We start from the raw sequence: 57,671 nt of genomic DNA, 5'->3' as shown, positions 1-57,671 counted from the left end.
GGCGGCCGTTGTAGAGCTGCCAGAGTTCCGGGCGCTGGCGGCGCGGGTCCCAGCCGCCGAATTCGTCGCGCAGCGAGAAGACGCGTTCCTTGGCCCGCGCCTTCTCCTCGTCCCGCCTGCCACCGCCGAACACCGCGTCGAAACGGTGGCGTTCGATGGCGTCGAGAAGGGGGAGGGTCTGAAGGGGGTTCCGGGTGCCGTCGGGCCGCTCGCGCAGCCTTCCGTCGTCGATGAATTCCTGCACCGAGGCCACTTCGAGGCGCAGTCCGTGTTCGGCCACCACGCGGTCCCGGTAGGCGAGGACCTCGGGGAAATTGTGCCCGGTGTCCACGTGCAGCAGGGAGAACGGCACGGTCGCGGGTGCGAAGGCCTTCAGTGCCAGGTGCAGCATGACGATGGAGTCCTTGCCGCCGGAGAAGAGGATCACCGGCCGCTCGAACTCCCCGGCCACCTCGCGGAAGACGTGCACCGCCTCCGACTCCAGCGCGTCCAGGTGCGACAGCGTCCACCCGTTCCCGCTCATGCCAGTCCCCTCTCCACCAGCAGCCGGTGCACCCCGGCGGCCGACTCCGGCACGCTCGTCCCGTGCGCCTCGATCCGTAGATCCGGCGCCACCGGCTCCTCGTACGGGTCGTCCACCCCGGTGAGCCCGGAGATCTCGCCCGCGGCCTGCTTGGCGTACAGGCCCTTCACGTCCCGGACCGAGCAGACCTCCACGGGCGTCGCCACGTGCACCTCCAGATACGCGGTGCCGTGCTCCTGGTGGTGCTTGCGCACCGCCTCCCGGGCGTCGGCGTAGGGCGCGATCACCGGGACGAGGACGGCCACCCCGTGGCGGGCGAGCAGCTCGGCGACGAAGCCGATCCGCCGCACGTTGGTGTCGCGGTCCTCACGGGAGAAGCCCAGACCGGCCGAGAGGAACTCGCGGATCTCGTCACCGTCCAGCACCTCCACCTGCCGCCCCTCGCCGCGCAGCCGCTCGGCCAGCGCCCGCGCGATCGTGGTCTTCCCCGCGCTCGGCAGCCCGGTCAGCCAGATGGTGGCCCCGCTCATCGCTCGCTCCCTGCTCCCCTGTGCGGTCATCCGTGCAGCCCGCACTCGGTCTTGGCGCGCCCGGCCCAGCGGCCGGCGCGGCTGTCCTCGCCCTCCGCGACCCTGTGGGTGCAGGGCGCGCAGCCGACGGAGGCGTAGCCGTCCATCAGCAACGGGTTGGTGAGGACCCCGTGTTCGGCGACGTAGGCGTCCACGTCGTCCCGCGTCCAGCGGGCGATCGGCGAGACCTTGACCTTGCCCCGCCGGGCGTCCCAGCCGACGACCGGGGTGCCGGCCCGGGTCGGCGACTCGTCGCGGCGCAGGCCGGTCGCCCACGCGTCGTACGCCGCCAGGCCGGCCGTGAGCGGCTCGACCTTCCGCAGCGCGCAGCACAGGTCCGGGTCCCGGTCGTGCAGGCGCGGCCCGTGCTCGGCGTCCTGCTCGGCGACGCTGTGGCGCGGGGTGAGGGTGAGGACGTTGACGTCCATCACGGCCGCGACGGCGTCCCGGGTGCCGATGGTCTCCGGGAAGTGGTAGCCGGTGTCGAGGAACAGCACGTCCACGCCGGGGACGGCGCGGGACGCGAGATGGGCGACGACGGCGTCCTCCATGGAGGAGGTGACGCAGAACCGCGGCCCGAAGGTCCGCGCGGCCCAGTCGAGGATCTCGAGCGCCGGGGCGTCCTCCAGTTCACGGCCCGCGCGCTCGGCGAGTATCTCAAGGTCGGTCATGCGGGGCTCCCTTGGTCAGCCCTCGGGACAGCAGTCCGAGGAACGAGAGCCGGAACGCGCGGTTGCACCCGCCGCATTCCCAGGCCCCGTGACCCTGTTCGGAGGGGCGCAGGTCCTCGTCACCGCAGTACGGGCAGAAGAAGGGGGCGGCTCGCTCGCTCATGAGAGATCGGCCTCCGTGGCGCGCGCGGCCCAGACCGCGAACCGCTCGCCGTCCCTCCGCTGCGCGTCGAAGCGGGTGAGCACGCGCTCGACGTAGTCGGGCAGCTCCGCGGCGGTGACCTTGAGGCCGCGGACCTTGCGGCCGAAGCCGGCCTGGAGGCCCAGCGCGCCGCCGAGGTGCACCTGGTAGCCCTCGACCTGCCGGCCCTCGCCGTCCAGCACCAGCTGGCCCTTGAGGCCGATGTCGGCGGTCTGGATCCGGGCGCAGGCGTTGGGGCAGCCGTTGATGTTGATGGTGACGGGCTCCTCGAAGTCCGGCATCCGGCGTTCCAGTTCGTCGATCAGCGAGGCGCCCCGGGCCTTGGTCTCCACGATGGCCAGCTTGCAGAACTCGATGCCGGTGCAGGCCATCGTGCCGCGCCGGAACGGCGACGGCCGGACCTGGAAGCCGAGCGCCTCCAGCCCCGCGACCAGCGAGTCGACCTGGTCGCCCGGCACGTCGAGGATGATCATCTTCTGTTCGACGGTGGTGCGGAGCCGGTCGCTGCCGTGCGCGGCGGCCAGTTCCGCGATCTTGGTGAGGGTGGCGCCGTCGACCCGGCCCACGCGCGGGGCGAAGCCCACGTAGAAGCGGCCGTCGCGCTGCTCGTGGACGCCGACGTGGTCGCGCCAGCGCGAGCTGGGCTCCTCGGGCGCGGGGCCGTCGAGGAGCTTGCGCCCCAGGTACTCGTCCTCCAGGATCCGCCGGAACTTCTCCGGACCCCAGTCCGCCATCAGGAACTTCAGCCGGGCGCGGGTGCGCAGCCGCCGGTAGCCGTAGTCGCGGAAGATCCCGACGACGCCGGCCCAGACGTCCGCGACCTCGTCCAGCGGCACCCAGGTGCCCAGGCGCTCGGCGAGGCGGGGGTTGGTGGACAGGCCGCCGCCGACCCAGACGTCGAAGCCGGGCCCGTGCTCGGGGTGGCGCACGCCCACGAAAGCGATGTCGTTGATCTCGTGCACCACGTCCTGGACGGGCGAGCCGGAGATCGCGGTCTTGAACTTGCGCGGCAGGTTGGAGAATTCCTTGCTGCCGATGTAGCGGTCGTGGATCTCGTCCACGGCCGGCGTGCCGTCGATGATCTCGTCCGCGGCTATCCCGGCGACGGGCGAGCCGATGATCACGCGGGGGCAGTCGCCGCACGCCTCGGTGGTCGACAGCCCGACCGCCTCGAGCTTCTCCCAGATCGCGGGCACGTCCTCGATCCGCACCCAGTGCAGCTGGATGTTCTGCCGGTCGGTGATGTCGGCGGTGCCCCGCGCGTAGCTCTGCGACACCTCACCGATGGCCCGCAGCTGGGCGACGCTCAGCCGGCCGCCGTCCACGCGCACCCGCAGCATGAAGTACTTGTCGTCCAGCTCCTCCGGCGCCAGGATCGCGGTCTTGCCGCCGTCGATCCCGGGCTTGCGCTGGGTGTAGAGGCCCCACCAGCGCATCCGTCCGCGCAGGTCGTTGGGGTCGATGGAGTCGAAGCCGGACTTGGCGTAGATCGTCTCAATACGTGTCCGCACATTGAGACCGTCGTCGTCCTTCTTGAACTGCTCGTTACCGTTGAGCGGGGTGAAGTGGCCGACGGCCCACTGGCCTTCGCCGCGGTGGCGGCCCGTCTTCCGGCGGGAGGCGGCGGTGGTGGTGGGGGCACTCCCTGCCGGAGGCTGGGGGAGTTCCGAGGTGGCAGCCATGGCGGTATGTCCTTCGGGGTGGCTCTCAAGGCGCGGGAAAGCGCGGGCGCTGTCCTGGCGGCACCCGCATCGACCTGCGGATATGCGTCAGGGGCCCGCGGCGGCGACGCTGCGGCGGTGCGGTGGGCACGGCGGGGTGAGGGGCGCGTCCGCGGCGATGGGGACGGCGTGCGGCGGTGGTGCTGAGGCTGTCAGCGCGCCGGACAGATGGCGCTGGACATGCGGCCGAGATCGACGTGACGTCGGCTCACCAAGACAACTCCTGCGCGGGACATGACGGAAGCGTGGCACGGCGGTCTCGGGGCAGTCCACCATTGTCCGCGATGCGGACGGTTGTGTCTTGGGGAGTGGGACGGGGCGTGGTGGCGGGGCGCTGCTCGGGGCCTGTTCCCCAGCCCCGCCCCTTCCCGAACCGGGGCTCCGCCCCGGACCCCGGTCCTCAATCTCCCCCAGCTACCGCTGGGAGGTGCCCCCAGACGGGCTGATTCGTTGCCCGGAACCGGGTAGGAGAGCCTGGCCACGGAGCGAGGGAAGCGGCTTCCGGCGCACGGAAAGCCGGCCACGGACAGGGGCGAATCCAGCCCGGTCGGCGTTTGAGGCCGCCGCGCGTCAGCGCGGAACGGGGGCCCGGGGCCCTCCCCGGTTCCGGGAAGGGGCGGGTAGGGGAAACCCCCCGTCAGAACAGCCCCGCCCCCGGCCACGGCCCCGGAGTCGGAACGTCCGGCTCCTCCTCCGTTCTCGTCCCGAAGACCCGGAAGCCGCGCCGCTCGTAGTTCCCCAGCGCGTGCGGCCCGTCCTTGCTGCACGTGTGCACCCACACCCGCTTCGTCGGCTGCCGCTCCGGCCACCGCTCCGCCAGGTCCCACGCCCGCGCGGTGCCGATCGACAGCAGCGGCCCGCCGATGCCCCGGCCGCGGAAGGCCGGGAGGAGACCGAAGTAGCTGATCTCCACCGTCCCCTCGTCCTGGGCGTCCAGCTCGATGTACCCGGCCGGCGTCCCGTGCTCGTACGCCACCCACGTCTCGACACCGGGCCGAGCCAGGAACTCCCGCCAGCGGGCGTACGGCCAGTCGAGGCGGTCGGTCCAGGTCAGGTCCCCGCCGACGGCGGTGTAGAGGAACCGGCTGAACTCCGGCGAGGGGACCTCGGACCGGACGATACGGACACCTTCGGGCAGGCGGGACGTCCCGTCCGGCCCGGCCTCCCCGAACGGCGCGAGATCGGCCGGCGACGTCTGCTCCAGGGACCACGTGGTCACACTGGTCGTGCTGATGCTCATGCCGCCCAGCCAACCACGCGCCGCGCGCTACCCGGCGGGCAGTCCCCGGCGGCCGGCCAGCACCCCCGGAGCCGTCGACGCCGGCAGCGGGTCCGTGCCCCCGGCCGGGGTCAGCAGCAGGACCTCGACGCTGTCCGCGAAGCGGTACGGGCGGTGGCCGATCACCCCCGCGAGCGTGCGCCGCATCCGGGAGATCTCGGCCCGCACCGTCACGGCCCGCGACGCGTCGCCGAAGAGGTCCGCCGCCAGCTCCGCCGCCGTCCGCCCCGCCGGGTGCCGGGCCAGGACGTACAGCAGCTCGGCGTGGCGCGGGCTCAGCTCCTGCGACCACTCGCCCGCCGGCCCCGAGACCGTCACCGTCCAGCTGCGCGGCAGCCGCAGGTCGAGCACCACCCGGTGCGCGGCGGCCTCCGCCCCGCCGCCCGGACCGGTCTCCTCCACCCGCACCAGCCAGCCGTCCGGCAGCGGTTCGAGCGAGCAGGGCCCGAGCGGCGGCAGCCACACCCGCCCCGCCTGGACCTCCTTGGGCAGCGCCACCCGGCCCACCGGACCCATGCCCGTGACCGCCGCCGTCCAGCCCTCGCGGTCGACCGCCAGCGCCCGGCCGCCCACCCGGGACAGCATCGGCGCCGCGACCGCCCGCAGCCGGTCCACGGACTCCCAGTGCCGCAGCCGCAGCTCCGCCTCGGCGACCTTCGCGACGGCCGTCACCAGCGGCAGCGTCGCCGGGTTGAAGGCGGGCGCCGGACCGCTGACGTTCAGCACGCCCAGCAGCCGCCCGTCGCGCGGGTCGTGCAGCGGCGCCGCCGCGCACGTCCAGCTGTGGTGGGTCCGGACGAAGTGCTCCGCGGCGTGCACCTGCACCGGGCGGCGCAGCGCCAGCGCCGTCCCGATGCCGTTCGTCCCCACCTGCTCCTCCGTCCAGGCGGCGCCCACCGAGAAGTGCAGCCGGTCCGCGCTGCGCAGCACCCCGCGCGCCCCGTCCCGCCACAGCACCCGGCCCTCGGCGTCCGTCACGGCCATCAGGTGCCGCTCCACGTCCACGATCGCGCCGAGCCCCTCGCGGAGCTGCGGCAGCAGGCTCCCCAGCCGGGAGACGTGGCGCCGGTGCTCGACCTCCTCGGCGGGCAGCGGCGGCGGGGACGCGCGCCCCGCGTCGGGGTCCACTCCGTGCAGCCGCGCCCGGTGCCACGACTGCCCGATCACCGGGCGCGGGGCGGCCGGCGGCGCGCTGTCCCCGAGGCACGCCTCCCGCACGGCCGGCAGCAGGCTCTCGTCGATCGTTCCGAGGTTCACCCTGCCCATGGTGCCGTCGTGCGGGCCCGGCCGTGAGGGCATCCACCGGATTGCAACGGCATGCAACCGTTGCGCCGGGGCGCTGCCCGGACGGATCCTGACGGTGAGCGGCCGGAGGGTGGTGCCGAGTCGGCGCAGCATCACCCTCCACCGGGCCCCGCCGGACTTCTCCGAGCTCCTTCCGGCCGCGGCGGAGGCCGCCCCTCCCGTACACCCCGCCACGGTGCGAACGAACCTGGCCAGGGCCGATACGGTTAGAGCGTGCAGGCAGCAAACGAACCATCGGGGCGGCGCACGGGCCGTCTCCACAGGGCAAGGGTCCTGTACCGAAATGTCTCGAAGCGCAGGATGGCCTGGCTGCTCCTCAAGGACACCGTCAACTCCTGCATCGAGTACCGCGTCACGGGACTCGCCGCCGAGGCGGCCTTCTTCACCCTGCTGTCGCTGCCGCCCCTGCTCCTCGGCCTCCTCGGCCTCCTCGGCTACTGGGACGCCTGGACCGGCACGAACACCATCGGCTCGATCCAGGCGAACATCCTCAAGGCCTCGGCCACGGTGCTCAGCGACAAGGGCGTCAACGAGATCGCCAAGCCGCTCCTGCGGGACGTCACCAAGGGCCGCCCGGACGTCATCTCGGTCGGCTTCGCCATCGCCCTGTGGTCCGGCTCGCGGGCCGTGAACGTCTTCGTGGACACCATCACGATCATGTACGGGCTGGAGGGCAAGCGGGGCATCGTCAGGACCCGGCTCCTCGCCTTCCTGCTCTACATCGTCGCCCTCCTCGTCGGGGCGGTGGCGCTCCCGCTGATGGTGGCCGGGCCCGAGGCGGTGGTCGACATCGTGCCCTGGAGCGCGGACGTCGTCCGCTTCCTCTACTGGCCCGTCGTCATCCTGCTGTCCATCGCGTTCCTGACCACGCTCTACCACGTGTCCGTGCCCGTCCGGTCGCCCTGGCAGGAGGACATCCCCGGAGCGCTCGTCGCCCTGACGATGTGGGTGGTCGGCAGCCTCCTGCTGCGCATCTACCTCACGCACACCGTGGAGGGCCTCACCATCTACGGCTCGCTGGCCGCGCCCGTCGCGGTGCTGCTGTGGATCGGCGTCTCGGCCTTCGCGGTGCTCGTCGGCGCCGCCGTGAACGCGGCCCTCGACCGCGTCTGGCCCTCCGTCGCCACCGCCGCCGCCCGCGCCGAGGTGGACAGGCTGCGCGTCGCCGCCGCGGCCCAGGAGGCGGCCGAGCGGGCCGCCCGCGCCATGGAGGCGGGGCTCGACGACGACCTCGACTACGGCCTGGGGGACGACGGCGTGATGGGCCGGGACTGCGAGCCGCCCTCGGAGTTCCCCGAGCGCTGGGCGCAGTTCCTGCCCCCCGAGGACGTCCGCGCCCGCCTCCACAAGCCGGAGCACCGCCCCAAGCACGCGAAGCCGCGCGACTGACGCGCGCGGCCGAGGAATCCCCGAGCGCCGGGTGGGCTGGAGAACCAGCCCGCCCGGCGTTTTTCATGCCGTTTTCATGCCGTCCATGGGACCGGGGCCGGGAGTCCGGGTTCCGTCAGTGGAGAACCGTGAAGAACCGTCCGCCGAAAACCGTTTGACCGCCTCGCACGGCCCCGGGCTAGGGTGAGGGAGATCCACGCGGTGGCCGCTCCGGCCGCCGCGCCCGGCCGTTCGACGAACCAGGAGGTGTGACCGATGGCTGTTCCGATGCGCGCTGTCCGCGTCCAGAAGCTCATTCATCCCACTTCCGTGGTCTCCGGCTGACTCCTCCCGACCGCTGTCGGTCCCTGTCGACCCCGTCGACGCGTCCGTTGACGTCCGTCGATACCCGCCGCGCGTGCGCGCGGTGCCGGAGCCACCCTTGTGAAGGGTCTCCCTTGTCTTTCCCGTCCCCCTCCTCTCCGTCTTCCTCCTCCGCCTCCGCGCCGTCGCACCCCCTCACCGCCTACGGCTGGGACGACGACTGGGTCGCCGCGTTCGCCCCGCACGCCGCGCGGGGCCTCACGCCCGGCCGGATCGTCCGCGTCGACCGGGGCCGCTGCGACCTCGTCGTCCCGGACGGCGACACCGTGCGGACCGTCCACGCCGACACCGGGCTCGTCACCACCGGCGACCCGCAGCGCATCATGTGCACCGGCGACTGGGCGGCCGTCGACCTCGCCCAGGGCTTCGTCCGGGCGCTGCTCCCGCGCCGCACGGCCTTCGTGCGGTCCACCTCCTCCAAGCGGTCCGAGGCCCAGATCCTCGCGGCCAACGTGACCCACGCCGTCGTCGCCGTCTCGCTCGCCGTCGAGCTGGACCTCGGCCGGGTCGAGCGCTTCCTCACCCTCGCCTGGGAGAGCGGCGCCACGCCCCTGGTCGTCCTCACCAAGGCCGACCTGGTGCCCGATCCCGTGGTGCTCGGGCACCTCCTCGACGACACCGCCGTGGTGGCGCCGGGCGCCCAGGTCCTCGCCGTCAGCTCGGCCACCGGCGAGGGGATCGACGTCCTCGCCGCCGCGCTCGCCGGCGGCACGGCCGTGCTCCTGGGCCAGTCCGGCGCCGGGAAGTCCACCCTCGCCAACGCGGTCGTCGGCGCGGACGTCCAGGACGTCCACGCCACCCGGGACAGCGACGGCAAGGGCCGCCACACCACCACCACGCGCAACCTGCTGACGATGCCCGGCGGCGGTGTGCTGATCGACACGCCGGGCCTGCGCGGAGTGGGCCTGTGGGACGCCGACGGCGGCGTCGCCCGCACCTTCGCGGAGATCGACGCGCTGGCGCGGGACTGCCGCTTCCACGACTGCGCCCACACCGGCGAGCCCGGCTGCGCGGTCCTCGCCGCGCTCGACGCGGGCGAACTCCCGGAGCGCCGCCTCGACAGCTACCGCAAGCTGATCCGCGAGAACGAGTGGATCGCCGCCCGCACCGACGCCCGCCTGCGCGCCGAGATCCGGCGCGACTGGAAGCGGAAGCAGGCCGCGGGCCGCCACATGGCGGAGCGCAAGCGGGGAGGCGCCCGCTAGCCGACGCGCGCCCGGACCGGGCGCACCGCGCCGCACGGCACGGCCTTCACCTCAGGTGAGGGTCGTGTCCGATTTCCGCCAGTCCCCGGTCCGCGCGTACCGCAGACTGGGACACATGACGGACACCACGGCACAGCTCCGGGAGGACTCCCGCTACGAGGCGGTGAGCAGCAGGGACGCGCGATTCGACGGAGAATTCTTCTTCGCCGTGTCGACCACCGGCATCTACTGCCGGCCCAGCTGCCCGGCGGTCACCCCGAAGCGGGCCAACGTCCGCTTCTACCCCTCGGCCGCCGCCGCCCAGGGCGCGGGCTTCCGCGCCTGCCGCCGGTGCCGCCCGGACGCCGCGCCCGGCTCCGCCGACTGGAACGTCCGCGCCGACCTCGTCGGCCGCGCCATGCGGCTCATCGGCGACGGCGTCGTCGACCGCGAGGGCGTCGCCGGGCTCGCCGGCCGGCTCGGCTACAGCGCCCGCCAGGTCCACCGCCAGCTCACCCAGGAGCTCGGCGCCGGGCCCGTCGCCCTCGCGCGGGCCCAGCGCGCCCACACCGCCCGGGTCCTCCTCCAGACCACCGCGCTGCCGGTCACCGAGCTGGCCTTCGCGTCCGGCTTCGCCAGCGTCCGGCAGTTCAACGACACCATCCGGACCGTCTACGCCCGCACCCCCAGCGCCCTCCGCGCCGAGGCCACCGGGCCCCGGCCCACCGCCGGCGCGCCCACCGGCGTCCCCCTGCGGCTCGCCCACCGCGGCCCCTACGCCGCCCGGGAGATCTTCGACTTCCTGGAGCGCCGGGCCGTCCCCGGCGTCGAGGAGATGACGGGCGCCCCCGGCGCCCGCCGCTACCGCCGCACCCTCCGCCTCCCCCACGGCACCGGGATCACCGAGGTCCGCGAACCGGCCGCGGGCACCCGGAACCGCTGGCTCGACTGCCGGCTGCACCTCGCCGACCTGCGCGACCTCTCCACGGCCGTCCAGCGGACCCGCCGCCTCTTCGACCTCGACGCCGACCCCTACGCCGTCTCCGACCGGCTCGGCACCGACCCCCGCCTCGGCCCCCTCGTCACCGCCCGGCCGGGCCTGCGCTCCCCGGGCGCGGCGGACGGCGACGAGCTCGCCGTCCGCGCCGTGCTGGGCCAGCAGGTGACCGTCGCGGCCGCCGTCCGGCTCACGGGCGCGCTCGTCGCCGCGTACGGCAAGCCCCTCACCGCGCCCGACGGCACCCTCACCCACCTCTTCCCCGAACCCGCCACCCTGGCCGCCGCCCCGCTCGACGAGCTCGGCATGCCCGACTCCCGCCGCCGGGCCCTGCGCGCGCTCGCCACGGCCCTCGCCGACGGCACCGTCCGGCTCGACCCCGGCGTCGACCGCGAGGCCACCGAGCGCGCACTCCTCGCCCTGCCCGGCATCGGGCCCTGGACCGCCGGCTACATCCGCATGCGGGCCCTCGGCGACCCCGACGTCTTCCCGCCGGGCGACGCCGGCGCCCGGCACGGACTCGCCGCCCTCGGCGCGCCCCCGGCCGCCGCCGAGGACTGGCGCCCCTGGCGCTCGTACGCCCTGCACCACCTCTGGAACCACGCCGCGAAGGACGACTGACCATGCTCTACACCGAGATCGACAGCCCGCTCGGCCCGCTGCTCCTCACCGGCGTGCCCACCGCCACCGCGCCCGGTGGCACCGCCATCCGCTCGCTGACGGTGCCCGGCCAGAAGAACGCCCCCGCCGTCGGCGCCGACTGGCGGCGCGACCCCGGCGCCTTCGCCGAGGCCGAGCGGCAGCTCCGGGCGTACTTCGCGGGGGAGTCCGAGGGCTTCGCCCTGGAATTCGCCGTCCAGGGAACGGAGTTCCGCCGCAAGGTGTGGGAGGCGCTCGACGGGGTGCCCTACGGCGCCACCACGAGCTACGGCGAGCTGGCCGCCCGCGTCGGCGCCTCGCGCGCCGCTGTGCGGGCCGTGGGCGGCGCCGTCGGCGCCAATCCGCTGCTCGTCCTGCGCCCCTGCCACCGGGTGATCGGGGCGGACGGTTCGCTCACGGGGTACGCGGGTGGGCTGGAGCGTAAGCGGCTGCTGCTGGGTCTGGAGGGTGCGGGGGCTGTGGCGGGCTGAGGGGGCCGTGGCGGGATGGTGCGGGTGCCGCTGCGCGGGGCTTTTTCCCCGGCCCCGCCCCTTCCCGCCGCATCCGATGTGCGGCTCCGCCGCGTGCGGGGCTCCGCCCCGGACCCCGGTCCTCGAACTCCCCCAGCTACCGCTGTGAGGTGCCCCCGGACGGGCTGGTTCTCAGCCCGTCCCCGCCACCGTCCCCACCCACGCCCCCACCACCAGCAAGCACGCGAACAGCTCCACCAGCACGCTCGTCCCCAGCGCCCGCATCACGTTCCGCGTGGACGCCCACGCCTCCCCGTGCCCGCCCAGCCGCCGCCGCTCCACCCCGTAGAGCCCCGCCACGAAGCCCAGCGCGGCGCCCAGCGGCGGCACCACGAAGAACCCGGCGATCCCGGCCGAGCCGGCCACCAGGAAGGCGCGGCGGGTGACGCCCGCGACCCTGATCCGGCGGGGCGGCAGCAGCCAGACCACGGCCTGCGCCAGCAGCAGCACGCCGGTGGCCCCGGCCAGCACGGCCCAGGCCGCGGCGGTCCGCTCGGTCATCGACCACCACAGCGTCCCGGCCCAGACGATGGGCGGACCCGGCACGCCCGGGGTCACGACGCCGTACAGGCCGAGCAGCATCACCAGACCGACAAGGACCAGCTGCCACGTCCCCATGGACCAAGGTTGCCGGAAGCCGGGCGGCACCGCTTCCGGACGGTCGCGGCCACCTGGCCGGAACGCTTCCCTCGCGGTGACCGGCCGAGGGTCAGGGGCCGGAGGTCCAGCCCCGCTGGGCCGCGTGCCAGCCCAGCTGGAGGCGGGTGGTCACCCCCGCCAGCTCCATCAGCCGCTTGACGCGCCGCTGGACCGTCCGAAGCCCCAGCCCGAGCTGCTTGGCGACGCTCGTGTCCGTCAGGCCGGCCAGCAGCAGCGAGAGGACCTCCAGGTCGAGGGCGTCCGGGCCCTCGGCCTCCGTGGCGCGGACCCGCAGCGGGCGGGCCTCGTGCCAGACGTCCTCGAAAAGGTCCACCAGGGACGCGAGCAGCACCCCGGGGTGCACGAGCAGCGCGGTGGGCTCGGCGGCCTCACCGCTGCGCGGGGTCAGCGGTACGAGCGCGATGGCGCGGTCGGTGACGACGAGCTCGGCGGGCACCCGGTCCACGACCCGTACCGCGGGTGCGCCCGCCTCTGACGTACCTGCCCCTGACGTACCTGCCCCTGACGCACCTGCCCCGGACGCACTCGCCCCGGGCGCACCGACGGGCGCCTCCGCAACCCCCGTACGCCTCAGCTGTCGCGGCAGCCCCGGAAGTCCCGGCAACCCCAGAATGCCGGTAACGGCCGTGCGTTCGATAACAGCCCTGTGGGGGACGTCCTCAAGCGTGTCCGCCGCCGCGGACCCGGGTCTGTCGGCCAGCAGCACACACACCTCATCGGTGGCTCCGCGCCGCATTCTGAGCAGGTGTTCGGCAACAGCGGACGCGCCGTTCACCAGTTCCACCGCACTCTGCGCGGAAGGCCTTTCGGGCCTCCGCCCGCGCGGTACTGTCTCCCGGACGGCGTCCAGACCTATGGCACTGAGCACGCGACATCCCTCCCCACAAGCGCGTTCCGACTCCGGGTCATCATCCCCGGGGGACGTCCGCCGCGCACTCTTCCCGTATGGGCCACAGTGTGGACAATAAGGGCATGAGTCATCAGGGGGACCCGCGCACCGGTCAAGAGGACGCCTGGTGGGGCGAGTTGTACGACAAAAATGCACCCGACACCGGATCCGCGGCCAAGGAAGACAGCCTCGACGAACGCTTCACCTCCGCCTCCGCGGTGGTCGCGGCGGAACCGAGGTTCGTGAAGTCCAAGGCGAAGACGGCGCCCAGGCCGGACCGCCCGGCGCCGCCCCCGGCGGGCGGCCTGCCGTCCCTGCCGAAGAACTACGGGCGGCCACCCGGCCGGGGCCGGCCGGACCCCGCCGACCCCGGCCTCGCGCCGCCGCCCGATCCCGGGCGGCCCCGGCTGCCCTCGCCCACGGCCTCGGAGCGGATCGTGGGCGACGCGCCCCCTGATCCGAGGGCACCGCAGGTCCCGCCGCCGAGGGTGCCCGGTCCGCCGGGCGTCCCCGGCCGGCCGGGCCGGCCCGACCTGACGGTGCCCATCAGGAAGCAGGTCCAGAAGCAGAACGGGCAGGACGCCGGCCGGCTGGGCGGCGCCCAGGCGGAGAAGCCGCTGAAGCCGGTCCGCCACCCGAGGCCGCCGAAGGCGTCGAAGCCCCCGCGCCCCCGCCAGGCGGCCGTGCCGGAACAGCCCACCGAACGCGCGCCGTCCCCGCCGCGGTCCTCGTCCCAGCCCCCGCCCCGGTCCCCCTCGCAGCCGCCGCCCCCGTCCCAGGACCGGGCCCCGCGCGCCCGCCCGGCGACCGGCTCCTGGCCCCTCCGGACCGGCCCCGTCCCACCCATCCGCCCCCCGGCGCCGAGGCCGCCGCGGCGGGCGGGCCGGCCGGCGGAGCCCGCCTCACCCACATGGCCGGACCAGCCCGCCGGGCTCACCGAACCGCCCCGGCCGCCGTCCCCCGGCCCCGGGCGCTCCGGACAGGAACCCCCTTCGTCCCTCTGGCCGAACGGCCGGACGGGCGCCGCGCGGCCCGGACCGGGCGCGCCCCGGACCGGGGGCACGGAAGCCGGGCAGCCGTCCTCCTACCTGCCGGACCCGCAGGCACCCCGGCCGTCCGCCGCCGCCGGGGCCGAGCCTCCGGCGTCGCCGGACCGGCCGGACCGGCAGCCGGAGCCCGGCGCGCCGCCGCGGTCCGGGGCGGCCTCGTCGTGGTGGGAAGAGCAGCCGCCGACGGCCCCCGAGCCCGCCCCGCGGTCCTCCCTCTGGCCGGACGAGCCGCTCGACGGCGCGCCGCCTGAGCCGCCCAGGCCACCCGTGCTGGGTACGGGCACGGACCCGTCCCCGGCCTCCTGGCCGGACGCCGGTACCCCGCCGTACGGCAGGCGGCAGGCTCCCAGGCCGCCCGACGCGGATCTGATGCCGGAGCCCCGTTCGTCCCTCTGGTCGGACCAGCCCGTCGACACGATGCGGTCGCCGGGCGGCGCGCGGCCGGAGGAGAGCGCGCCGGGCCCGGTGCCCGGGGAGCCCGAGCGGCCCGCCGATGCCATGGGGACGGAGGAGAGCCTGCCGGCCCCCGGCCGGCCGGACCGGCCGCTGGACACGACACGGTCGTCGGGCGCGGTGCCGCCCGAGCAGGACCGGCCGGATCCGGCGGCGGGCGCCTCGCTGTGGTCCGGGCAGCCCGCCGACCCGGCGCGGTCGCCGGACGGCCCGCTGCCCGAAGAAGGACCGCCGGGGCCGGAGTCCGGGGCACCCGGCCGGCCCGTCGGCGGCGCGTGGCCCGAAGGGGACCCGCGGGGTCCGGTGCCGCCGCCCCGCCGGTCCGGGCGGCCGGACGAGCCCGTCCCGCCGGGGCAGGGCCGGCGCCAGGGGGCCGGGCGGGCGAACGGCGGTCCGGTGCCGGAGCCCACGTCCGTCTTCTGGCCCGAGCGGCCCGCCGCTCCCGCGCCCTCCGCGCCCGGCCGGCGCCCGAGGGGCACGGGGCCGGAGGGGACGTCCGTCTTCTGGCCGGAGCAGCCGGGCGGCCCCGCACAGCGGCCCGTACAACCCGAGTCCGTACAGCCCGAGTCCGTACAGCCCGGTCCCGGTACGGCCATGGACCCCGCGTCCGAGCCCTCCCGGTCGTCCCTCTGGCCTGAGCGGCAACCGGAGCAGCGGCCGGACCGGCCGGAGGGCGCCCCGCGGGACGACGGGCAGCCGCCCGAGCGCCCCGCCGAGCCGCCGGAGGCCGCGCCTCCCGCCTCGTCCGGCCGCCCGGAGCCGTCGACCGCCCTCGTGGAGCCGCCCCGGCCGTCCCGGCGGCCCGTGCGGCTGCCGGAGCCCCCGGCGGCCATGTGGCCGGGCAGGCCGGAGCAGCCGCCGGGCGCGTGGCCCGGAGGCAGGGCGCCCCGGCGCCCGGAGCAGCCGCCCGAGGTCCTGTCCTCCGCGCCGTCCCCGTCCGCCGGCTGGCTCACGCCCGCCGTGCCCGCCGAGAGCTTCCCGGAGCCCGCCCGGCAGCCCTCCCGGGCCGCCGAGTTCGTCGGCGAGGGGCCGCCCACCTACGACGCGGAGCCGACCGCCTGGGCCGTCGCCGACCCGGACCGGCTGGGCGACCTCGTGCCGGACACGGTCCTGGACGGGGCGCGGTACGGCTCGGTGACGCTGCGGGCGCTGTCGCTGCGCGGCGACTCCGCGCGCTACCGCGGCGAGCCGCGCCGCGACGCCCTGCTGACCGCCCGCTTCGGGGAGGGCGACGGTGCCCTGCTGTTCGTCGCGATGGCGGGCGGCACGCGCGCCGCCGGGGCGACGCACCGGGCGGCGCGGGACATCTGCGCCTGGCTCGGCGGGGCCGTGGGCCGCAGCCACGCCCGGCTGTCGGACGACATCCGCGGCGGCAGGCGCGGCGAGCTGAAGTCCGGGCTGCACCGGCTCACCGACCGCTCGTACGGCCGGCTGCGCGCCCGCGCCGCCGAACTGGACCTGCGGCCGGAGGAGTACACCGCCGCCGTGCGCTGCCTGCTGCTGACCGCCGACCCGGCGTGCCGTACGCGCGTCTTCTTCGGCGTCGGCCCGGGCGGCCTGTTCCGGCTGCGCGAAGGCGCCTGGCAGGACCTCGACCCGGATCCGGAGCCGTTCGCGGGCCTCGCCGACGAGCCCCTCATCGGCTACGGGGCCGAGGACCGGATGACGGTGGACCTCGGCATCCCGACCCCGGGCCTGGCGCCGGTCGTCGAGCCCCCGGACGTCCCCGGGGAGCCGTTCCGCTTCCGCGCGTCCGCCGCCCGGCCCGGCGACACCCTGCTGCTGTGCAGCGCGGGCCTGGCGGAGCCGCTGCGGGGCGAGCCCGAGCTGGGGGCCCGGCTGGCGAAGCGCTGGACGGACGGTGAACCGCCGGGCCTGGCGGCCTTCCTGGGGGACGTCCAGCTACGGGTGAAGGGGTACGCCGACGACCGCACGGCGTGTGCCCTCTGGGAGGCATAGCGAGCTGCCCCGAAGCGCGCTTCGAAGCATGGCTCCGGGGCCGTGCCGGGGACGGCCGGGCGGCCTCCCGGAGAACGTCCCCGGGGGAACGCCCCTGAGGAAACGCCGTCGAAGTGGCCCGCCGGAACCCCCGGCGGGCCACCGGCGATCTCCCTTGGATCTTCGCGAAATGGGCCGGGTGAAACCTCACCCGCCCGACGCCATTGGCATATTCGCGGCCTGCACAAGACGCGCCAGCATTCCAGTCATATCACCATGTTGATGGGTCAACAGGCGTCGCCGACCGTGGGCCGGGGCATGCATTGGTGAGTGTGCGTGAGCGTGTTCGACGCCGGGGCGCCGGGGAGGGGTCGGGGGCAGGGAAGGATGAAACGGCGGACTGCGAACTGGGCGGGCACGGACGGCCACGCGGGCCGGGAAGTGACCGCGGACGGCATGACACCGGGAGAGGACGGCGCGGGGCGTTCCGGCCCGCGCTTCGAAAGACGGCTGGGGCGCAGGGACCTCACGGCGGTCGGTGAGATACGGGCCCAGCTGCGCGAGCTGCTGGCGCACTGGGGCGAGCCGGGGCGCGCGTACACCGCCGAGCTCCTGACGAGTGAGCTGGTCACCAACGCCCTGGTGCACACGGACGGGGGCGCGGTGGTGAAGGCCACGCTCACGGGCGGGCCGGGCGCTTCCGCCAAGGGCCTGCTGCGTGTGGAGGTGCGGGACTTCTTCCCGGGGCGCCCGGAGCCGCGCGGGCCGCTGGTGGACGCCGGGGCGCGGGGCCTCGGCGGCGCCGTTCAGGCGGGGTGCGGCGGAGGGGAATCCTGCTGCGCCGGAGCGGGGCAGGGGGCCCAAGAGGGAGGTGCGGGCGGGGCCGGAAGCGCGGAGGGCCCGGAGGGCGCTACGGACAAGGCCGCCACGTCGGGGCGCGGGCTGCTGCTCGTCCACGCGCTGGCGGACGGCTGGGGCGTGCGGCCCCATGGGGTGGGAAAGGCGGTCTGGTTCGAGCTGGGCGCCCAGGAGCCCTGAACCGCCGCGCGGCGACGACTCAGGGCCCGCGGGGCCACTAGCCGAACTGTCGCTCGATCTGGGCGAGTTTGGCCTCCAGCGAGTCGAGCCGCGGGATGGCCTGGGTGTCGTCCTCGGCGGTCAGGTCGATCGGCTCGGGGCCGGTCTGAGTGCCCGAGACGGCCTGGAGCGGACGCGCGCGGACGGGCAACTGCCCCTGGTCACCGGCTATGGAAGGGTCCGCGCCGAGTTGCGCGGGCTGTGCGGCGGCGGGCACCGCCGGTCCGCTCACCTCGACCTGCCGGCCCCCTCGCGAGACCCGGCCCCAGACGCGGTGCTGCCGGTTGTAGGCCTTGAGCCGGGCGCGTTCGAGCTTGCCCGCCTCGCGCCGCCGCACCCGGTCGCGCTCCATCTGCCGCTTGTCCTCGCGGACCTCCTCGACGGCCTCGTCCAGCGTCCGCACACCCTCCAGGAGCATCAGCGACCAGGCGCCGAAGGTCTCCCGGGGAGCCCGCAGCCAGCGGACTATGCGGATCTGGGGCAGTGGGCGGGGCACGAGTCCCTGCTCGCGGAGCGCCGCCCGGCGGGTCTGCTTGAGCGCGCGGTCGAAGAGCACCGCGGCGGACAAGGACATGCCGGCGAAGAACTGCGGCGCGCCCGCGTGGTCCATGCCCCGTGGCGCGTGCACCCAGTTGAACCAGGCCGCGGCGCCCGCGAAGGTCCACACCAGCAGCCGGGAGCCGAGCGCCGCGTCACCGTGGCTCGCCTCGCGCACGGCGAGCACCGAGCAGAACATCGCCGCCCCGTCGAGGCCGAAGGGCACCAGATACTCCCAGCCGCCCGTCAGGCCCAGGTTCTGCCGCCCGAAGCCGACCAGTCCGTGGAAGGAGAGGGCGGCGGCCACCGCGGCGCAGCAGAAGAGCAGGACGTACGAGGCGATGCCGTAGAACGCCTCCTTACGGCGCCTGCGTTCCTCCGTGCGCTCCCACGAGTCCGAGGACGCCCCCGCGTCGTCCGCGTTACCGTGCCGGCCGCGCGCGAGCACCGTCACCGCCACCACGGCCCCGGCGAGCGCCACGACAGAGGGGAGCATCCAATTCAGCGGTATATCGGTCACTCTCATCTTGCGTCCCTTGCATAGCTGTACGGCCTTTCGCGCGCCATCCTGACGGAATCGGACCGTTCAACAAGGGGTTTCGCCGTAACTGCCTGCCAATGGAGGGCAAGGGAATACAGATAGGTGTGGGGGAATTCGAACGCCCCTCAGCCGGAAGGGAATTGCGTTCCCTTCGCTCCACCCGATCGGGTGGTGTGGAGCCGTTCAGCTTGCGGACATCCGCCTTACGCGCTCCGCGTCGCTGGTGCGCGGGCAGGTGAGGCAGGTGTCCTCGGGGCGCAATGTGTAGAACAGACAGCAGCCCGCCCGATCGCGCGTCGGAAGGGCTTCACCCCGGGTTCCGGCCAGTGTCCGGAAGGAGGCCCCGCCGACGTACGGCGGAGTGGACCCGGGCAGCAGCAGTTCCAGCTCGCGCCTCGCGCGCGACGCCTCGCCCAGCAGCCCCGCGACATGCCACAGCCCCTCGGCGACCTCGTCCGTCGCCATGCCCCACACCGCCCGCGGCCCGCGCCGCATCCGGGGCCGGAAGGCGTCCAGCACCGGTGTCAGGTGCTCGGCCAGCACCTCCCGCGCCCACGCGCGCAGCGCCTCCTCGTCCGCGACCACCACCGCGCCCGGCAGCGCCGCCGCGGGATCGTCCGGCAGGCACGCGAACTGTGCGGGCCACGCCGTCATCCGGCCCCGCGCCCGGTGGAGCGACACGGCCGCCACGGGCAGCCGCGGCACCCGGCGGAGCAGGAACCACGGCACCGTCACGAGGAGGCAGACCGGCCACGCGTAGCGGTGCAGCCCCAGGCTCGCCACGGCCTCCGGGCGGCCCCGCTCCCCGTAGTCCCGCAGGAGCTGCTCGTCGTCCCGCGCGAGGAAGGCGTCCAGCTCCTCGCCGCCCGCCGCAAGCCCGTCGGCCGTCAACCAGCCGTCGCCCCGGCGCGGCGGTTCCATCGTGGCGGTGACGTGGGGAAGGGCCTCGGCGAGCCGTGCATAGGCGCCCGAGAAAGAGGAGACGAGCGCGGCGCTGTGTGTGGCTCCGGGATCAGGGACCGCCGCTGAGGCGGGCGGGATGGATGGTGCTGCGGATGAGGAAATACCGGCGGGCGGAGTGGCAGAGGCGGGAAGCATGCGAGGACCACCGAATCGGGATCATTTGCAGGTAAGCCTTACCTTACCGGAATTGATCGGGGTTTGAACTGTCAGAACGGCCGCCTATGGTTCAGATGGACACAGGAGGACCCCAATGGAGCAGGGCAGACCCCACACCGAGGCATCGCGCACCGCCGCGGGCGCGTCCGCGCGGAACACGCCCGGCGCGCACGGTGGGCACCACGGGCGTGACGAACTGGTCCGCGGCGAGCACGTGCACGGCGAGCGCCCCTACGCGGTCCCCGCTCCCGCCGCACCCGCCCGCCGGATGCCCACGCGCTACTCCGTGCGCGGGCAGGTGCTCGACGCGCTGCGCAAGGCCCTGCTGAGCGGCGAGCTCATACCCGGCGAGGTCTATTCCGGCCCCGCCCTCGGCGAGCGGTTCGGGGTCTCCGCGACGCCCGTGCGCGAGGCCATGCAGCAGCTCGTGCTGGAGGGCGCCGTCGAGGTCGTGCCCAACCGGGGCTTCCGCGTCACCCGCCGCAGCGCCCGCGACCTGGCCGAGCTGGCCGAGGTCCGCACCCTCCTGGAGCTCCCCGTCGTGCTGCGCCTCGCGCGCACGGTACCGGCGCCGCGCTGGGCGGAGCTCGTACCCCTCGCGGAGGCCGCGTCCGCCGCCGCCGCGACGGGGGACCGCGCGCTCTACGCCGAGGCCGACCGCGCCTTCCACCGCGCGCTCCTCGGCCTCGCCGGCAACCACCAGCTGGTCATGGTCGCCGAGGAACTGCACCGCCGCGCGCAGTGGCCCGCGGCCCGCGAGCCCGCCTTCCGCTGCGCGGACCTGGTGGCGGACGCGGCCGAGCATCTGGAGCTGCTGGACGCGCTGGCGGCGCGGGATCTGGTGGCGGTGGAGGCGCTGATGACGGGGCACTTCACGGGGGCGGTCTGAGCGGGGCCTTTCCCCAGCCCCGCCCCTTCCCGTAACTGGGGGCTTCGCCCCCGGGCCCCCCTTCCGTGCCGACGGGCGGTGTCCGTCCCCTTCCCGCCGCTATGCCGGCAGCCGCCGCGCCAGCCATGCCGGTACCCCGCCCAGCAGCCGGACCAGCCGCCCCGCCTCCGCCCGTAGCCTCGCCGCCTCGCCCGCGTCCGGCAGCACCGAGGCCAGCGACGCCAGGGCCGGTGCGATCCCGATCAGATAGCCCAGCTCTTCCCGTATGCGAAGGGACTCCGCGAAGCCGTGCCGGGCCTCGTCGAGCCGCCCGTCGTGCTCGGCCATCGCCGCCACGTGCCGCCAGGTGGAGGAGAGGAGTAACCGCTGGCCGTGCGTGGTCGCCCCCGCGTGGGCCCGCTCGAAGGCGGCCGTCGCGTCGGAAGGATTGTCGGACAGGTGCTGGGCGATCAGGCCCCGCCGGAAGTTGAGCAGCGGCCGCGACGGCGAGCCCTGGCCGAGCAGCGCCGCCGCCCGGCCCAGCGCGGAACGTGCCTCGTCGGCCCGGTCGCGTACGCCCAAAAGGGTGGCGGCGTAAGCGAGATGGCCCCGCTCGCAGGCCGCCGCCCCGCGCTCCTCGTCGTCCGTGGCGAGGGCCTCCGCCGACCGCAGCGCGTCCTCGGCGGCCCGCCAGCCCTCCCCGGTGAACACGCACTGTTCGATCAGCACCGCCGTCCGCCGCAGCGCCGGACCGGGCTCCCCGGCGGCGCGCGGCGCGAGGAGCGCCGCGGCGTCGTCCCAGCAGGCGCGCGACCGCAGCCGCCATACGGCCCGTTCCAGTGGATCGTCCCCGTGCGGGTCCCCTCCGCGCGGCCCCTCCGGTTCCTGTGGCTCCTCGGACAACCCAGAATCCCGCATGGCGGTATCCGCCACAGTGCCCTCCCCAAGCGCGCCGTCGAGCTGGAAGCCGTGCCCGCATCTCAGCACGAAGACACGGGCGCGGCCAAGGGTCAGGTGTGAACCAATTCACAAACTCGCCCCGCCGGGTACGAGGAGGGGAGCCGCCCCCGTGTCCGCGGCTCTCCGCGGCAGCGGCACATTATCGGAGAACGGGCAGGTCCAGGGCGTGCGGCGGCGGCCCGGGCCGACCGGGGGAGCGACGGTGGAAAATGCCTCGCGCACCGGGCGGGGCCGCTGGCAGGATGACGGCGCGCGCCCGCCGCACCGTGGAGGAGCGCGCGACGGCGGGAACGGCGCGACCGGGACCGCCGCCGGCCCCCTGGCACGGTGGCCGGTTCCGGCCGGTCCGGCCGGCCCCCGGGACAGCCACGGACGAGACATAAGGAGAACCCGCGTGCGCCGAAGCCTCGAAAACCCCCAGTTCCCTGACCGGACCACTGTTTTCGAGGACTCGTTCGCGTATGCACACCTCTCGCACGCTCAATCTGGGCATCCTCGCCCACGTCGACGCCGGTAAGACCAGCCTCACCGAGCGCCTGCTGTTCGACACCGGCGCCATCGACCGGCTCGGCAGCGTCGACGCCGGCAGCACCCGTACCGACAGCGGTGGGCTGGAGCGCCGCCGGGGCATCACCATCCGCACCGCCGTCGCCCCCTTCCGCCTCGGCGACCTGGGCGTGAACCTGATCGACACCCCCGGCCACAGCGACTTCATCGCCGAGGTCGGCCGCGCCCTGGGCGTGCTCGACGGGGCCGTGCTCGTGCTGTCCGCGGTCGAGGGCGTCCAGGCACAGACCCGGGTCCTGATGAGGACGCTGCGCCAACTCCGCCTGCCGACCCTCGTGTTCGTCAACAAGACCGACCGCCCGGGGGCCCGCGAGGCGGGGACGCTGGCCGACATCCGGCGCCGGCTGACGCCGCGTGTGGTGCCCATGGCCACGGTCCACGGCATCGGCACGCCCGCCGCCCGCGCGGTCCCCGGCTCGTACCGCGACCCGGCCTTCCGCGACCTCGTGGCCGAGGCCCTGGCCGAGGACGACGACGCGCTGCTCGCCCGGCTCGTCGACGGGGTGCCGCCGGGCGCCGGCGAGCTGCGCGCGGCGCTGGCCGACCGTACGGCGCGCGGCCTGCTGCATCCCGTGTACTTCGGCTCGGCGCTGTCCGGCGAGGGCGTCGCCGCGCTGCTCGACGGGATCGCGGCCTACCTGCCGGCCGGGGGCGCCGGTGCCGGGGAGGGGCCGGGGCCCGGGGCCGGGCCACGGCCCACCGGGGCCGCCCCCACCGGCACGGTCTTCGCCGTCGAGCGCGGCGCGTCCGGCGGGAAGACCGCGTATCTGCGGCTGTTCTCCGGTGAGTTGACCGAGCGCGCCCGGGTCACCCTGCACCGCCGGGAGGCGGACGGCACGCCGTCCGAGCACACCGGCCGCGTCACCTTCCTGGAGACCGTCGGCGCGCCGCCGGAGACCGCCCGGCGGCTGACCGCGGGCGGCATCGCCCGGATCCGGGGCCTGCCGGGGATCCGCGTCGGCGACCGCCTCGGGCCCCTCGCCGACGCGGGCCCGCTGCACTTCGCCCCGCCGTCCCTGGAGTCCGTCGTCCGGCCCGCGCACCCCGCCGACGCGGCCCGGCTGCACGCCGCGCTGGCCGGGCTGGCCGACCAGGACCCGCTGATCGGCACCCGCGCCCTGCCGGGCGGCGGCACCTCCGTGCTGCTCTACGGCGAGGTGCAGAAGGAGGTCGTCGCGGCCACGCTCGACGAGGAGTTCGGCCTCGGCGCCGTCTTCGGGCCGAGCACCACGATCCTCCGGGAGCGCCCCGCGGGCACCGGGGAGGCGCGGGAGGAGATCGACCGGCACGGCGGCCATGTCTTCTGGGCCACGGTCGGCCTGCGCGTCGGGCCCGGCGCGCCGGGCTCCGGCAACGTCTTCCGGCGGGACACCGAACGGGGCGCCCTCCCGCTCGCCTTCGACCGCGCCGTGGAGGAGACCGTCCACCGCACGCTCGACCAGGGCCTGTACGGCTGGCCGGTCACCGACTGCGTCGTCACCCTGACCCGCTCCGGCTTCGTCGGCCCCGTCAGCACGGCCGCCGACTTCCGGCAGCTCACCCCGCTGGTCCTGATGCGCGCCCTGGCCGCCGCGGGGACCCGGGTGTACGAACCGTGCCACGGCTACGAGCTGGAGGCGCCGGTGGACTGCCTGAGCGCGGTCACGGGGGCGCTCGCGGCCGCCGGCGCGGTCGTCGGCGAGACGACGGCGGGACAGGAGGAGTGCGTGCTGAGAGGGGTGATCCCGGCGCGTGGGCTCGCCGGCTTCGAGGCGAGGCTGCCGGGGCTCGCGCGCGGGGAGGGCGTGTGGTGGACGACGCCCGCGCCCGACCGCGCGGTGCGGGCGGGGCGGGCGCCGGCGCGGGCGCGTACGGACGGGAATCCGCTGAACCGGGCGGAGTACCTGCGGTCCGTGGGACGGGCGTAGGCGGACGCCCCGACGGGCGGCCTCGTACCCCGCCCCCGCCGCCCCCGGCGCCGGCTTCCCCGCCGGCGCCGGGGGCACCGGGGCGTCAGCCCGTCTGCACCAGCGGGGACCAGGCGCCGAGCGCGTCCGTCCCCGTGCCGCCGTACAGCGACGTCTCGCCGTTGGACCAGCGGGTCACGAGGCTGTCCCGGCGGCCCGTTCCCGTGAAGTCGCCGGCGGCCGTCACGGCACCCGCCCAGGAGGCGTTGGGGGGCTGGAGGCGGGTGCCCTTGCCGATGTCGGTGCCGGTCGTGGTGTACGAGCCCAGGGAGCCGTCGGTCCAGCGGACGACGAGGTGCGTACGGGCGGACCCGGCGGGCTGGACACTGGTCAGGGAGGTGGCGTTGCGCCAGTACGAGCCCGCCTCCATCAGCCGGCGCTCCGTGCCCGGGCCGGAGGAGCTCACGCCGGAGTACACGCTGAGACTGCCGTCCACCCAGCGGACGGCCAGATCGCCCGCCCGTTCCGTGGAGTCGTACCGGCCCGCGGTGATCTGCGCGGCGTACTTCCAGGACGAGCCGACGGCGCCCAGCGTGTACTCCTTGCCGGAGCCCGAGGCGTCGAAGTCCTCGTAGTAGCTGAGCTTGCCGTTGTCCCAGCGGACCATGAGGTCCGTGCGGCCGGTGCCGCCGAAGTCGCCGGTGGTGACCGTCTCGGCGCGCTTCCAGAAGCTGTCCGCCTTCGCGAGCTGCCGCTCCGTGCCGAAGCCGCCCGTGCCGTCGCCGGGATAGAGGCTGACCTCGCCGTCGCTCCAGATCACCAGCAGGTCCTCGCGCCCGTCGCCGGTGAAGTCGCCCGTGGCGAGGTGCCGGGCGTGGGTCCAGGTGGAGGCGGCGCCGGGCAGCCGGGCGCTGTCGGACGGGGGCCGGTAGGCGGTGGCGCGCACGGGCGTGCGGTCGGCGACGGCGTCCTGGTAGAGGTCCTGGACCTCCTTGCCGAAGACGGGGGAGTAGCTGACCCAGTCGTCGCCCGCGGCGTTGCCGCCGCCGTTCCAGCCGCCGAGGTTGCCGATGACGTCGCCGGTGCGGGCCTTCGCGTCGTAGTGCGCGATCCAGGGGCTGCCGGACGTCCCGCCGAAGAAGCCGCCGCACTTCATCTGCGTCTGGTGGTAGCCGGTGAGCCGTGCGGTGGGCACGGTGCAGCTGAAGGCCCGCTGGTCGGGGTTGAACGTGCCGGGGTAGCCCGTGACGGTGACCGTGCTGGTCCAGCGCGGCGTGGGCGTCAGCCGCAGGCCGCCGGTCAGGTCCTGCACCCTCGCGCCCTGGGCGTTGCCCCCGAGCCGGGCGAAGCCGAAGTCCAGGTCGGAGTCGGTGCCCTTGCTGTTCTTGGTGTAGCGGGGGTCGGTGAAGACGCGCTCCACCGGGAAGACGCCGTACGGCTGGTGGGCCGCGTCCTGGCCCTTGCGGTACTGCGGTACGAAGATCTGCTGGCCGCCGGAGAGGGACTTGGCGCAGTGCCCGGCGGTGAGCACGAGGTTCCGGCCGGCGCTCTGCACGACGCTCGCCGTGCAGTACGTGGGCCCGCCGGGCCCGGAGCTGCTGAAGAACGTGCCGACCGACGGTATGCCGTCGCCGTACGCGCCCTGGGGCGTACCGGCCGGTGCCGCGGCCGCCGCGAGACCTCGGGTGCGCGCGCCGGTGGGCGCGGCGCCGTGGCCCGCGTCGAGGGGCCGGGCGGCGGCCATGCGCTCGGCCGTCCAGTACGCCGCCGCCGCGCGCGCGTCGCCGGGCGCCGAGACGGCGGCGGGGACGCGCGGGGCCGCGGCCGCGCCGGTGGCCGAGGCGGCCACGGCACCGGTGGCCAGGGTGAGGGCGGCGGCGAGCAGGCGGGAGCGTCCGGCGGTACGGGCCGGGGTGCGTCCGGGAGTTCGTCTGACAGAAGAGGACAAAGCGACTCTCTGAGTGTGCTTGAACGGGTGTGCGAGATGCTGCGCATGCCTATCACAGGGAGGCGGGCAGCCCGTTCCGCGGGCCGGTGGCCCACGCCGCCCGGTGGTCGTGGTGGATGGGCGTACGGGCCCCCGTGAGCGGTGCGCCCGTGCCGCCCCGCCGGACGGCGACGATCTCGGCGGCGATCGACAGGGCCGTCTCCTCGGGCGTACGGGCCCCCAGGTCGAGGCCGATCGGCGAGCGCAGCCGGCCCAGTTCGCGCTCGCCCAGCCCGGCCTCGCGGAGCCGGTCGAGACGGGCCTCGTGCGTGCGCCGGGAGCCCATGGCGCCGACGTAGGCGACCGGGAGCCGCAGCGCCCGCTCCAGCAGCGGGACGTCGAACTTCGCGTCGTGGGTCAGGACGCACAGCACCGCGCGGTGGTCCAGCTCCTGGGAGTCGAGATAGCGGTGCGGCCACTCCACGACGACCTCGTCCGCGCCGGGGAAGCGGCGGGCCGTGGCGAAGACGGGGCGGGCGTCGCAGACGGTGACGTGATAGCCGAGGAACTTCCCGGCCCCCACCAGCGCGGCGGCGAAGTCGACCGCCCCGAACACGAGCATGCGGGGGGCCGGTACGGCGGACTCGACGAGCAGGGTCACGGGCTCCCCGCACCGCGAGCCGGTCCGGGCGGGCCGCTCCGCGGCCGTGCCGCCCGCACCCGGAGTCGCGATCCCCTCGCCCGGCCCTTCGCCCACCTCCACCGTCCCCGTCCGGCCCACGTCCAGCAGGGCCGCCGCCTCCAGGCCGGCGACGCGGTCCAGCGCCTCCGTGCCGCCGAGCGTGCCCGTCACGCCGCCGTCCGGGGTCACGAGCAGGGCGCGGCCCAGCAGGTGCGCGGGGCCCGCGGCCACCCGGGCCAGCGCGGCCGTACCACCGCGCGCGGCGGTGGCCAGGGCCGCGGCGAGCACCGGCCGGTCCGGGCCGTCCGCGGGGACCGGCGTGACCAGGACGTCGAGCACCCCGCCGCAGGTCAGCCCCACGGCGAAGGCGTCCTCGTCGGAATAGCCGAACCGTTCGAGCACGCTCTCGCCGCTCACCAGGGCGGCCTGGCACAGCTCGTAGACCGCGCCCTCCACACAGCCGCCGGAGACGGATCCGATCACCGTGCCGTCCGCGTCGACCGCCAGCGCCGCACCGGGCTGCCGGGGCGCGCTGCCGGTGACGGCCACGACCGTGGCCACGGCGAACGCGCGCCCCTCCGCGCACCACCGGTGCAGCTCGTCGGCGAGGTCCAGCATGGCGGTCTCCTCTGCAAGGTACGGGGCGTCGGGTGACGTGCGATCAGGTGACGCCCAGCCAGTTCTCGATCGGGTGAAGGGCGAAGTAGACGGCGAAGACGGCGGTCAGCAGCCACATGAACACCCCGGGTTCGCGCCACTTCCCCTGGGCGGCCTTGATGGCCGTGAAGGCGATGACGCCCGCGCCGACACCCGGCGTGATGGCGTAGGTGAACGGCATCAGCACCACGGTCAGGAAGACCGGCACCGCCACCGCCCGGTCACCCCAGTCGATGTGCCGGGCGTTGCTCATCATCATCGCACCGATGACCACCAGCGCGGCGGCGGCGACCTCGCCGGGGACGATCCGGGTGAGCGGGGTGAAGAACAGGCACGCGGCGAAGAACGCGCCGGTCACCACCGAGGACAGGCCCGTACGGGCGCCCTCGCCGACCCCGGTCGCGGACTCGATGAAGACGGTCTGGCCCGACGCCCCCGCGACGCCGCCCACCGCACCGCCCGCGCCGTCGACGAACAGCGCCTTGCTCAGCCCCGGCATGCGCCCCCGGGCGTCCGTGAGCCCCGCCTCCGTGCCCACGCCGATGATGGTGGCCATCGCGTCGAAGAACCCGGCCAGCACCAGGGTGAAGACGATCATCCCGACGCCCATGGCGCCGAGCGTGCCCCAGCCGCCGAGGGCGACATGGCCGAAGAGCGAGAAGTCCGGCATCGACACGGCGCTCCCCTTGAGCGCCGGCGCGCCGTTCTGCCAGGTCTTGGGCCCGAGCCGGGCCACCGCGTCGACGACGACGGCGAGCACGGTGCCGGCCACGATGCCGATGAGGATCGCGCCGGGGACGTCCCGGGCCTGGAGCATGAAGATGAGCAGCAGGGTCACGCAGAAGATCAGTACGGGCCAGCCGGCGAGCTCGCCGGCCGTGCCGAGGGTGAGCGGCCCGCCGCCCGTGGAGGCGTGCACGAACCCGGCCTTGACCAGGCCGATCAGGGCGATGAACATGCCGATGCCCATGGTGATGGCGTGCTTGAGCGCCAGCGGGATCGCGTTCATGATCAGCTCGCGCAGCCCGGTGACGGCCAGCACGACGATCACCAGGCCGTACACCACGCACATGCCCATCGCCTGAGGCCACGTCATATGGGGTGCCACCTGCGTGGAGAGGACGCCCGAGACGCCCAGCCCGGCGGCGAGCGCCAGCGGCACCTTGCCGACGAAGCCCATGAGCAGCGTGCAGAACGCCGCGGCGAGCGCGGTGGCGGTGATCAGACCGGCGTGGCCGAGGGTGTGCCCCTCGGCGTCCGGGCCGGACAGGATCAGGGGGTTGAGCAGGAGGATGTAGCACATCGCCATGAAGGTGGTGACGCCGCCGCGCACCTCACGGCCGAGGGTCGAGCCCCTTTCGCTGATGTGGAAGTACCGGTCGAGCCGGGACCGTCCGGCCGGTGGCCGCGGGTCCGCGCCCGCGTCCCGTGCCGTGGTGCCCGGCTCCACGGATGGCTGGGTCATGGCCTGCTCCCATGTTCCGGGGGATGTGGATCGCCGACGACCCGGGGGACGGCCCGAGACGGAAACGGATGGCGCCCCCGCCGGCGGACTCCTCACGACCGGGCCGGCGAACGGACCCGCGGACGGAAGGGCGCACCGCCGGCCGGGGCCGACGAGGTGTCAGGAACGCGCGCCGGAAGCCCGGCGTACGCACCTCAGGTGCCGGTGAGGTGCTCCGGCCGCACCGGCACCCGGGCGAGCGGCAGCCCCGTGGCGGCGCGGATCGCGGCCACGACGGCCGGTGTGGAGGAGAGCGTGGGGGCCTCGCCGACCCCGCGCAGCCCGTACGGGGCGTGCGTGTCGGCCAGTTCGAGGACGTCGATGGGCAGGGTGGGGGTGTCGAGGATGGTGGGGATGAGGTAATCGGTGAAGGAGGGGTTACGGACCTTGGCGGTGACCGGGTCGACGACGATCTCCTCCATCACCGCCAGCCCGAGGCCCTGCGTGGTGCCGCCGTGTATCTGGCCGGCCACCGACAGCGGGTTCAGCGCCTTCCCCACGTCCTGCGCGCAGGCCAGCTCCACGACCTTGACCAGGCCCAGCTCGGTGTCCACCTCGACCACGGCGCGGTGGGCGGCGAAGGAGTACTGCACATGGCCGTCGCCCTGCCCGGTGACCAGGTCGAAGGGCTCGGTGGGGCGGTGCCGCCACTCCAGCTCGACGTCCACGGCCTCGCCTTCCAGGACCTCCGCCAGACCGGCGAGGACCTCGCCGCCGTCGGTGGTCACCTTCCCGCCCTCCAGGAGCAGTTCGGCCGTGGCCCACGCCGGGTGGTACGCACCGAACCGGGCCCGGCCCAGCTCCAGGACCCGCTCCCGGACGGCCTCGCAGGCGTGCCGGACGGCACCCCCGGTCACATACGTCTGCCGGGAGGCGGAGGTCGAGCCGGCCGAGCCGACGCGGGTGTCCGCCGGGCGCAGGGTGACCTGCGTGACCCCCAGCTCCGTACGGGCGATCTGGGCGTGCACGGTGACCCCGCCCTGCCCGACCTCGGCCATCGCCGTGTGCACGGTGGCCACCGGCTGCCCGCCGACGACCTCCAGCCGGACCCGGGCCGTCGAGTAGTCGTCGAAGCCCTCGGAGAAGCCGACGTTCTTGATCCCCACGGCGTAGCCGACGCCGCGCACGACGCCCTCGCCGTGCGTGGTGTTCGACAGCCCGCCGGGCAGCGCGCGCACGTCCGCGCCGCCGCCCGCGCTCTCCCACTGCCGCTCGGGCGGCAGCGGCATCGCCTTGACGCGGCGCAGGAGTTCGGCGACCGGCGCGGGTGAGTCCACGACCTGGCCGGTCGGCATGACCGCGCCCTGGGACATCGCGTTGCGCTGCCGGAACTCCACCGGGTCCAGCTCCAGGGCGGCCGCGAGCCGGTCCATCTGCGCCTCGTAGGCGAAGCACGCCTGGACGGCGCCGAAACCGCGCATCGCCCCGCAGGGCGGGTTGTTGGTGTAGAGCGCGAGGGCCTCGGCGTCCACGGCGCCGACGACGTACGGGCCGGCGGAGAGCGAGGCGGCGTTGCCGACGACGGCCGGGGAGGACGAGGCGTAGGCGCCGCCGTCCAGCACGATGCGGCACGCCACGTGGGTGAGTTCGCCGTCCCTGGTGGCCCCGTGCTCGTAGTGGAGCCGGGCGGGGTGGCGGTGGACGTGGCCGAAGAACGACTCGAAGCGGTTGTAGACCATCTTCACGGGCCGGCCGGTGCGCAGGGCGAGCAGGCAGGCGTGGGCCTGCATGGAGAGGTCCTCGCGGCCGCCGAAGGCGCCGCCGACGCCGGAGAGCGTCATCCGGACCTTGTCCTCGGGCAGGCCGAGGACCGGCGCGAGCTGGCGCAGGTCGGCGTGCAGCCACTGGGTGGCGATGTACAGGTCGACGCCGCCGTCCTCGGCGGGCACCGCGAGGCCGGACTCGGGGCCCAGGAAGGCCTGGTCCTGCATGCCCACCTCGTAGTCACCGGTGACGATCACGTCGGCGCGGGCCCGGGCCGCGGCGATGTCACCGCGGCGCACGGGCTGCCGGTGGACGACGTTGGGGTGCGGGACGTGGGCCGCGTGGCCGTCCGCGCGGTCCGGGTGCAGCACGGGGGCGCCGGGGGCGAGCGCGGACGCCTCGTCGGTGACGACGGGCAGCGGCTCGTAGTCCACCTCGATCCTCGCGGCGGCGCGGCGGGCCGTCTCCGGGTGGTCGGCGGCGACGAGGGCCACCGGCTCGCCGTGGTAGCGGACCACGCCGTCGGCGAGCACGGGGGTGTCCGCGATCTCCAGGCCGTAGCGGGTCGCCGCGGGGAGGTCGGCGTGGGTCAGCACGGCGCGGACGCCCGGCGTCGCGAGCGCCCCGGAGACGTCGACGGAGCGGATCCGGGCGTGGGCGTGCGGGCTGCGCAGCGTGTGGCCCCAGAGCATGTCCTCGTGCCACAGGTCGGAGGCGTACGCGAACTCGCCGGTGACCTTCAGGGTGCCGTCGGGGCGGAGCGTGGACTCGCCGACGCCGCCCGGCGTCCGGCCGGCCCGGCCGGGCCCCGCGTCGGCGGGCAGATCGGTGGGGAGTCCGGTGGGGACGCGTGGGGTGCCCATGGTCAGACCGTCTCTCCCGCACGGGCGGCCGCCAGGCGTACCGCGTCGAGGATCTTCTCGTAGCCCGTACAGCGGCACAGATTGCCGGAGAGGGCCTCGCGGATGTCCGCGTCGGACGGGTCGGGGACGCGCGCCAGCAGATCGTCGGCGGCGACCAGCAGACCGGGGGTGCAGAAGCCGCACTGCACGGCGCCCGCGTCGACGAACGCCCGCTGGACGGGCGAGAGTCCGGCGGCCGGCGGACCGTCATGATCCCGCTCCCCGGCCGGCGGTCCGGCCCCGGCGCGCCCCGCGGCGAGCTCGGCCAGCCCCTCGACGGTCACCACCTCACGGCCCTCGGCCTGGCCCGCGGCGACCAGACAGGCGCAGACGAGCTCGCCGTCGAGACGGACCGTGCAGGAGCCGCACTCGCCCTGCTCGCAGGCGTTCTTCGAGCCCGGCAGGCCCAGCCGCTCCCGCAGGACGTACAGCAGGCTCTCGCCCTCCCAGACGTCGTCGGCCTCCCGCGGGCGGCCGTTGACCGTGACGTTCACGCGCATCGGGTGTTCCTCTCGCTGCCGCGGTAGGCGTCCCAGGCCCAGCCGAGGGTGCGGCGGGCCATGACGCCCACCGCGTGCCGGCGGTACCGGGCGCTGCCGCGCACGTCGTCGATGGGGTTGCAGGCGCCCGCCGCGAGCTCGGCGAACTGCCGCGCGAGGGACGGGGGCAGATCCCGGCCGGAGTCCCAGAAGCCGCCCTCCGCCAGCGCGGCGTCGAGGAACTCCTCGGCCGCGCGGGCCCGCAGCGGGGTGGGCGCGGCCGAGCCGATGCCCGTACGCACCGCCCGCGCCTCCGGATGCAGCGCGAGCCCGAACGCGCAGACCGCGATCACCATGGCGTTGCGCGTGCCGACCTTCGCGAACTGCTGCGGCCCGTCGGCCCGGCGGATGCGGACGGCCCGGATCAGCTCGTCCGGCTCCAGGGCGTTGCGCTTGACGCCGGTGTAGAACCGCTCGACGGGGATGAGCCGGGTGCCGCGCACGGACTCGGCCTCCACCTCGGCGCCCGCCGCCAGCAGCGCCGGGTGGGAGTCGCCGGCCGGGGACGCCGCGCCGAGGTTGCCGCCGACGCTGCCCCGGTTGCGGATCTGCGGCGAGCCGACCGTGTGGGCCGCGAGCGCGAGCCCGGGCAGCGGCCCCCGGAGGTGCTCCATGATCCTGGTGTACGGGACGGACGCGCCGAGGCGGACGTCCCGCTCGCCGGTCTCCCATTCGTACAAATCGCCGATGCGGTTCAGGTCCAGCAGGTACTCCGGACGGCGGTGGTCGAAATTGATCTCCACCATCACGTCCGTGCCACCCGCGAGGGGCACGGCCGAGGGGTGCTCCGCCTTGGCGGCCAGAGCCTCCTCCCAGGTGCCGGGGCGCAGGAACTCCATGGATCTTCTCTTCTCGGTCGGGTCTCACGAGGCGGTCCGTGGGGGGTGTTCCGGCCGGTTCGGGCCCGGCGCCGCATGTCCTGTTCGCGCGGTGTGCTGCCAGTACACCGAGGTGCGAGCACCTGGGTGCAGTCACCGAAACCATGAAGCGGTTGGCTGGCCAGGCCCGCCGTCTTGTAGATTCGAACGAAAGGCGGGGTTCAGAAACCCCACTGCATTCCACTGGTTACAACAAGACAGATCGGCGGCGACCACGATGCGGCTGCGCGCACTCCTGGAGACCGAAGCGCTGGGCCTTCGGCTGCTCGGCGGCGAGGACGAGCTGGACCGCTCCGTGCGCGGCGTGATGACCACCGACCTGCGGGACCCCAGCCGGTACCTCTCCGGCGGCGAGCTGGTGCTCACCGGGCTCGCGTGGCGCCGGGACCCGGAGGACTCCGAGCGGTTCGTCCGGATCCTGACCGCCGCCGGGGTGGCCGGGCTGGCGGCGGGCGAGGCGGAGATGCGCTCGATCCCCGACGACCTGGTGCAGGCGTGCGCCCGGCACCGGCTGCCGCTGTTCTCCGTCGTGGAGGACGTGTCCTTCGCGTCCATCACCGAGCACGTGGTGCGGCAGGTCTCCGGCGAGCGGGCGGGCGACCTGGCGGCCGTCGTCGACCGGCACCGCCGGCTGATGACCTCGGGCCCGGCGGGCGGCGGCCCCGAGGTGGTCCTCGACCTGCTCGGCTCCGACCTGGACCTGCGCGCCTGGGTGCTCTCGCCCACCGGCCGCCCGATCGCCGGCTCCTCGCTCGCGGGCACCGGCCCCGAGCTGCCCGCCGCCGTCTGCGCCACCCTCGCGGGCGAGCACCTGGCCGCGGCCCGCACGGGCCGCCGCGGCCCGCACCGGGTGACCGCCGGCGGCGGCACGTACTCCCTCTTCCCCATCGGGGGCGGCGGCCGGATCGCCTCCCGGGACGTCCGCGAGACCGTCCTGTCCGACTGGCTGCTCGCCGTCGAGGCGGACGCCGGCGACTGGCCCGCCGAGCGGCTCGACCTGCTCGACGGTGTCACCCAGCTGATCGCCGTCGAGCGGGACCGGCGCGACGCCGCCCGCACGGTGCGCCGCCGGCTCGCCCAGGAGGTCCTGGAGCTCGTCCAGTCCGGCGCGGCGCCCGCCGAGATCGCGGCCCGCCTGCGGGTCGCGGCGCCGGTGCTGCTGCCGGGCCTGGGCTCGGCCCCGCACTGGCAGGTCGTGGTGGCCCGCGTCGAGTGGGACGGCGGCGACATCCCCGGCGGCCCGGTGGCCCAGACGCTCCTGGAGGAGATCCTGGTCGACCCGGAGGCCACCGGCCCCGAGCCGTCCGACCGGATCGCCGTCGCCCACACCGGCGACGAGGCGGTCGCGCTCGTACCGCTCCCCGCCGTCCCGTCCCGCCCGGAGGGCCCGGACGAGCCGGCCGACGGCACGGAGGGCGCGCCCGCGGCCCCCGGCCTGCACGCCGACGCGCTCCTCGCCACCGTCCGCGAACCCCTCACCCGGGGCCTCGACGGCGACGGCCGGCTCACGCTCGGCGTCAGCGCCGCCGTGCACTCGGCGGAGGGCCTGCGCGGGGCGCTGGAGGAGGCCCGGCACGCCCGCCGGGTGGCCGCCGCCCGCCCGGGCCGCGTCTGCGCCGCGGGCCACCAGGAGCTCGCCTCGCACGTCCTGCTGCTGCCCTTCGTGCCCGACGACGTCCGCCGCGCCTTCACGGCCCGCCTCCTGGACCCGCTGCGCGACTACGACCGCAGGCACCGCGCCGAGCTCATCCCGACGCTGGAGGCGTTCCTGGACTGCGACGGCTCCTGGACGCGGTGCGCGACGCGGCTGCACCTGCACGTGAACACCCTGCGCTACCGGGTCGGCAGGATCGAGCAGCTGACGGGCCGTGACCTGTCGCGCCTGGAGGACAAGCTGGACTTCTTCCTGGCGCTGCGGATGAGCTGAGCTCCGGTCATCGGAAAGGGCGGGTGGGGGAGACGCTCCGCCGCACCCGCCCCGCCCGCCCTGCCTACCCCTTCTTCCCCTTCTTCACCGTCACCTTCTTCACCGTCCTCGTCTCCGGCCGCTCCGCGATCTCCGCGAGCGCGGCCATGTCCCGCACGACGATCGCCCGGTAGCGGTTGTGGATGACGCCCTCCTCGCGGAGCCGGCCGAGCGCCAGCTCCACCGACGACCGGCCGATCAGCAGCGCGTCCGTGAGGTCGCGCTGGCGCGGCCCCTCGATACGGACGCCCCCGTACGGGCCCTGCTCCCGCACTCCCACCGTGGCGCCCAGGTGGTGCAGCAGCGTGCTGACGCGCGCCAGCGGCGGCCGCTTGAACATGCTGTAGACGCGCTCGTCCATGCGGTTGCGTGTCTCCAGGCTCGTGAGCAGCCTCCGCTCGATCACGACGTGCTGTTTGAGCAGGTCCTGGAGGGCCTCGGCGGGGAAACTGAGGGTCGTGGTGCCGCTCAGGCAGATCGTCGTGGGCCCGGGGGTGTCCGGCTCCACCAGCTTGTGTTCCTCCAGCACCTGCCCGGGCCCCCGGAACCGCAGGATCGAGGTGCCGAAGTGCGTGCGCTGTTGCGACACACAGCCGTCGAGCACGATGTGGACGGTGTTGTCCGGGCCACCGGTCGGCAGTGGCTCGCCCTTGGCGTACGGGCGGGTCTGCCCCAGCTGGATCATCAACGACCGCGACCTCAGCGAAAGCCCGTCCAGGAGGGTGCCCTCGGGCCGGCGGCGGCCCGAGAGCACGTCGGAGACGCGGGAGGGCTCGGGGTTCGGGGAAGGCGTCACGGCCGGCTCCCAGGCGCTTCCCGGCCGGCGGGAACCGGCGCGGGTCCCACCGGGCCCATGGCCGCGGGCGGCGACGCCAGCGCCCGGATGACCGGGGGGAAGGCGCCGATCACCGCGGTGATCGCCAGCAGCACGGCGGCGAGGGCGCGGGGGCGGTTCGAGAGGCGCTTGATCGCGTACGCCCCGAGCGCCGCCATGAGCGCGACAAACGCGACGACGGTGAGGTAGTAGACGGTTTGGTCCACGGCGTGGCTGAGCCTTTCGGTGTGGAATTTTATGGAATTTGGCGGGTCCAGTGCCTCTTGTGACCGGATTGCGGCTCTCGGTGGTTAGGCGAGGTCTGCGATAGCAAGTGGCGTTCCAAACGCTACCCCGATGCGGCTGCGACGGCGAAGATTCCCTGAGGCGAGGGGGAATCCTCACTAATAGGACGATGTGCTCCACGTCACGCGTACGCCGGGGGCGTGAAATTTCAGGCGTGCGCCCCCTGGGGTGGGGTTTTCGGGCCGGTGTTCCCAGGAATTATTTCCGGTTGAATTCGCGGAGCTGTGAATGGGTGAGCGGAATCACCGGCACCCGGTGAAAATATGCGCGAATTCCCGCGCCGGCCCTCGACGGGGCGGAGTGGGGCGGGGGAGCGAGAGCCGGGGGTCAAGGGACCAACCCGGACCCCCGGCCGAGGCAGCCTGGACCCGCCAAGGCTCAGACCGTCGTGCCAGTAAACACCCACCGGCTCCCGCCAATGCCCTACTGGCCGGTTTTCGGTGGCGAGATGTCCTGGTCGCGGGGGATCGTCGCCGGTTCAACGGGATCGGTGTCCACGGCCTCACTTTGAGTAAAATCGGTCATGATCGATCAGCGATTCGCTCCACAAGTGCATGTGGGTGAAAAATGCGATCGAAGTAAAGCCTGAATGGAAGATTGCTGGACGAGTCCCTATCCTCCTCTGGTGGCACGCGGCGACCATCCGTGCGGCAAGTGAGGCGCGCCCGGTGAATGCATTCCCGGACGGTTCCGCGGAAGCCGGAATTAGCCTCCCAGGATCACCGGACGAGGCTCCTGTTTATCCCTCACCCGGTGGCGGGCGCGAGCGCACTCGATTCCGAATCCGTGCATCCGGAAACCGCCCTCCGTGGGCCGCGCGGTTCCGGAATGCCTATCGTCACCCGTGCAGTGCCACGTCCACCACCAGCGCCCGGTGATCCGAGCCCGGCAGGTCCAGAAAGCGCGCCGCCCGCGGCTCCACCGCGGCGCTGACCAGTACGTGGTCGATCTGTACGCCCAGCCGCGGCGCCACCGGCCGGGGCCAGCTCGGGGTGCGGGCCAGGCCCAGCACCGCCGCGCTGTCCCGCACCCCCGTGTCCAGGAGGGCGCGGAAGGCCGCGTGGTCCTGTGAGGCGTTGAAGTCGCCCGCGATCACCATGGCCGTGTCGCCGCGCCCGGCGGCCAGCTCCCGCAGGCGTCCCAGCTCCCCGCGCCACGCCGCCAGCCCGCCCGGCACCGGCGGCATCGGATGCGCCACCTGGAACCGCAGCGGCACCCCCGCCACCCGCACCACCGCCCTCGGCATCGCCAGCGCGCCCGGCACCGCGCCGTCCGGCTCCAGCGGGAACCGGCTGAGGATCGCCGACCCCTCCGCCGCGCCGCCGCCCACGACCAGCCGGTACGGGTAGGCCGCCCGCACTTCCGCCCCGCCGAGGGCGGTGCCGCACGCCGCGGGCGCGCACTCCTGCACGGACACCAGGTCGGGCCGCTCCCGGCGCAGCGTCGCCAGCAGCCCCGGGGTCGCGCCGCCGAACTCCAAGTTGGCGGTGAGCACGCGCAGTCGGGCCGCGACCGGGCCGGTCGCCGGCGCCCCGCCGGCCTCGTACGGGCGCAGGAACCAGCCGGTGACCGCGAGCGCGAGCAGCCCCCACGCGCAGCCCGCCACCCAGCGGGACCCCGCGGCCAGCAGCAGCGCCACCGCCGCCGGGGCCGTCAACCAGGGCAGGAACGCCAGGAGTTGGGGCACCGGTGTGACGCCGTCCGTGTCCAGGGCCCGGCAGGTCAGCGGCACGCTGACCGTGGCCAGCAGCAGGCCCGCGCACCAACGGGCCAGGCGGCCGCGGGGAAGCCCCGCCGCCCGCTCGCGCCGTTCCCCGGTGTTCCGGAATCCGCTCACGCTTTTGACCTTCGTATTACCCGATGATGGGGGGCCGCTTGACGTCATATGGCAAGCTAGGGGCTGAAGGTGCCGCTCCGGCCGCATTTCGCGTGTTTCGCGCGGTGCCTGCGCTGTCCGTACGAGCGAGGAGGTGATCGGGATGACCAGTCGGAGTCCCGAGGGAAGTCCTCGCTTCAGCGTTTCCGCTTCGCTCTGACCCCTCGGTCGTTCCACGCCGGGCCGTCGAGGCGAAGCCGGTCTCTCCAGGCCTTCGGTCCTGGGCCCCTGCGGCCCTTCGACCCCCCTCCGGCCTCGGGCGCTGTCGCGCGCATTTCCCCCTGATCAGGTCTTTTCCGGCCGCCCTCGCGCCCTGACGGGCCCGCCCACAGGCATCCCCCCGTCCCGACGGCGACGACGGCCGTAGCCCGCACAACCGTTCTCGACTTTTCCGTGCCGCCGGCCCGGCCGCCACGCCGTGCCGCCATGCGGTCGCACAGCCCTGCCGCCGCGCCGTCATGTGGCCATGCCGTCATGCCCGTACGGCGTCCCGGCCCCGTGCGCCGCCGTGCCGCGACGCTGCCGCACCCCCGCGCCGCCGGCCCGGAGAGAGGTCCCGCCATGACCGACACCACCCTCACCCCGCAGAAGCTCGCACCGCCGGGCCGTAACCGCCGCGAGAAGAAGGCCGCCGAGCTGGAGACCCGTACCCGCGCGGTCGGGCAGCAGCTGGCCAGGTACAGCGCCCTGCCCGGCAGCCAGGTCCTCCAGGACGTGCGGGCCACCGCCCAGGGCCTGCGGCACGACGACGCGACGGACCGCCTGGAGCGGCTCGGCGCCAACGTCGTCGCCCACGACCGGGGCCCGCGCTGGTACGTCCAGCTGGCCAAGGCCTTCTGGAACCCCTTCATGCTCATCCTGGTCGCGCTGCTCGTGATCATGTACGTGCAGTGGCTCCAGGCCGCCGACGAGGAGCCCTTCGACCCCAAGATCCCGATCATCGGCGGCATGGTGCTGATCGGCGGCCTCCTGCGGTTCTGGCAGGAGTACCGCTCCGGCAGCGCCGCCGCCGCGCTGCGCGCCCTGGTCACCACGACCACGGCCGTCCAGCGCCGCGCCGGGCGCGGCGACCGGCCGACGACGGTCGAGATCCCGATGGACCAGGTCGTCCCCGGTGACATCGTGCGGCTCGCGGCGGGCGACCTCGTCCCCGCCGACCTGCGGCTGCTCACCGCCAAGGACCTCATGATCAGCCAGGCGGCGCTGTCCGGCGAGTCGCTGCCGGTCGCCAAGGCCGACACCCGCACCCACGACTACGGCCAGAGCACCACCACCGACCCCGTCGAGGCCGACAACCTCGCCCTCATGGGCACCAGCGTCACCTCCGGCACCGCCACCGGCGTCGTCGTGGCCACCGGCGGCGGCACCTACTTCGGCTCGATGGCCGGCTCGCTCGTCGGGGAGCGCCCCGAGACCAGCTTCGACACCGGCGTGAAGAAGGTCAGCTTCCTGCTGATCCGCTTCATGCTGGTGATGGTCCCGCTGGTGTTCGCGATCAACGGCTTCACCAAGCACGACTGGGCCGAGGCATTCACCTTCGCCGTCGCGGTCGCCGTCGGGCTCACCCCCGAGATGCTCCCGATGGTGGTCACCACCAACCTCGCGCGCGGCGCCGTCGCGATGTCCCGGCGCAAGGTCGTCGTCAAGCGCCTCAACGCCATCCAGAACCTCGGCGCCATGGACGTGCTGTGCACGGACAAGACCGGGACGCTCACCGAGGACCGCATCGTCCTCGACCGCTACCTCGACGTCCACGGCCAGGAGGACGCCGAGGTCCTCGAATACGCCTACCTCAACAGCCACTTCCAGACCGGGCTGCGCAACCTCATGGACCAGGCGGTCATCGACCGGGTGCTCGAGGCCGAGGAGGTTGTCGTCGACGCGCGGTTCACCAAGGTCGACGAGATCCCCTTCGACTTCGCCCGCCGGCGCATGTCCGTGGTCCTCAGCCGCAACAGCCTCGCCGTGCCGGTCCCCGACGGCGACGGCGACGGGGCCGTGGCCGGGGAGCACGTCCTGATCACCAAGGGAGCGGTCGAGGAGGTCCTCGACCTGTGCGACCACATGACGCACGGCGGGCGGAGGGTGGAGCTCACCCCCGAGCTGCGCCGCGAGGTGACCCGTACGGCCGAGGACAACAACCGGCGGGGCCTGCGCGTGCTGGCCGTGGCGACCCGTACGTTCGCCGCCGACCGCGAGGCGTACACCGTCGCGGACGAGGCGGAGCTGACCCTCATCGGCTTCCTCGCCTTCCTCGACCCGCCGAAGGCGGACGCGGCGGCGGCCCTGACGGCGCTCGCCGACAAGGGGGTGGCCGTCAAGGTCGTCACGGGTGACAACGAGCTGGTCGCGGCGCGCGTCTGCGCCGACGTCGGCATCCACGTCGGCGAGGTCGTCACGGGCGCCGTCGTCGACGGCCTGGACGACGCGGAGCTGCGCGCCCTGGTCCGTACGACCACGGTCTTCGCCAAGACCAACCCCGTGCAGAAGGCCCGCATCGTCCGGGCGCTCCAGGCCGAGGGGCACACCGTCGGCTTCCTCGGCGACGGCATCAACGACGCGGCGGCGCTGCGCGACGCCGACGTCGGCATCTCCGTCGACACGGCCGTCGACATCGCCAAGGAGTCCGCCGACATCATCCTGCTGGAGAAGGACCTGATGGTCCTTGAGCAGGGCGTCGAGCAGGGCCGGACGACCTTCGGCAACACCATCAAGTACATCAAGATGACGGCCAGCTCGAACTTCGGGAACGTCTTCTCGGTCCTGGTGGCCAGCGCCTTCATCCCCTTCCAGCCGATGCTGGCGATCCACCTGCTGGTGCAGAACCTCGCCTACGACATCTCGCAGCTCGCCACGCCCTGGGACCGGATGGACCCGGAGTACCTGCGTAAGCCGCGCACCTGGGACGCCAAGGGCATCGCCCGGTTCATGCTCTTCATCGGCCCGATCAGCTCGGTCTTCGACATCACCACCTTCCTGGTGCTGTGGCACGTCTTCGGGGCGAACAGCGAGGCGCACCAGACGCTGTTCCAGTCCGGCTGGTTCGTCGAGGGCCTGCTGTCCCAGACGCTGATCGTCCACATGATCCGGACCCGGAAGATCCCGTTCATCCAGTCGAGGGCCTCGGTGCCGGTGCTGGTCATGACCGGGTTGGTGATGGCCTTCGGCATCCTGCTGCCGTTCTCGCCGCTGGCGTCGGTGCTCTCGATGGAGCCGCTGCCGATGAGCTACTTCCCGTGGCTGATCGGGATCCTGCTGGCGTACTGCGCGCTCACGCAGGGGGTGAAGTCCTGGTACATCCGCCGGTTCAACACCTGGCTGTGACCGGCCGATAAGAGAGAGCCGCCGGGAGATCCGGGTGGCGGGCGAGAAGGGTGGAACATGGTCATCGTCAACGAGTGGCACATGGCGGCCAACATCGCGGCCGGCCTGGGGTTCGGTGCGATCATCGGACTGGAACGCCAGTGGCGCGCCCGGATGGCGGGCTTGCGCACCAACGCGCTCGTCGCGGCCGGTTCCGCCCTCTTCGTCCTGCTCTCGCAGTACGGCTTCTCCGCCGCGACCAGCACCACCGGCTACGACGGCTCGCGCGTCGCCGCGCAGATCGTCTCCGGCATCGGCTTCCTCGGCGCCGGTGTCATCATGCGCGACGGCCTCAGCATCCGGGGCCTCAACACCGCCGCCACCCTGTGGTGCTCCGCGGCGGTGGGCGCCCTCGCCGGAACCGGCCTGTACGTGGTCGCGGGGCTCGGCACCGTGGGCGTGGTCGGCGCGAACACCCTGCTGCGCCCGGTCGCGCGAGGGCTCGACCGGGGGCCGCACGGCGGCGCCGAGGTGGCCACGGACTACCACTTCGAGGTCGTGTGCACCGAGCCCGAGGAGGCCCATGTGCGCACCCTCGTCGTGCAGTCCCTCGTCCGGCCGGGCTTCCGGCTGCGGTCCGTGTACAGCGCGGACGCGCCCGTCGCGGGCAAGGTGACCGTGTCGGCCGACCTCACCACCGAACGCCGCGACGACTCCCTCCTGGAGGAGGCCGTCAGCCGCCTCTCCCTGGAACCGGCCGTCTCCGCCGTGAGCTGGACGGTCCTCCAGGGGCCGGACGAGGGCCCGGACGACGACTACCCCACGGAGCGCCGGGCCCGGCGCCGTGTCCGGGACTTCTTCACGGGCCGCTGAGCTGGGCCGCTGAGCTGGGCCGATGGGTCGCCGGCCCGGGTGCCGGGGGGCGCCGGGAGCCCGCTCGGCGCCGCTTCAAGGAATCTCCACATCTCCCTGTGACGACGGGTAACCCCCTCCGCGGCCCCTCGATATGCCGGTTATGCCCCGCACGCTTGGGGGGCGTGTGTCCATTTATGTTCCGCGAGGGCGGAGAGGGGCTCGTATCTGTTACTCGATCTTGTGAAGGAAGTGTAATGATTCGGCGGAGGAATCTTAAAGGGAGTCGTCGGGGATGCCCCTTTTGGCGCCGGGAAGGCTCTCCCGGGTTGGCAGCGTCACCCGTTCGCGTGCTTATATCTGCGCACCGCAGCGGCGTCGTGCACGGTGATTCATCCGGATCGGGCCGCGGCGGTGGCGTCCGGACCGTTCCGTCGCGGCCCGGCTGCCTTTGTGGATAAACACTCGTCACACACTCGGACAAATGAAGGGTGCGCAAAACAATGCGTAACAACATCGAGACCCGCGAGATCGCCGACACCGAGCTGGACGCCGTCTCCGGCGGTGTCGCCGGCGTTTCCGGTGGCCTCGCCGGCGCTGTGACCGGCGACGTTCACCACCTGGTCGACTCCCTCCAGACGATCCACGCCGTCCAGGCCCTGCCCGGCCAGGTCACCGGCATCGCCGGCGTCCACGTGGGTGCCGCCGGTCTCTGAGCCCGGACTCCACCGGGTGCGGGGACCCGGTGGAATTCATGACCTGACGGCAGCGGAAACGCTTCCTCAAGGTTTTTCGTGCACCCCGGAACATTCCTTGTTCCGGGGTCCACGGCTGCCCGTTTCCATTCTTTCGAGGATCCGGGTGGAGTAATTCGGCACCCGTTTCGCGAAGGCAGTTGAAGGAAGGGTTCGTGCAGTTCCGCCAGAAGGCGCTTTCCAAGCTGCAATCGCCCGAAGAACTCGACGTCCCCGTACGCTTCGCACGCCCGCAAGGCCGCCTCGTCCTGGCCGTCACGGTCGTCGTCATGGCCGTGGCGGGCATATGGGCATTCACCGGATCCGTCACCTCGAAACTGGGCGTCACCGGCGTCCTCACCCACGCCGAGGGCGGCTATCTGCTCCAGAGCCCGTTCGCCGGACAGGTCACCGAGGTCCTCGCCGACGAGGGACGGCCGCTGGCCGCGGGCGCGCCGCTGCTCAAGATCGCCACGGACCGCGGCGACCGGATCGTGCGCGTACCCGCCGGAGGACGCGTGACCGGCCTGACCGCCAGGACGGGTTCGGTCCTCACGACCGGCGCGGACGTCGCCACCGTGGAACGGACCGGCGACCCCGGTGACCCGATGGTGGCCATGCTGTACGTACCCGCCGGCAGCGCCCGGACCGTTCCCGTGGGCGCCCCCGTCGACCTGAGCGTCCCCTCCGTGCCCCGGCAGCGGGGCGGCGCCCTGCGCGGCCGCGTCAAGGCGGTCGGCCGCGCGCCGCAGACGCGGGCGCAGATCACCGGGTTCCTCGGCGACCGCCGCCTGGCGGAGGAGTTCTCCCGGCAGGGGGATCCCGTCGCGGTGCTCGTGGAACTGGACCCCTCCGCCGCACCCGGGTCCACCGGCTCGGGCGGTCAGGGGCCCGCCACGGACGGCGGCCCCTCGTACGCCGCCGGCTCCACGACACCCGTCACCGGCTCCGTCCACCTCGCCGCACAGCGCCCCGTCGATTGGCTGCTCCCGTGACCGTGCCGCAGCACACCCCCGCCCAGGACCGGACCCCGCCGCAGGCCCCCCGCCCACCGGCCGCCGGGCGCCGCCGCGCCCGCCCCGCGCCCCGGGGCGGTGCCCGCCGGGCCGGCGGGCACACCGGACGCCGCAGGTCCGCACCGGCTCCCAGGGGCAGGACGCCCCGGCCCGTACGCACCCCCACCGTGCTCCAGATGGAGGCCGTGGAGTGCGGCGCCGCCGCGCTGGCCATGATCCTCGGCCACCACGGCCGCTTCGTCCCCCTGGAGGAACTGCGCATCGCGTGCGGCGTCTCCCGCGACGGCTCCCGCGCGAGCAACCTCCTCAAGGCCGCCCGCGGCCACGGCCTCAAGGCCAAGGGCATGCAGATGGACCTGGCCGCGCTCGCCCAGGTGCGCGCCCCGGCCGTCCTCTTCTGGGAGTTCAACCACTACGTCGTCTACGACGGCACGGGCCGCCGCCTCGGCCGCCGCGGCGTCCACGTCAACGACCCGGCCAAGGGCCGCCGGTTCGTCCCCATGGACGAGTTCGACACCAGCTTCACCGGCGTCGTGCTCACCTTCGAACCCGGCGAGGACTTCCGCCGCACCGGCCGCCGTCCGGGCGCCGTCCGCGCCCTGCCCGCCCGGCTGCGCGGCACCTCGGGCACCGTGCTCGCCGCCCTCCTCGCGAGCCTCCTGCTGGTGGCCGTCGGCGCGGTGGTGCCCGCGCTCAGCCGTACGTACATCGACACGTTCCTCGTCGGCGACCGCACGTTCCCGCTCGGGGTGCTCTTCGCGGCGATGGCGGCCACCCTGGTGCTCACCGGCACGCTCACCGCCGTCCAGCAGGCCAACCTGCTGCGCGGGCGCGTCATCTCCTCCACCCTGGGCAGCGCCCGCTTCCTGCGGCACCTGCTCAGGCTCCCGGTCACCTTCTTCGCCCAGCGCAGCCCCGCCGACCTCGTCCAGCGCCTGCGGTCCAACGACGCGGTCGCCGAGACCCTGGCCAGGGACCTGACCGCCGCCGGCGTGGACGCGGTCGTCGTCGTCCTCTACGCGGTGCTGCTGTGGACGTACGACCCCCAGCTGACGGTCGTCGGGATCGGCATCGCCCTGCTCAACGTCGTCGCCATGCGGATCGTCGTCCGCCTCCGGGCCACCGGCACCCAGAAGCTGCGCGCCGAGAGCGCCCGGCTCACCAACACCGCCTACAGCGGCCTGACGCTCATCGAGACGATGAAGGCCACCGGCGGCGAGGACGGCTTCTTCCGCCGCTGGGCCGGGCAGCACGCCGTCACCCTCGACGTGCAGCAGCGGCTCGGCGTGCCCAGCGCCTGGCTGGCGGTCGTCGCGCCCACCCTCGCCGCCCTCAACAGCGCCCTGATCCTGATGATCGGCGGCCTCAGGGCGGTCGAGGGACACCTCACGGTCGGCCTCCTCGTCGCCTTCCAGGCCCTCGTGACCAGCTTCACCGCGCCGATCACCCGCCTCAACGGCGTGGCCGGACGGATCCAGGACTTCGCGGCCGACGTGGCCCGGCTCAAGGACGTCGAGAACTTCCCCGCCGACCCGGTGTTCGCGCGGCGCGAGCCCCGCGCGGGCGCCCGCCGCCTCAAGGGCCATGTGGAGCTGGAGAACATCACCTTCGGCTACAGCCCCCTCGACGCCCCCCTGCTGACGGACTTCTCCCTCTCGGTCGGCCCCGGGCGGCAGGTCGCGCTCGTCGGCGGCTCCGGCAGCGGCAAGTCCACCGTCTCCCGGCTGATGTCCGGCCTCCACGCCCCCTGGGAGGGCACGATCCGCATCGACGGGATGCGGCTGGAGGACATCCCGCGCGCCGCGCTGGCCGCCTCCGTCTCCTTCGTCGACCAGGACGTCTTCCTCTTCGAGGGCACCGTCCGCGACAACGTCGCGCTGTGGGACCCCTCCCTCCCCGACGAGGACGTCGTCGCCGCCCTGGAGGACGCCGCCGTCTACGACGTGGTCGCCCGGCGCCCCGGCGGCATCCACAGCCGCGTCGAGCAGGACGGCCGCAACTTCTCCGGCGGCCAGCGCCAGCGCCTGGAGATCGCCCGCGCGCTGGTGCGCCGCCCCAGCGTGATGGTCCTCGACGAGGTCACCAGCGCGCTGGACGCGGCGACCGAACAGGTCGTCATCGACAACCTGCGGCGGCGCGGCTGCGCCTGCGTGGTCATCGCCCACCGGCTGAGCACGGTGCGCGACAGCGACGAGATCGTCGTGCTCGACCGGGGCACGGTGGTGGAGCGCGGCCGGCACGAACACCTGGCCGCCGGGCAGGGCCCGTACGCCCGACTGGTCGAGGAGCACTGAGGTGACGACCCCGTACGACACCCCTCACGCCACCGGCGCCCCGCCGGTCGCCGATCCCGTGGTGGCGGCCCTGGGGGCGCTCGGCGCGGAGACCGACTGCGCGGGCCTGCGCAGCCTGTCCCTGGAGGGCCCGCTCGTGCTGTGGCTCGTCGTGGAAGGCGAGCTCGATCTCTTCGCCGTCGACGCGGCGCAAGCCGGGCACTGGCACTTCCTGGGCCGGCTGGGGGCGGGAACGCTGCTGCTGGGCCCCGCCGAGGGCCCCCGGCACACGCTGATCGGCAGGCCGCTGAGGGGGTGTCGGCTGCGACGGGTGGAACTGCGGGAGCTGTACCGGCAGGAGTACGAGGGGCAGGGGGCATACGCCGACGAGTGCGGCTACGGGCACGAGTACGGCTACGGGCCGGCCGATCCGGCGCCGAGCCCCTTGGAGGACGCGTTCGCGCGCGGCGTCGGCCGGGGCCTGCGCGTGCTCTACCAGGCACCGCTGGACGGCCGCGCCACCGCTCCCGGCGCGGCCGGGGCCGACGAGGACATCCTGTGGATGCGGGTCCCCCCGGGCGGCGTGCGGTACGGGGCGGCGTACGAGGCGGAGGCGGCGGGGTGCCTCCTCGTCGACGCGGCGCTGTGGCAGGGCATGGTCGACCAGCAGTACCGGCTGCTGTACGCCCTGGACGACCGGATCGAGCGGCTGGAGCGCGCCCACGAGGACCGTACGGCCGCCGGCATCGAGGCCGGCGAGGCCGCCCGCACCCAGGCGGATCGGGCGCTGCTGGCGTCGATCGACCGCGCGGGCGGGAGGCGGCCGGGCCGCGGCGCGAGCGCCGACGCGACGTTCGCGGTGTGCGGACTGGTGGCCGGGGACGCGGGCATCGCCCTGTCCGAACCGTCCGGTACGGACGCCGGATCGGAGCGCATGGACCCGGTCGACCGCATCGCCGTGGCCTCGCGGATCCGTACCCGCTCCGTCAGGCTGGCCGGGCGCTGGTGGCGCGAGAACAGCGGCCCCCTGATCGGCCGCCGGGAGAAGGACGGGGCGCCGGTCGCGCTGCTGTGGCGGCGCGGCGGCTACGTGGCCGTCGACCCCGCGGCCGGCACCCGGGAACGGGTGGGCAGGGCGGACGAGGCCGCGTACGAACCGCAGGCCGTCATGCTCTACCGCCCGCTGCCGGAGGGAAAACCGAGCCTGGTGCGGCTGCTGCGCTTCGGCCTGCGCGGTACGCGCGCGGAGCTGCGCGGCCTCGCCTTGGGCGGGCTGGTCGCGGTCGCCCTGGGCGCGCTCGTCCCCCTCGCCACGGGCAGGGTGCTCGGCGTGTACGTCCCCGCCGCGGAGAGCGGCCTCATCGTGCGGACGGCCCTGGCGCTCGTCGCGACGAGCGTCGTCTCGGCCGCCTTCATGCTCCTCCAGAACATCTCCGTCCTGCGTCTGGAGGGCCGTATCGAGGCCACGCTCCAGCCGGCGGTGTGGGACAGGCTGCTACGGCTGCCGACCACGTTCTTCGCCGGGCGCTCCACCGGCGAACTGGCCGGCGCCGCCATGGGCGTCAGCTCCATCCGCCGGGTGCTGTCCGGCATCGGCTCGGTGTGCGTCCAGTCGGGCGCCGTCGGCGCGATGAACCTCGTGCTGCTGCTCGTCCACAGCGTCCCCCTGGCGCTGGCGGTGGTCGCCCTGCTGCTCGTCGTCGCCGCGGTCTTCGTGGGCCTGGGGCTGTGGCAGCTGCGCTACCAACGACAGTTGATCAAGCTGGGCGACAAGCTGAACAACCAGGCGTTCCAGACCCTGCGCGGACTGCCCAAGCTCCGCGTCGCCGCGGCCGAGAGCTTCGCGTACGCCGCCTGGGCCCGGGAGTTCGCCCGCACCCGCGAACTGCACCGGCGCATCGGCCGGATCAAGAACGTCGTCACGGTGCTCAACGCGGTCAGCCTGCCGCTGTGCACCCTCATGATGTTCATGCTGCTGGCCGGCCCGGCCCGGGGCACCATGTCCGCCGGCGAGTTCCTCACCTTCGGCACCGCCGTGACGATGCTGCTGTCCTCCGTCACCCAGCTGACGGGCGCGCTCGTCTCGGCGGCCGCCGTGCAGCCGATGTTCGAACAGATCAAGCCCCTGCTCCAGGAGGCCGCGGAGGTACGGGACGCCGGAGCCCTCCCCGGCGAACTGACCGGCGCCGTCGAGGCCGTGAACCTCTCCTACCGCTACACCGACGACGGCCCGCAGGTCCTCGACGACGTGTCCTTCCAGGTACGCCCGGGCGAGTTCGTCGCCGTCGTCGGCCCCAGCGGCTGCGGCAAGTCGACCCTGCTCCGCCTCCTCATCGGCTTCGACAAACCGGCCTCCGGCAGCGTCCTGTACGACGGCCAGGACCTGGCCGCCCTCGACCAGGCGGCCGTACGCCGCCAGTGCGGCGTGGTCCTCCAGAACGCCCAGCCCTTCTCCGGCCCGATCCTCGACTGCATCCGCGGCGCCGGCACCTTCTCCCTGGAGGAGGTGTGGGAGGCCGCGGCGATGGCGGGCCTCGCCGACGACATCAAGGCCATGCCCATGGGCATGCACACCATGCTCTCCGACGGCGGCGGCATCGTCTCCGGCGGCCAGCGCCAACGCCTGATGATCGCCCAGGCCCTCGTCCGCAAGCCCCGCGTCCTCTTCTTCGACGAGGCCACCAGCGCCCTCGACAACGAGGCCCAACGCGTGGTCATCGACTCCACCCGGGCCCTGCGCGCCACGCGCATCGTGATAGCCCACCGGCTGTCCACGGTCATGGACGCGGACCGGGTGATCGTCATGAGGGGCGGCCGGGTCGTCCAGCAGGGGGCGCCTGCGGCGTTGCTGGCCGATACGACGGGACTCTTCCATGAGCTGGTCCGGCGCCAGATCAGCTGACGGACGGGCCCGGGCTCACAGCCGGTCGCGCCGTTACGGCGGCAGGGCCCGGACCGTGCGTCGCGGTCCGGGCCCTGCCCCGTGGGGTGCCGCCCTGCGGCGGCCGTGCGTCAGCTCTGTGCGGTGTCGTCGCTCGCCTGCCCGGCGGCCTCAGCTGCGCGTGCCTTCTCGCGCATCTTGCGCACCAGCTCGGCCTTCTGGTCGGCGGCGCTCTGGCGGTCGCGGTTGCGGTGCGGACCGTTGTTCTGCCGTTCGGCGCGGGACAACTTCTTGCGCTGGCCGCCGCCCTGGCCCACGGGGTTGTTGATGTTCTTGCTGTCGGTCACGGGTTCTCCCGGTGGTGATGTGAAGTGATCTACGGATTCATCGGTGGGGGACGGGCGCGGCGACGTCGAGGGACGTCAGCGGGGGCCCGTCACGCTCTCACTCGTAAATCGGTGTCTGGAAGAACATGACAAAGACGTTACCCGGTTCCGTCGGCTCCGCCCGCCCGGGGCAGGTCCAGACGGGCGCTACTGGGCCGTCGCGGGCGTTGTCAGTGGTCGAATACCGTGCCACCCGTTTTCGCTACCCGCGCAGCCGCGTGCTGCGCAGTGTCCCCGGACTCTCCCCAGGGGCCTTGCGAGCCGCCTCCACGCGTGCGCGAGAGCTAAGTTGATCAGCGGCCTCGATGTGTCGGCTACAGCCAGTCGCGCTTCTTGAAGACGACGTACAGGCTCGTGCAGACGATCGCCATCAGCACAATCGCGAACGGATACCCGCCCACCCAGTGCAGCTCCGGCATATTGTCGAAGTTCATCCCGTAGATCGTCCCCACCAGCGTGGGGGCGAACAGAATGGCCGCCCACGACGAGATCTTCTTGATCTCCTCGTTCTGCTCGAAGCCCGCTTCGGCCAGGGCGCGCATCTCCGCGTTCTGCTGCTGGGTGACCAGGGTGGCGTTGACGGCGAGGATGTCGGCGAGGGCCGAGCGGAAGCCGTCTACGCGTTCGCTGGTGTGGGTGACGTGGTCGGCGACGTCGCGGAGGTAGCGCTGGAGTTCGTCGTCGGTGCCGTATTTGGTGAAGCCGGCCATCAGGCCGTGCAGCATGCCGACCAGGGGGCGGGTGGCGCGCTGGAACTCGACCATTTCGCGGGCCAGTTCGTAGATGCGGCGGGAGACCTCGGGGTCGCCGCCGAAGACCTCGGTCTCGATCTCGTCGATGTCGTTCTGGACGCCCCACACGACCGGGGCGTAGCCGTCGACGACCGCGTCGAGGATGGCGTAGAGGACCGCCTCGGGGCCCAGGGCCAGCAGCTCGGGGGTGCTCTCCATGCGGCGGCGGACGGCGGAGAGGTCGGGGGCCGCGCCGTGCCGGACCGTGATCACGAAGTCGTGGCCGACGAAGATGTGGAGCTCGCCGAAGTCGACCTCCTCGGAGGCGTCGAGATAGCGCGCGGCGCGCAGTACGACGAAGAGGGTGTCGCCGTAGCGCTCCAGCTTGGGGCGCTGGTGGGCCTCCAGGGCGTCCTCGACGGCCAGCTGGTGGAGGTCGAACTCCTCGGCCAGCGAGACCAGTTCGTTCTCCGTCGGCCGGTGCAGCCCGATCCACGCCATGCCGTCCGGCTGCTCGCGCAGCTGCCGGTAGGTGTCGGCCAGCGAAGCCGGGGTGCTGATCCGGTGGCCGTCGCGGTAGACGGCCGCGTGGACGATGCTGCCCGCGCCGTTCGTCGGGCCGGCCGGTACCGGAGCGGGCGGGGTGTCGGCCTCGCCCGTGCGGGCGGGCGACGTCCGGAGCCAGGAGTGCTTCTTCGGCGTCGGCCGCTGACGGCGAGGCGGGTTCTCCGACATGGGGGCACTCTTCCCTCTCGCTCATCACTGGACCGCAGAACAGGATATACGGACCAAATTACGGACAGTGGACCCAGGCGCGGACAGGAGATGACCGGGCATGATCGACTTCGCTTCTAATGTGAGCGCATGACGACCGACGCGTCTCCCACCCTGACCGTACGCGCTCTCAACCGTGCCCTGCTGGAGCGGCAGCTCCTGCTCCGCCGCGCCGCGCTGCCCGCGCTCGACGCCGTCGGCCACCTGGCCGGACTCCAGGCCCAGTCACCCATGGACCCGTACCACGCGCTCGCCGCCCGCCTCGACGGCTTCGACCCCGAGGAGCTCTCCGGCCTGCTGGCCTCGCGCGCCGCCGTGCGCGTGCCCCTGATGCGCGGCACCATCCACCTGGTCGGCGCCCCGGACGCGCACGCCCTGTACCCGCTCCTCCGGCCCGTTCACGAGCGGGCCTTCCAGGGCTCGCACGGCAAGCGGCTCACGGATCTGGACCCGCGGCACGTGGCCGCCTTCGCCGAGGGCCTCCTCGCCGAGCGCCCGCGCACCCTCCAGGAGCTCGGCCCGCTGCTGGCCGGCCGGTGGCCCGGCCACGATCCCGCCGCCCTGGCCGCCGCCGCGCGGGCTCTGCTGCCGCTCGTCCAGGTCACCCCGCGGGCCCTGTGGGGACGCGGCGGGGCCGCCGCCTGGACGACCCTCGGGGCCTGGACCGGCGAGGCCGGCACCACGGAAGCGGAGGACCTCGGCGGGCTCGTCCTGCGTTACCTCGCCGCCTTCGGTCCCGCCTCCGTCAAGGACGCCCAGACCTGGTCCGGCCTCACCCGCCTGCGCGCCACCTTCGAACAGCTGCGGCCCGGCCTGCGCACCTTCCGCGACCCGCACGGGACCGAGCTCTTCGACCTCCCCGACGGACCGCTGCCCGACCCCGGGACCCCGGCCCCGGTCCGCCTGCTCCCCGAGTTCGACAACATCGCCCTCTCGCACGCCGACCGGGCCCGCATCATGGACCCCGCCCACCGCTCCCGCGTCTGGCGGGTGAACCGGGCCCGCTGCGCGTTCCTCGTCGACGGCTTCATCGGCGGCGTGTGGCGCGTGGAGAAGGCGCGGGACGCCGCCACCCTCACCCTGGATCCGTTCGCGCCCCTCACCCGGGCGGACCGGGACGACCTGGAGCGGGAAGCGGCCGGAGTGCTGGCGATGACGGCCCCCGGCGCGCGGCACGAGGTGCGGTTCGGGGAGGTGCCGTAGATCTCGGCCGTACGTACCGTGGGCCTCGGCCGTACCTATCGTGGGCCTCGGCGTACGTACCGTGGACCCCGGCCGCCCCCCCCCGCCCGCGTCAGTCCCCCAGGTCCCTGCTCCTCAGGTCCTCCAGCGTCTCCCGGCGTACGAGCAGCCTGGCCCGGCCCCCCGACACGGCCGCGACCGGCGGCCTGCCGACGAGGTTGTACGCGGACGCCATCGACAGGTGGTACGCGCCGGAGGCCGGCACGGCCAGCACGTCGCCCGGCCGGACGTCCCCGGGCAGCGGCACGTCCTCGGCGAGCACGTCGCCCGCCTCGCAGTGCCGGCCGACCACCGTCATGGCACGCGGTGCCTCCCCGGACGCCCGGCCCACGAGCCGGACCGTGTAGCGGACGCCGTACAGCGCCGGGCGCGGGTTGTCGCTCATCCCGCCGTCCACCGCGACGAACGTGCGCTCGCCCGTGTGCTTGACCGCCAGGACCCGGTAGAGCGCCACGCCCGCCGGGCCCGCGATCCAGCGCCCCGGCTCCACGGTCAGCCGGGGCACGGGCAGATCGAACCGGGCGCATTGCAGGACGAGTTCGCCGCACACCCGCTCCGCGTACGCCCGGGGGTCGACCGTCGGCTCGCCCTCGCGGTAGGCGATCGCGAAGCCGCCGCCGAGGTCGAGCTCGGGGAAGGTCACGCCGTGCACCTCGCGCAGCCGGGCGAGGAACGGGACGAGCCGCCGCACCGCCGTGACGTACGGTTCCAGGCCGGTGATCTGCGAACCGAGGTGGCAGTGCAGGCCCGTGAGTTCGAGCCGGTGCTGGCCGAGGATCCGCGCCACCGCGTCCTCGGCCTCGCCGCCCGCGAGCGGCAGCCCGAACTTCTGGCCCGCCACCCCCGTACGGACGGCCGCGTGCGCGCCGGCCGCCACGTCCGGCACGACCCGCACCAGCACCCGCTGGCGGGCACCCGGCGGCACCAGCGCGGCGAGCCGGGCCACCTCGCCGGCGCTGTCGACGACGACGCGGCCCACGCCCAGGCGCAGCGCGGTCCGCAGGTCGTCCGGGCTCTTGGCATTGCCGTGCAGGACGATCCGCTCCGCCGGGAACCCGGTGAGCGCGGCGAGCTCCAGCTCCCCGGCCGAGCAGACGTCCAGGTGGAGGCCCTCCTCCTCGATCCAGCGGATCATCGCCCGGGAGAGGAACGCCTTGCCGGCGTAGGCGACGTCGGCGGCCGGGAGCGCGGCGCGCCAGGCGCGCGCCCTGGCCCGCACCTCGTCCTCGTCGATGACGTAGGAGGGGGTGCCGAAGCGGTCGGCGAGCTCGGCGAGCGGTACGCCGCCGACGGCGAGGTCACCGCCGGGCAGCACCCGGGTGGAAGCGGGCCAGACCGCGGCGGCGGGCGCGGGCTGCTCGGGGAGGGCGCGGGAACGGGGGGCGAGGGGTACGGACATCGGTGTCTCCAGCGGGTGAGAGGGCGGCGTGGCCGGTCGGGTCCGCCCGGCTCAGCCGGGAAGGGGCGGCAGCGGCGTGCTGCCCTCCGGCACACCGGGCCGCACCGCGGGTGCCGTGAGCTGGGGATCGACGGAGACGAGCACGACGCCGAGGGGCTCCGCGAGGGCGCGTACGGCCGGCAGGGCGAGACGTACGGACGGCTGGCCGGGGCCCAGGACGTCGGAAAGCCGTCGCTCGGTGGTGAAGGCGACGGCGGTGCGGTCGCCGAGGGGCGACCGGAAGACCCGCAGGGCGAAACCGCTGGGGCAGGGCCGGACGGGGACGTACAGCGCGCGCTCGGGGGCCCGCCCGGCGGGATGGGCTGGTTCGGAGGGTTCCCCCTCGTCGGCCTGCGGGCTGTCGACGGCGGCTATGGCGGCGGCTTCGGCGGGGTTACGGCTCAGGTGCATGACGGTCCTCGAAGAAGTGAAGAAGTGTCGAGATCGATCGAGAGTTGTCGAGAGGTGCCGAGGGAGTGTCAGGAAGTGAGTATCAGGCGGTGAGTATCAGGCGGTGAGTGTCAGGCGGTGTCGAGAGGTGTCGATACGTGCCGGGCGAGTGGTGCTCCGTGCGTCCGGGAAGACGGGCCGTGGAGCCCGCGAGCGAGGGACGTGCGGCCTGCCGCGGACGCGGTGGGACGAGCCGCCCGCCACGTCGCGCGGCCCGCTCACGCTATGCCCGCCCCACGCCCGGCGAAGCGCCTCATTGACAGCCTGTTGACCCTGAGTGCCACTCCTTTGACACTTCTTTGACACCGGCCCCAGGGGCGTCCGGAGTACGGGCGGGCGGAGGCGCGCCCTACGGCAGTCGCCCCGCGGCGCCTACGGCCGCCCCGGCCGCGTCCCCCGCTACGGCAGCACTCCCGCCTTCCGCGCCGCCACCACCGCCTCCAGCCGGGTGTGCACCCCCAGCTTCCGCATGCCGGAGCGCAGATAGCTCTTGACCGTCTCCGGCCGGAGCCCCAGCCGCTCCGCGGCCCCCGCGTTCGTCGCCCCCGACGCCACGCACGCCAGCACATCGATCTCGCGCGGCGACAGATCGGCGCGCCGGCCGTCCGCGCCGGCCGCCCGCACGCCGCCGGAGGAGGCCAGGGCCAGGCGCCGGCACGCCGCGAGGAGGTCCTGGCGGAGCACCGGGTCGGCGACGCGGTGGGCGAGGGCGCGGAGTTCGCCGTGGGCCTCGCGGACCTCCTCCCACATCGCCGGGTCCGCCGTCGTCGGCTGGTGGGCGACCGACAGCAGCCGCAGGACCTCGTCCTGCACGGCCAGCCCCTGCTCCAGCTCGCGCGCCGCGTCGACCGCCGTGGTCAGCGCGCGGTCACCGAGGGGGAGGGGCCGCCGCAGCGCGCCGTAGAGGACCCCGCGCACCCGGCCCCGTACGACGACGGGCACCGCCATCACCGAGCGCAGCCCCTCCGTGGCCACCGCCGCGTCGTACTCGTGCGTGATGACGTGCGAGGAGTGGTAGTCCGTGACGGACAGCGGCCGGCCCAGGGCCGCGACCTTGCCGCCCAGCCCGCTGCCGGTGCGGATGGCCAGGCCGCGCAGCGCGGGCGTCGCGGTCCCGGACAGGTCCGATATCCGCAGCTGCCGGGAGGCCGTCAGCAGTCCGCCGAAGGCGACCGGCAGCCCCGCGCCCCTGCGCATCCGCAACAGAGCCGCCCGCACCTCCGCGGTCCCGTCCGCATCCCCCATCGCTGCCTCCCCGGTCCGGACCGGAGTCGGAATCTCCGTATCCAATGAAATGCGGCCACCCCCGTCCGGGGGTGGTGAGACTCAGATCACCGTCGCACGATGCTAACCAGCGGGCCGGCGGCGCGCCCTGCAATCTGGAGGACATGTGACGTCTATGAGCCTGACAGACGCGGACGGGACGAGCGGATCGGCGACGGACGAGTTCCGGGCGGCCCGGGACTTCCTGCTGGCCCACCGGGACGACTACCGGACGGCGTACGAGGGCTTCGTCTGGCCCCGCCCCCGGCAGTTCAACTGGGCGCTCGACTGGTTCGACACCCTGGCCGAGGGCAACGACCGCACGGCGCTGTGGATCGTGGAGGAGGACGGCCGCGAGTCCCGGCGCTCCTTCGACGACCTGCGCCGGAGCTCGGCCCGGCTCGCCAACTGGCTGCGCGCGCGCGGCGTACGGGCCGGTGACCGGATCCTCGTCATGCTCGGCAACCAGACCGAGCTGTGGGAGACGGCCCTCGCCGCGATGAAGCTGCGGGCCGTCGTCATCCCCGCCACCCCGCTGCTCGGCACCGCCGACCTGGCCGACCGGGTCGAGCGCGGCCGCGCCGCCCATGTGATCGTCAGGACCGGGGACACGGAGAAGTTCGCGGACGTGCCCGGCGACTACACCCGGATCGCGGTGGGCGGCGGCGCCCCGGCGCCGTGGCTGGCCTACGAGGACCACGAGACCTACGAGACCTACGAGCCCGGCGACATGTCCGAGACGCCCGGGACACCCGAGACTTCCGAGACCTCCGGGGCACCCGCAGCGCACGAAGGCGGCGGAGCCCACGAAGAGCACGTGGTCCGCGGCACCACCACCCGCCCCGGCGACCTCTTCGTCCCCGACGGCCCCACCTTCGCCGACGACCCTCTCCTGCTCTACTTCACCTCCGGTACCACCGCACGCCCCAAGCTCGTCCAGCACACCCATGTGTCCTACCCCGTAGGGCACCTGACGACCATGTACTGGATCGGACTGCGCCCCGGCGACGTCCACCTCAACATCTCCTCGCCCGGCTGGGCCAAGCACGCCTGGTCCAACCTCTTCGCCCCGTGGAACGCCGAGGCCACCGTCTTCGTGCACAACTACACCCGCTTCGACGCCGCCCGCCTGATGAGCGAGATGGACCGCTGCGGTGTCACGAGCTTCTGTGCCCCGCCCACCGTGTGGCGGATGCTCATCCAGGCGGACCTGGGCGCGCTGCGCACCCCGCCGCGCGAGGTCGTCGCCGCGGGGGAGCCCCTCAACCCCGAGGTCATCGAGACCGTCCGGCGTGTCTGGGGAGTCGGCATCCGCGACGGGTTCGGCCAGACCGAGACCTCCGTACAGATCGCCAACTCGCCCGGACAGCTCCTCAAGACCGGTTCCATGGGCCGGCCCAGCCCCGGCTTCACCGTCGCCCTCCTCGACCCCGTCACCGGCGAGCCCGCCGACGAGGGCGAGATCGCCCTCGACCTCACGGACGGCGACCGGCTGCCCGTCGGCCTGATGACGGGCTACGAGGGCGACCCCGAGCGCACCGCCGAGGCCATGGCGGGCGGCTACTACCGCACCGGCGACATCGGCGCGCGCGACGCCGACGGCTACATCACCTACATCGGCCGCGCCGATGACGTCTTCAAGGCCAGCGACTACAAGATCTCGCCGTTCGAGCTGGAGAGCGCCCTGCTCGAACACGAGGCCGTCGCCGAGGCGGCCGTCGTCCCCGCCCCCGACCCGCTGCGGCTCGCCGTCCCCAAGGCGTACGTCGTCCTCGCCGAGGGCTGGGAGCCCGGCCCCGCCACCGCGAAGGCGCTCTTCGCGCACTCCCGCGCCACCCTCGCCCCCTACAAGCGGGTGCGCCGCCTGGAGTTCGCCGAGCTGCCGAAGACCGTGTCCGGCAAGATCCGCCGTGTCGAGCTGCGCGACCGCACCGCGCGGGGCGGCGGGCACGAGTACCGAGAGGAAGACCACCGGTGACCACACCCTCGTACACGGCGGGGACCACCGCCGTTCCGCTGATCGACGACACCATCGGCGCCGATCTCGCCTTTACCATCGAACGCTTCGGCGACCGCGACGCGCTGGTCGACGCCGTGAGCGGCCGCCGCTGGACCTACGCGGAGTTCGGCCGGGCCGTGGAGGAGGTCGCGCTCGGGCTGCTCGCCAAGGGGGTGGCGAAGGGCGACCGGGTCGGGATCTGGGCCGTCAACTGCCCCGAGTGGGTGATGGTCCAGTACGCCACCGCCCGCGTCGGCGCCGTGATGGTCAACATCAACCCCGCCTACCGCGTCCACGAGCTGGGCTACGTCCTGCGCCAGGCCGGGGTGAGCGTGCTCGTCGCCTCCGTCGAACACAAGACCAGCGACTACCGCCGGATGGTCGAACAGGTCCGTGCCGACTGCCCCGCCCTGCGCGACGTCGTCTACATCGACGACCCGACCTGGACCGGGCTCGTCCGCCTCGGCGAGGGTGTGGACCCCGCGCGGCTCGCCGAGCGCGAGGCGCAGCTCGGCTGCCACGACCCCGTCAACATCCAGTACACCTCGGGCACCACGGGCTTCGCCAAGGGCGCCACCCTCACCCACCACAACATCCTCAACAACGGCTACTTCGTGGGGGAGCTCCTCGGCTACACCGAGGCCGACCGGGTCGCCCT

General features: G+C 74.2%; 44 protein-coding genes (2 of these 44 only partly in view). 18 read left to right on the top strand and 26 right to left on the bottom strand.

Going from position 1 to position 57,671, the window contains the following annotated elements; genetic code table 11:
* The 7 genes from cysD to SMD11_RS07180 all read right to left on the bottom strand — a co-directional run.
* Positions 1–523 carry the 5' portion of a sulfate adenylyltransferase subunit CysD gene (cysD, locus tag SMD11_RS07210; protein WP_087925644.1) on the bottom strand. Its footprint begins 386 nt before the window's first position, so 523 of the gene's 909 nt are visible here — the first part of the coding sequence; the start codon lies at positions 521–523; its stop codon lies off the left edge, out of view.
* Positions 520–1,053: an adenylyl-sulfate kinase gene (cysC, locus tag SMD11_RS07205; protein WP_087925643.1), complete on the bottom strand. Its 534-nt coding sequence runs from the start codon at positions 1,051–1,053 to the stop codon at positions 520–522. The genes cysD and cysC overlap by 4 nt, the downstream gene beginning before the upstream one ends.
* A gap of 26 nt (positions 1,054–1,079) precedes the next feature.
* The gene (locus SMD11_RS07200) at positions 1,080–1,763 is read right to left on the bottom strand and encodes a phosphoadenylyl-sulfate reductase (protein WP_087925642.1); all 684 of its coding nucleotides are present in this window, start codon (positions 1,761–1,763) and stop codon (positions 1,080–1,082) included.
* A complete protein-coding gene (locus SMD11_RS07195; protein WP_087925641.1) occupies positions 1,750–1,926 on the bottom strand; it encodes a hypothetical protein in 177 nt (58 codons plus the stop codon). Before SMD11_RS07195 ends, SMD11_RS07200 begins: the two co-directional genes overlap by 14 nt.
* Positions 1,923–3,647, bottom strand: a complete 1,725-nt coding sequence (locus SMD11_RS07190) for a nitrite/sulfite reductase (RefSeq protein ID WP_087925640.1) — start codon at positions 3,645–3,647, stop codon at positions 1,923–1,925. The genes SMD11_RS07195 and SMD11_RS07190 overlap by 4 nt, the downstream gene beginning before the upstream one ends.
* A 676-nt stretch (positions 3,648–4,323) precedes the next feature.
* Positions 4,324–4,926: a GNAT family N-acetyltransferase gene (locus tag SMD11_RS07185; protein WP_199843816.1), complete on the bottom strand. Its 603-nt coding sequence runs from the start codon at positions 4,924–4,926 to the stop codon at positions 4,324–4,326.
* 27 nt (positions 4,927–4,953) lie between these two features.
* Positions 4,954–6,231, bottom strand: coding sequence for a helix-turn-helix domain-containing protein (locus SMD11_RS07180; protein ID WP_087925639.1), 1,278 nt, complete (start codon positions 6,229–6,231; stop codon positions 4,954–4,956).
* A gap of 252 nt (positions 6,232–6,483) precedes the next feature.
* On the opposite strand from SMD11_RS07180, the gene SMD11_RS07175 reads away from it, so the two are divergent.
* From SMD11_RS07175 to SMD11_RS07160, 4 genes are all read left to right on the top strand, one after another.
* Positions 6,484–7,659 (top strand): YihY/virulence factor BrkB family protein, encoded by a 1,176-nt coding sequence (locus tag SMD11_RS07175; RefSeq protein WP_087925638.1) that lies wholly within the window; start codon positions 6,484–6,486, stop codon positions 7,657–7,659.
* Positions 7,660–8,096: 437 nt separating this feature from the next.
* A complete protein-coding gene (gene rsgA, locus SMD11_RS07170) occupies positions 8,097–9,227 on the top strand; it encodes a ribosome small subunit-dependent GTPase A (protein ID WP_087925637.1) in 1,131 nt (376 codons plus the stop codon).
* 115 nt (positions 9,228–9,342) lie between these two features.
* Positions 9,343–10,824 (top strand): DNA-3-methyladenine glycosylase 2 family protein, encoded by a 1,482-nt coding sequence (locus SMD11_RS07165; protein WP_087930335.1) that lies wholly within the window; start codon positions 9,343–9,345, stop codon positions 10,822–10,824.
* A 2-nt stretch (positions 10,825–10,826) separates the two neighbouring features.
* Entirely contained in the window at positions 10,827–11,333 is a 507-nt protein-coding gene (locus tag SMD11_RS07160) for a methylated-DNA--[protein]-cysteine S-methyltransferase (RefSeq protein ID WP_087925636.1), read from the top strand.
* A gap of 171 nt (positions 11,334–11,504) precedes the next feature.
* Here SMD11_RS07160 and SMD11_RS07155 read toward each other — a convergent pair whose 3' ends face one another.
* Both SMD11_RS07155 and SMD11_RS37225 read right to left on the bottom strand, forming a co-directional pair.
* Positions 11,505–11,990, bottom strand: a complete 486-nt coding sequence (locus SMD11_RS07155; protein ID WP_087925635.1) for a DUF456 domain-containing protein — start codon at positions 11,988–11,990, stop codon at positions 11,505–11,507.
* Positions 11,991–12,081: 91 nt separating this feature from the next.
* Complete coding sequence (locus SMD11_RS37225) at positions 12,082–12,888, bottom strand: LuxR family transcriptional regulator (protein ID WP_418952508.1); 807 nt, start codon at positions 12,886–12,888, stop codon at positions 12,082–12,084.
* 116 nt (positions 12,889–13,004) lie between these two features.
* Here SMD11_RS37225 and SMD11_RS37010 point away from each other — a divergent pair, with 116 nt between their 5' ends.
* Together SMD11_RS37010 and SMD11_RS36250 are read left to right on the top strand one after the other, a co-directional pair.
* Positions 13,005–16,382, top strand: coding sequence for a protein phosphatase 2C domain-containing protein (locus tag SMD11_RS37010; RefSeq protein ID WP_324614707.1), 3,378 nt, complete (start codon positions 13,005–13,007; stop codon positions 16,380–16,382).
* 366 nt (positions 16,383–16,748) lie between these two features.
* Positions 16,749–17,399, top strand: a complete 651-nt coding sequence (locus SMD11_RS36250; RefSeq protein WP_324614706.1) for an ATP-binding protein — start codon at positions 16,749–16,751, stop codon at positions 17,397–17,399.
* 37 nt (positions 17,400–17,436) lie between these two features.
* Here SMD11_RS36250 and SMD11_RS07135 read toward each other — a convergent pair whose 3' ends face one another.
* A complete protein-coding gene (locus tag SMD11_RS07135) occupies positions 17,437–18,501 on the bottom strand; it encodes a DUF2637 domain-containing protein (RefSeq protein WP_087925634.1) in 1,065 nt (354 codons plus the stop codon).
* A 198-nt stretch (positions 18,502–18,699) separates the two neighbouring features.
* On the bottom strand, positions 18,700–19,437 hold the full coding sequence (locus tag SMD11_RS07130) for a (2Fe-2S)-binding protein (protein ID WP_234365940.1): 738 nt from the start codon (positions 19,435–19,437) through the stop codon (positions 18,700–18,702).
* Between the two features lie 292 nt (positions 19,438–19,729).
* Between SMD11_RS07130 and SMD11_RS07125 the strand changes: the two genes are divergently transcribed.
* The gene (locus tag SMD11_RS07125) at positions 19,730–20,524 is read left to right on the top strand and encodes a GntR family transcriptional regulator (protein WP_234365939.1); all 795 of its coding nucleotides are present in this window, start codon (positions 19,730–19,732) and stop codon (positions 20,522–20,524) included.
* A 99-nt stretch (positions 20,525–20,623) separates the two neighbouring features.
* Here the strand turns inward: SMD11_RS07125 and SMD11_RS07120 are convergent, their stop codons facing one another.
* Positions 20,624–21,436, bottom strand: a complete 813-nt coding sequence (locus SMD11_RS07120; RefSeq protein ID WP_199843815.1) for a hypothetical protein — start codon at positions 21,434–21,436, stop codon at positions 20,624–20,626.
* 488 nt (positions 21,437–21,924) lie between these two features.
* Between SMD11_RS07120 and SMD11_RS07115 the strand changes: the two genes are divergently transcribed.
* Positions 21,925–23,937, top strand: a complete 2,013-nt coding sequence (locus SMD11_RS07115; protein WP_087925631.1) for an elongation factor G — start codon at positions 21,925–21,927, stop codon at positions 23,935–23,937.
* An 85-nt stretch (positions 23,938–24,022) separates the two neighbouring features.
* Here the strand turns inward: SMD11_RS07115 and SMD11_RS07110 are convergent, their stop codons facing one another.
* From SMD11_RS07110 to SMD11_RS07085, 6 genes are all read right to left on the bottom strand, one after another.
* On the bottom strand, positions 24,023–25,864 hold the full coding sequence (locus SMD11_RS07110; protein WP_159395253.1) for a trypsin-like serine peptidase: 1,842 nt from the start codon (positions 25,862–25,864) through the stop codon (positions 24,023–24,025).
* 52 nt (positions 25,865–25,916) lie between these two features.
* Entirely contained in the window at positions 25,917–27,143 is a 1,227-nt protein-coding gene (locus SMD11_RS07105) for an XdhC family protein (RefSeq protein WP_087925629.1), read from the bottom strand.
* Between the two features lie 43 nt (positions 27,144–27,186).
* The gene (locus tag SMD11_RS07100; RefSeq protein WP_087925628.1) at positions 27,187–28,647 is read right to left on the bottom strand and encodes an NCS2 family permease; all 1,461 of its coding nucleotides are present in this window, start codon (positions 28,645–28,647) and stop codon (positions 27,187–27,189) included.
* 194 nt (positions 28,648–28,841) lie between these two features.
* On the bottom strand, positions 28,842–31,253 hold the full coding sequence (gene pucD, locus SMD11_RS07095) for a xanthine dehydrogenase subunit D (RefSeq protein ID WP_087925627.1): 2,412 nt from the start codon (positions 31,251–31,253) through the stop codon (positions 28,842–28,844).
* Between the two features lie 2 nt (positions 31,254–31,255).
* Positions 31,256–31,792, bottom strand: coding sequence for a (2Fe-2S)-binding protein (locus SMD11_RS07090; protein WP_087925626.1), 537 nt, complete (start codon positions 31,790–31,792; stop codon positions 31,256–31,258).
* Positions 31,783–32,670, bottom strand: a complete 888-nt coding sequence (locus tag SMD11_RS07085) for an FAD binding domain-containing protein (RefSeq protein ID WP_087925625.1) — start codon at positions 32,668–32,670, stop codon at positions 31,783–31,785. The genes SMD11_RS07090 and SMD11_RS07085 overlap by 10 nt, the downstream gene beginning before the upstream one ends.
* Positions 32,671–32,926: 256 nt before the next feature.
* Here SMD11_RS07085 and SMD11_RS07080 point away from each other — a divergent pair, with 256 nt between their 5' ends.
* Positions 32,927–34,636, top strand: a complete 1,710-nt coding sequence (locus tag SMD11_RS07080) for a PucR family transcriptional regulator (RefSeq protein ID WP_087925624.1) — start codon at positions 32,927–32,929, stop codon at positions 34,634–34,636.
* A gap of 64 nt (positions 34,637–34,700) precedes the next feature.
* Here SMD11_RS07080 and SMD11_RS07075 read toward each other — a convergent pair whose 3' ends face one another.
* The 3 genes from SMD11_RS07075 to SMD11_RS07065 form a co-directional block, all read right to left on the bottom strand.
* Complete coding sequence (locus tag SMD11_RS07075) at positions 34,701–35,471, bottom strand: Crp/Fnr family transcriptional regulator (RefSeq protein ID WP_087925623.1); 771 nt, start codon at positions 35,469–35,471, stop codon at positions 34,701–34,703.
* Positions 35,468–35,716: a hypothetical protein gene (locus SMD11_RS07070; protein ID WP_087925622.1), complete on the bottom strand. Its 249-nt coding sequence runs from the start codon at positions 35,714–35,716 to the stop codon at positions 35,468–35,470. Before SMD11_RS07070 ends, SMD11_RS07075 begins: the two co-directional genes overlap by 4 nt.
* Before the next feature lie 917 nt (positions 35,717–36,633).
* Entirely contained in the window at positions 36,634–37,632 is a 999-nt protein-coding gene (locus SMD11_RS07065) for an endonuclease/exonuclease/phosphatase family protein (RefSeq protein ID WP_234365938.1), read from the bottom strand.
* A 600-nt stretch (positions 37,633–38,232) separates the two neighbouring features.
* On the opposite strand from SMD11_RS07065, the gene mgtA reads away from it, so the two are divergent.
* From mgtA to SMD11_RS07035, 6 genes are all read left to right on the top strand, one after another.
* Positions 38,233–40,995: a magnesium-translocating P-type ATPase gene (mgtA, locus tag SMD11_RS07060; RefSeq protein ID WP_087925620.1), complete on the top strand. Its 2,763-nt coding sequence runs from the start codon at positions 38,233–38,235 to the stop codon at positions 40,993–40,995.
* A gap of 57 nt (positions 40,996–41,052) precedes the next feature.
* Positions 41,053–41,847 (top strand): MgtC/SapB family protein, encoded by a 795-nt coding sequence (locus SMD11_RS07055; protein ID WP_234365937.1) that lies wholly within the window; start codon positions 41,053–41,055, stop codon positions 41,845–41,847.
* Positions 41,848–42,329: 482 nt separating this feature from the next.
* Positions 42,330–42,542, top strand: coding sequence for a hypothetical protein (locus SMD11_RS07050; RefSeq protein ID WP_087925619.1), 213 nt, complete (start codon positions 42,330–42,332; stop codon positions 42,540–42,542).
* 194 nt (positions 42,543–42,736) lie between these two features.
* Positions 42,737–43,555, top strand: coding sequence for an HlyD family efflux transporter periplasmic adaptor subunit (locus tag SMD11_RS07045; protein ID WP_087925618.1), 819 nt, complete (start codon positions 42,737–42,739; stop codon positions 43,553–43,555).
* Positions 43,552–45,870: an NHLP family bacteriocin export ABC transporter peptidase/permease/ATPase subunit gene (locus SMD11_RS07040; RefSeq protein ID WP_418952416.1), complete on the top strand. Its 2,319-nt coding sequence runs from the start codon at positions 43,552–43,554 to the stop codon at positions 45,868–45,870. The genes SMD11_RS07045 and SMD11_RS07040 overlap by 4 nt, the downstream gene beginning before the upstream one ends.
* Before the next feature lies 1 nt (position 45,871).
* The gene (locus tag SMD11_RS07035) at positions 45,872–48,751 is read left to right on the top strand and encodes an NHLP bacteriocin export ABC transporter permease/ATPase subunit (RefSeq protein ID WP_087925617.1); all 2,880 of its coding nucleotides are present in this window, start codon (positions 45,872–45,874) and stop codon (positions 48,749–48,751) included.
* Between the two features lie 110 nt (positions 48,752–48,861).
* On the opposite strand, the gene SMD11_RS07030 is transcribed toward SMD11_RS07035, so the two are convergent.
* Together SMD11_RS07030 and SMD11_RS07025 are read right to left on the bottom strand one after the other, a co-directional pair.
* Complete coding sequence (locus SMD11_RS07030; protein ID WP_087925616.1) at positions 48,862–49,077, bottom strand: DUF6243 family protein; 216 nt, start codon at positions 49,075–49,077, stop codon at positions 48,862–48,864.
* Positions 49,078–49,430: 353 nt separating this feature from the next.
* On the bottom strand, positions 49,431–50,582 hold the full coding sequence (locus SMD11_RS07025) for a magnesium and cobalt transport protein CorA (protein ID WP_087925615.1): 1,152 nt from the start codon (positions 50,580–50,582) through the stop codon (positions 49,431–49,433).
* A gap of 129 nt (positions 50,583–50,711) precedes the next feature.
* On the opposite strand from SMD11_RS07025, the gene SMD11_RS07020 reads away from it, so the two are divergent.
* Positions 50,712–51,824 (top strand): winged helix DNA-binding domain-containing protein, encoded by a 1,113-nt coding sequence (locus SMD11_RS07020; RefSeq protein WP_087925614.1) that lies wholly within the window; start codon positions 50,712–50,714, stop codon positions 51,822–51,824.
* Between the two features lie 91 nt (positions 51,825–51,915).
* Here SMD11_RS07020 and lysA read toward each other — a convergent pair whose 3' ends face one another.
* From lysA to SMD11_RS07005, 3 genes are all read right to left on the bottom strand, one after another.
* A complete protein-coding gene (lysA, locus tag SMD11_RS07015; RefSeq protein WP_087925613.1) occupies positions 51,916–53,262 on the bottom strand; it encodes a diaminopimelate decarboxylase in 1,347 nt (448 codons plus the stop codon).
* A gap of 51 nt (positions 53,263–53,313) precedes the next feature.
* A complete protein-coding gene (locus SMD11_RS07010; protein ID WP_324614704.1) occupies positions 53,314–53,712 on the bottom strand; it encodes an SAV_915 family protein in 399 nt (132 codons plus the stop codon).
* A 438-nt stretch (positions 53,713–54,150) separates the two neighbouring features.
* Positions 54,151–54,996, bottom strand: a complete 846-nt coding sequence (locus tag SMD11_RS07005) for a helix-turn-helix transcriptional regulator (protein WP_087925612.1) — start codon at positions 54,994–54,996, stop codon at positions 54,151–54,153.
* Between the two features lie 154 nt (positions 54,997–55,150).
* Here SMD11_RS07005 and SMD11_RS07000 point away from each other — a divergent pair, with 154 nt between their 5' ends.
* Together SMD11_RS07000 and SMD11_RS06995 are read left to right on the top strand one after the other, a co-directional pair.
* Positions 55,151–56,992, top strand: a complete 1,842-nt coding sequence (locus SMD11_RS07000) for an AMP-binding protein (protein ID WP_087925611.1) — start codon at positions 55,151–55,153, stop codon at positions 56,990–56,992.
* A protein-coding gene (locus SMD11_RS06995) for an AMP-binding protein (RefSeq protein WP_087925610.1) crosses the window boundary here: on the top strand, positions 56,989–57,671 show its beginning. The gene runs 958 nt beyond the window's last position; 683 of the gene's 1,641 nt are visible here — the first part of the coding sequence; the start codon lies at positions 56,989–56,991; its stop codon lies off the right edge, out of view. Before SMD11_RS07000 ends, SMD11_RS06995 begins: the two co-directional genes overlap by 4 nt.

This window comes from Streptomyces albireticuli (assembly GCF_002192455.1).
Classification (GTDB): Bacteria; Actinomycetota; Actinomycetes; order Streptomycetales; family Streptomycetaceae; genus Streptomyces; species Streptomyces albireticuli_B.
This window is presented reverse-complemented; position numbering and strand designations above follow the sequence as displayed.

What these genes read in the sequence shown, in the direction of transcription:
- cysC (WP_087925643.1), bottom strand. Translation starts at nt 1,053, where the DNA reads ATGAGCGGGGCCACCATCTGGCTGACCGGGCTGCCGAGCGCGGGGAAG.
- SMD11_RS07200 (WP_087925642.1), bottom strand. Translation starts at nt 1,763, where the DNA reads ATGACCGACCTTGAGATACTCGCCGAGCGCGCGGGCCGTGAACTGGAG.
- SMD11_RS07195 (WP_087925641.1), bottom strand. Translation starts at nt 1,926, where the DNA reads ATGAGCGAGCGAGCCGCCCCCTTCTTCTGCCCGTACTGCGGTGACGAG.
- SMD11_RS07190 (WP_087925640.1), bottom strand. Translation starts at nt 3,647, where the DNA reads ATGGCTGCCACCTCGGAACTCCCCCAGCCTCCGGCAGGGAGTGCCCCC.
- SMD11_RS07185 (WP_199843816.1), bottom strand. Translation starts at nt 4,926, where the DNA reads ATGAGCATCAGCACGACCAGTGTGACCACGTGGTCCCTGGAGCAGACG.
- SMD11_RS07180 (WP_087925639.1), bottom strand. Translation starts at nt 6,231, where the DNA reads ATGGGCAGGGTGAACCTCGGAACGATCGACGAGAGCCTGCTGCCGGCC.
- SMD11_RS07165 (WP_087930335.1), top strand. Translation starts at nt 9,343, where the DNA reads ATGACGGACACCACGGCACAGCTCCGGGAGGACTCCCGCTACGAGGCG.
- SMD11_RS07160 (WP_087925636.1), top strand. Translation starts at nt 10,827, where the DNA reads ATGCTCTACACCGAGATCGACAGCCCGCTCGGCCCGCTGCTCCTCACC.
- SMD11_RS07155 (WP_087925635.1), bottom strand. Translation starts at nt 11,990, where the DNA reads ATGGGGACGTGGCAGCTGGTCCTTGTCGGTCTGGTGATGCTGCTCGGC.
- SMD11_RS37010 (WP_324614707.1), top strand. Translation starts at nt 13,005, where the DNA reads ATGAGTCATCAGGGGGACCCGCGCACCGGTCAAGAGGACGCCTGGTGG.
- SMD11_RS36250 (WP_324614706.1), top strand. Translation starts at nt 16,749, where the DNA reads ATGAAACGGCGGACTGCGAACTGGGCGGGCACGGACGGCCACGCGGGC.
- SMD11_RS07135 (WP_087925634.1), bottom strand. Translation starts at nt 18,501, where the DNA reads ATGAGAGTGACCGATATACCGCTGAATTGGATGCTCCCCTCTGTCGTG.
- SMD11_RS07130 (WP_234365940.1), bottom strand. Translation starts at nt 19,437, where the DNA reads ATGGAACCGCCGCGCCGGGGCGACGGCTGGTTGACGGCCGACGGGCTT.
- SMD11_RS07125 (WP_234365939.1), top strand. Translation starts at nt 19,730, where the DNA reads ATGGAGCAGGGCAGACCCCACACCGAGGCATCGCGCACCGCCGCGGGC.
- SMD11_RS07115 (WP_087925631.1), top strand. Translation starts at nt 21,925, where the DNA reads ATGCACACCTCTCGCACGCTCAATCTGGGCATCCTCGCCCACGTCGAC.
- SMD11_RS07105 (WP_087925629.1), bottom strand. Translation starts at nt 27,143, where the DNA reads ATGCTGGACCTCGCCGACGAGCTGCACCGGTGGTGCGCGGAGGGGCGC.
- SMD11_RS07100 (WP_087925628.1), bottom strand. Translation starts at nt 28,647, where the DNA reads ATGACCCAGCCATCCGTGGAGCCGGGCACCACGGCACGGGACGCGGGC.
- pucD (WP_087925627.1), bottom strand. Translation starts at nt 31,253, where the DNA reads ATGGGCACCCCACGCGTCCCCACCGGACTCCCCACCGATCTGCCCGCC.
- SMD11_RS07090 (WP_087925626.1), bottom strand. Translation starts at nt 31,792, where the DNA reads ATGCGCGTGAACGTCACGGTCAACGGCCGCCCGCGGGAGGCCGACGAC.
- SMD11_RS07085 (WP_087925625.1), bottom strand. Translation starts at nt 32,670, where the DNA reads ATGGAGTTCCTGCGCCCCGGCACCTGGGAGGAGGCTCTGGCCGCCAAG.
- SMD11_RS07080 (WP_087925624.1), top strand. Translation starts at nt 32,927, where the DNA reads ATGCGGCTGCGCGCACTCCTGGAGACCGAAGCGCTGGGCCTTCGGCTG.
- mgtA (WP_087925620.1), top strand. Translation starts at nt 38,233, where the DNA reads ATGACCGACACCACCCTCACCCCGCAGAAGCTCGCACCGCCGGGCCGT.
- SMD11_RS07055 (WP_234365937.1), top strand. Translation starts at nt 41,053, where the DNA reads ATGGTCATCGTCAACGAGTGGCACATGGCGGCCAACATCGCGGCCGGC.
- SMD11_RS07050 (WP_087925619.1), top strand. Translation starts at nt 42,330, where the DNA reads ATGCGTAACAACATCGAGACCCGCGAGATCGCCGACACCGAGCTGGAC.
- SMD11_RS07025 (WP_087925615.1), bottom strand. Translation starts at nt 50,582, where the DNA reads ATGTCGGAGAACCCGCCTCGCCGTCAGCGGCCGACGCCGAAGAAGCAC.
- SMD11_RS07020 (WP_087925614.1), top strand. Translation starts at nt 50,712, where the DNA reads ATGACGACCGACGCGTCTCCCACCCTGACCGTACGCGCTCTCAACCGT.
- lysA (WP_087925613.1), bottom strand. Translation starts at nt 53,262, where the DNA reads ATGTCCGTACCCCTCGCCCCCCGTTCCCGCGCCCTCCCCGAGCAGCCC.
- SMD11_RS07010 (WP_324614704.1), bottom strand. Translation starts at nt 53,712, where the DNA reads ATGCACCTGAGCCGTAACCCCGCCGAAGCCGCCGCCATAGCCGCCGTC.
- SMD11_RS07005 (WP_087925612.1), bottom strand. Translation starts at nt 54,996, where the DNA reads ATGGGGGATGCGGACGGGACCGCGGAGGTGCGGGCGGCTCTGTTGCGG.
- SMD11_RS07000 (WP_087925611.1), top strand. Translation starts at nt 55,151, where the DNA reads ATGAGCCTGACAGACGCGGACGGGACGAGCGGATCGGCGACGGACGAG.